This is a genomic window from Vibrio sp. AIC-3 (genome assembly GCF_013114515.1).
Lineage (GTDB): Bacteria > Pseudomonadota > Gammaproteobacteria > Enterobacterales > Vibrionaceae > Vibrio > Vibrio crassostreae_C.
Window position 1 is genome coordinate 1 of sequence record NZ_VTXG01000017.1, and the last position, 57671, is coordinate 57671.

General features: G+C 44.0%; 52 protein-coding genes and 1 pseudogene (1 of these 53 running past the window's edge). 21 read left to right on the top strand and 32 right to left on the bottom strand.

Features of this window, described 5'->3' with window-relative positions; genetic code table 11:
• On the bottom strand, positions 1 to 450 hold a 450-nt coding region (locus tag F0229_RS12855; protein ID WP_171732987.1), incomplete at its 3' end, for a transposase.
• A gap of 762 nt (positions 451 to 1212) precedes the next feature.
• Here F0229_RS12855 and F0229_RS12860 point away from each other — a divergent pair.
• The 5 genes from F0229_RS12860 to F0229_RS12880 all read left to right on the top strand — a co-directional run bounded on the left by F0229_RS12860 (position 1213) and on the right by F0229_RS12880 (position 3648).
• Complete coding sequence (locus tag F0229_RS12860) at positions 1213 to 1590, top strand: hypothetical protein (RefSeq protein WP_367613544.1); 378 nt, start codon at positions 1213 to 1215, stop codon at positions 1588 to 1590.
• Between the two features lie 47 nt (positions 1591 to 1637).
• Positions 1638 to 2069 carry a hypothetical protein gene (locus F0229_RS12865; RefSeq protein ID WP_367613545.1) on the top strand — a complete coding sequence of 144 codons (432 nt, stop codon included), beginning with the start codon at positions 1638 to 1640 and terminating at the stop codon, positions 2067 to 2069.
• Positions 2070 to 2173: 104 nt separating this feature from the next.
• Positions 2174 to 2578, top strand: a complete 405-nt coding sequence (locus F0229_RS12870; RefSeq protein WP_171732989.1) for a DUF1801 domain-containing protein — start codon at positions 2174 to 2176, stop codon at positions 2576 to 2578.
• A gap of 194 nt (positions 2579 to 2772) precedes the next feature.
• Positions 2773 to 3054 carry a hypothetical protein gene (locus F0229_RS12875; protein WP_017059577.1) on the top strand — a complete coding sequence of 94 codons (282 nt, stop codon included), beginning with the start codon at positions 2773 to 2775 and terminating at the stop codon, positions 3052 to 3054.
• A gap of 78 nt (positions 3055 to 3132) precedes the next feature.
• Positions 3133 to 3648: a GNAT family N-acetyltransferase gene (locus tag F0229_RS12880; RefSeq protein WP_171732990.1), complete on the top strand. Its 516-nt coding sequence runs from the start codon at positions 3133 to 3135 to the stop codon at positions 3646 to 3648.
• A 253-nt stretch (positions 3649 to 3901) separates the two neighbouring features.
• On the opposite strand, the gene F0229_RS12885 is transcribed toward F0229_RS12880, so the two are convergent.
• The 17 genes from F0229_RS12885 to F0229_RS12965 form a co-directional block, all read right to left on the bottom strand.
• Positions 3902 to 4561 carry a sugar transferase gene (locus tag F0229_RS12885; RefSeq protein ID WP_017063903.1) on the bottom strand — a complete coding sequence of 220 codons (660 nt, stop codon included), beginning with the start codon at positions 4559 to 4561 and terminating at the stop codon, positions 3902 to 3904.
• 9 nt (positions 4562 to 4570) lie between these two features.
• Positions 4571 to 5758: a glycosyltransferase family 2 protein gene (locus F0229_RS12890; protein ID WP_017059581.1), complete on the bottom strand. Its 1188-nt coding sequence runs from the start codon at positions 5756 to 5758 to the stop codon at positions 4571 to 4573.
• Entirely contained in the window at positions 5755 to 6855 is a 1101-nt protein-coding gene (locus F0229_RS12895; RefSeq protein ID WP_102333319.1) for a glycosyltransferase, read from the bottom strand. The genes F0229_RS12890 and F0229_RS12895 overlap by 4 nt, the downstream gene beginning before the upstream one ends.
• Before the next feature lie 398 nt (positions 6856 to 7253).
• Positions 7254 to 8678, bottom strand: a complete 1425-nt coding sequence (locus F0229_RS12900) for a Wzz/FepE/Etk N-terminal domain-containing protein (protein ID WP_017063900.1) — start codon at positions 8676 to 8678, stop codon at positions 7254 to 7256.
• A complete protein-coding gene (locus F0229_RS12905; protein WP_171732991.1) occupies positions 8675 to 9793 on the bottom strand; it encodes a glycosyltransferase in 1119 nt (372 codons plus the stop codon). The genes F0229_RS12900 and F0229_RS12905 overlap by 4 nt, the downstream gene beginning before the upstream one ends.
• On the bottom strand, positions 9786 to 10571 hold the full coding sequence (locus tag F0229_RS12910; protein ID WP_171732992.1) for a DapH/DapD/GlmU-related protein: 786 nt from the start codon (positions 10569 to 10571) through the stop codon (positions 9786 to 9788). The genes F0229_RS12905 and F0229_RS12910 overlap by 8 nt, the downstream gene beginning before the upstream one ends.
• Before the next feature lie 92 nt (positions 10572 to 10663).
• A complete protein-coding gene (locus tag F0229_RS12915) occupies positions 10664 to 12040 on the bottom strand; it encodes an O-antigen ligase family protein (protein WP_171732993.1) in 1377 nt (458 codons plus the stop codon).
• 252 nt (positions 12041 to 12292) lie between these two features.
• A complete protein-coding gene (locus F0229_RS12920; protein ID WP_102428871.1) occupies positions 12293 to 13399 on the bottom strand; it encodes a glycosyltransferase family 4 protein in 1107 nt (368 codons plus the stop codon).
• Positions 13380 to 14891 (bottom strand): sigma-54 dependent transcriptional regulator, encoded by a 1512-nt coding sequence (locus tag F0229_RS12925; RefSeq protein ID WP_017059588.1) that lies wholly within the window; start codon positions 14889 to 14891, stop codon positions 13380 to 13382. Before F0229_RS12925 ends, F0229_RS12920 begins: the two co-directional genes overlap by 20 nt.
• Positions 14892 to 15114: 223 nt before the next feature.
• On the bottom strand, positions 15115 to 15519 hold the full coding sequence (locus F0229_RS12930) for an Hpt domain-containing protein (RefSeq protein ID WP_017059589.1): 405 nt from the start codon (positions 15517 to 15519) through the stop codon (positions 15115 to 15117).
• Positions 15520 to 15898: 379 nt separating this feature from the next.
• Entirely contained in the window at positions 15899 to 17131 is a 1233-nt protein-coding gene (locus tag F0229_RS12935; RefSeq protein ID WP_171732994.1) for a glycine betaine/L-proline ABC transporter ATP-binding protein, read from the bottom strand.
• A complete protein-coding gene (locus F0229_RS12940; RefSeq protein ID WP_017059591.1) occupies positions 17124 to 18023 on the bottom strand; it encodes a proline/glycine betaine ABC transporter permease in 900 nt (299 codons plus the stop codon). The genes F0229_RS12935 and F0229_RS12940 overlap by 8 nt, the downstream gene beginning before the upstream one ends.
• A 147-nt stretch (positions 18024 to 18170) precedes the next feature.
• A complete protein-coding gene (locus F0229_RS12945; protein ID WP_017063893.1) occupies positions 18171 to 19163 on the bottom strand; it encodes an ABC transporter substrate-binding protein in 993 nt (330 codons plus the stop codon).
• 554 nt (positions 19164 to 19717) lie between these two features.
• The gene (locus tag F0229_RS12950) at positions 19718 to 20407 is read right to left on the bottom strand and encodes a chromosome partitioning protein ParA (protein WP_171732995.1); all 690 of its coding nucleotides are present in this window, start codon (positions 20405 to 20407) and stop codon (positions 19718 to 19720) included.
• A complete protein-coding gene (locus F0229_RS12955; protein WP_171732996.1) occupies positions 20407 to 22506 on the bottom strand; it encodes an SLBB domain-containing protein in 2100 nt (699 codons plus the stop codon). The genes F0229_RS12950 and F0229_RS12955 overlap by 1 nt, the downstream gene beginning before the upstream one ends.
• Entirely contained in the window at positions 22503 to 23339 is an 837-nt protein-coding gene (locus tag F0229_RS12960) for an OmpA family protein (RefSeq protein ID WP_017063890.1), read from the bottom strand. The genes F0229_RS12955 and F0229_RS12960 overlap by 4 nt, the downstream gene beginning before the upstream one ends.
• Positions 23340 to 23401: 62 nt before the next feature.
• A complete protein-coding gene (locus F0229_RS12965) occupies positions 23402 to 23731 on the bottom strand; it encodes an STAS domain-containing protein (protein WP_017059596.1) in 330 nt (109 codons plus the stop codon).
• A gap of 311 nt (positions 23732 to 24042) precedes the next feature.
• Between F0229_RS12965 and F0229_RS12970 the strand changes: the two genes are divergently transcribed.
• Positions 24043 to 24885 carry a DNA ligase gene (locus F0229_RS12970; RefSeq protein ID WP_065584423.1) on the top strand — a complete coding sequence of 281 codons (843 nt, stop codon included), beginning with the start codon at positions 24043 to 24045 and terminating at the stop codon, positions 24883 to 24885.
• A gap of 101 nt (positions 24886 to 24986) precedes the next feature.
• On the opposite strand, the gene F0229_RS12975 is transcribed toward F0229_RS12970, so the two are convergent.
• Positions 24987 to 26357: an MATE family efflux transporter gene (locus tag F0229_RS12975; protein WP_017070849.1), complete on the bottom strand. Its 1371-nt coding sequence runs from the start codon at positions 26355 to 26357 to the stop codon at positions 24987 to 24989.
• Positions 26358 to 26518: 161 nt separating this feature from the next.
• On the opposite strand from F0229_RS12975, the gene F0229_RS12980 reads away from it, so the two are divergent.
• Entirely contained in the window at positions 26519 to 27127 is a 609-nt protein-coding gene (locus F0229_RS12980) for a riboflavin synthase subunit alpha (protein ID WP_171732997.1), read from the top strand.
• Between the two features lie 108 nt (positions 27128 to 27235).
• Here F0229_RS12980 and F0229_RS12985 read toward each other — a convergent pair whose 3' ends face one another.
• Positions 27236 to 27439, bottom strand: coding sequence for a CPXCG motif-containing cysteine-rich protein (locus tag F0229_RS12985; protein WP_171732998.1), 204 nt, complete (start codon positions 27437 to 27439; stop codon positions 27236 to 27238).
• Between the two features lie 63 nt (positions 27440 to 27502).
• Positions 27503 to 28369 carry a fructosamine kinase family protein gene (locus tag F0229_RS12990; RefSeq protein ID WP_017059601.1) on the bottom strand — a complete coding sequence of 289 codons (867 nt, stop codon included), beginning with the start codon at positions 28367 to 28369 and terminating at the stop codon, positions 27503 to 27505.
• 585 nt (positions 28370 to 28954) lie between these two features.
• Here F0229_RS12990 and F0229_RS12995 point away from each other — a divergent pair.
• The gene (locus F0229_RS12995; RefSeq protein WP_010440912.1) at positions 28955 to 29299 is read left to right on the top strand and encodes a DUF3802 family protein; all 345 of its coding nucleotides are present in this window, start codon (positions 28955 to 28957) and stop codon (positions 29297 to 29299) included.
• A 107-nt stretch (positions 29300 to 29406) separates the two neighbouring features.
• Here F0229_RS12995 and F0229_RS13000 read toward each other — a convergent pair whose 3' ends face one another.
• Entirely contained in the window at positions 29407 to 29892 is a 486-nt protein-coding gene (locus F0229_RS13000) for a C40 family peptidase (RefSeq protein ID WP_017059602.1), read from the bottom strand.
• Positions 29893 to 29996: 104 nt separating this feature from the next.
• Here F0229_RS13000 and F0229_RS13005 point away from each other — a divergent pair, with 104 nt between their 5' ends.
• The gene (locus F0229_RS13005; RefSeq protein WP_171732999.1) at positions 29997 to 32042 is read left to right on the top strand and encodes a methyl-accepting chemotaxis protein; all 2046 of its coding nucleotides are present in this window, start codon (positions 29997 to 29999) and stop codon (positions 32040 to 32042) included.
• A gap of 115 nt (positions 32043 to 32157) precedes the next feature.
• On the opposite strand, the gene F0229_RS13010 is transcribed toward F0229_RS13005, so the two are convergent.
• On the bottom strand, positions 32158 to 32967 hold the full coding sequence (locus F0229_RS13010; RefSeq protein WP_171733000.1) for a sterol desaturase family protein: 810 nt from the start codon (positions 32965 to 32967) through the stop codon (positions 32158 to 32160).
• Positions 32968 to 33035: 68 nt separating this feature from the next.
• Between F0229_RS13010 and F0229_RS13015 the strand changes: the two genes are divergently transcribed.
• Together F0229_RS13015 and nagK are read left to right on the top strand one after the other, a co-directional pair.
• Positions 33036 to 33782: a tRNA-uridine aminocarboxypropyltransferase gene (locus tag F0229_RS13015; RefSeq protein ID WP_171733001.1), complete on the top strand. Its 747-nt coding sequence runs from the start codon at positions 33036 to 33038 to the stop codon at positions 33780 to 33782.
• A gap of 163 nt (positions 33783 to 33945) precedes the next feature.
• Complete coding sequence (gene nagK, locus F0229_RS13020) at positions 33946 to 34854, top strand: N-acetylglucosamine kinase (protein ID WP_171733002.1); 909 nt, start codon at positions 33946 to 33948, stop codon at positions 34852 to 34854.
• Between the two features lie 188 nt (positions 34855 to 35042).
• Here nagK and F0229_RS13025 read toward each other — a convergent pair whose 3' ends face one another.
• From F0229_RS13025 to F0229_RS13050, 6 genes are all read right to left on the bottom strand, one after another.
• Positions 35043 to 35309, bottom strand: a complete 267-nt coding sequence (locus F0229_RS13025; protein ID WP_017063882.1) for a DUF2960 family protein — start codon at positions 35307 to 35309, stop codon at positions 35043 to 35045.
• A gap of 281 nt (positions 35310 to 35590) precedes the next feature.
• Positions 35591 to 37408 (bottom strand): bifunctional molybdopterin-guanine dinucleotide biosynthesis adaptor protein MobB/molybdopterin molybdotransferase MoeA, encoded by a 1818-nt coding sequence (locus F0229_RS13030; RefSeq protein ID WP_171733003.1) that lies wholly within the window; start codon positions 37406 to 37408, stop codon positions 35591 to 35593.
• The gene (gene mobA / locus F0229_RS13035) at positions 37408 to 37992 is read right to left on the bottom strand and encodes a molybdenum cofactor guanylyltransferase MobA (RefSeq protein ID WP_050634342.1); all 585 of its coding nucleotides are present in this window, start codon (positions 37990 to 37992) and stop codon (positions 37408 to 37410) included. The genes F0229_RS13030 and mobA overlap by 1 nt, the downstream gene beginning before the upstream one ends.
• Positions 37970 to 38689 carry an energy-coupling factor ABC transporter ATP-binding protein gene (locus F0229_RS13040; protein ID WP_171733004.1) on the bottom strand — a complete coding sequence of 240 codons (720 nt, stop codon included), beginning with the start codon at positions 38687 to 38689 and terminating at the stop codon, positions 37970 to 37972. Before F0229_RS13040 ends, mobA begins: the two co-directional genes overlap by 23 nt.
• Before the next feature lie 10 nt (positions 38690 to 38699).
• Positions 38700 to 39398 carry an ABC transporter permease gene (locus F0229_RS13045; protein WP_017059610.1) on the bottom strand — a complete coding sequence of 233 codons (699 nt, stop codon included), beginning with the start codon at positions 39396 to 39398 and terminating at the stop codon, positions 38700 to 38702.
• Between the two features lie 210 nt (positions 39399 to 39608).
• Complete coding sequence (locus F0229_RS13050; protein WP_017068185.1) at positions 39609 to 40415, bottom strand: substrate-binding domain-containing protein; 807 nt, start codon at positions 40413 to 40415, stop codon at positions 39609 to 39611.
• A 303-nt stretch (positions 40416 to 40718) separates the two neighbouring features.
• Between F0229_RS13050 and F0229_RS13055 the strand changes: the two genes are divergently transcribed.
• The 3 genes and pseudogenes from F0229_RS13055 to F0229_RS13065 form a co-directional block, all read left to right on the top strand.
• Positions 40719 to 42182: a sigma-54 dependent transcriptional regulator gene (locus F0229_RS13055; RefSeq protein ID WP_171733005.1), complete on the top strand. Its 1464-nt coding sequence runs from the start codon at positions 40719 to 40721 to the stop codon at positions 42180 to 42182.
• On the top strand, positions 42172 to 44199 hold the full coding sequence (locus F0229_RS13060) for a cache domain-containing protein (protein ID WP_017059613.1): 2028 nt from the start codon (positions 42172 to 42174) through the stop codon (positions 44197 to 44199). The genes F0229_RS13055 and F0229_RS13060 overlap by 11 nt, the downstream gene beginning before the upstream one ends.
• 278 nt (positions 44200 to 44477) lie before the next feature.
• Positions 44478 to 45044 (top strand): annotated as a pseudogene (locus F0229_RS13065) (methyl-accepting chemotaxis protein); the annotation flags it as partial.
• A gap of 130 nt (positions 45045 to 45174) precedes the next feature.
• On the opposite strand, the gene F0229_RS13070 reads toward F0229_RS13065, so the two are convergent.
• Together F0229_RS13070 and F0229_RS13075 are read right to left on the bottom strand one after the other, a co-directional pair.
• On the bottom strand, positions 45175 to 46062 hold the full coding sequence (locus tag F0229_RS13070) for a mechanosensitive ion channel family protein (protein WP_017059614.1): 888 nt from the start codon (positions 46060 to 46062) through the stop codon (positions 45175 to 45177).
• Position 46063: 1 nt separating this feature from the next.
• A complete protein-coding gene (locus tag F0229_RS13075; protein WP_171733006.1) occupies positions 46064 to 48409 on the bottom strand; it encodes an ATP-binding protein in 2346 nt (781 codons plus the stop codon).
• 451 nt (positions 48410 to 48860) lie between these two features.
• Here F0229_RS13075 and F0229_RS13080 point away from each other — a divergent pair, with 451 nt between their 5' ends.
• Positions 48861 to 50444 carry an ABC-F family ATPase gene (locus F0229_RS13080; protein ID WP_086711529.1) on the top strand — a complete coding sequence of 528 codons (1584 nt, stop codon included), beginning with the start codon at positions 48861 to 48863 and terminating at the stop codon, positions 50442 to 50444.
• Between the two features lie 222 nt (positions 50445 to 50666).
• Here the strand turns inward: F0229_RS13080 and F0229_RS13085 are convergent, their stop codons facing one another.
• Positions 50667 to 51488, bottom strand: a complete 822-nt coding sequence (locus F0229_RS13085; protein ID WP_171733007.1) for a formate dehydrogenase accessory sulfurtransferase FdhD — start codon at positions 51486 to 51488, stop codon at positions 50667 to 50669.
• Between the two features lie 397 nt (positions 51489 to 51885).
• Between F0229_RS13085 and F0229_RS13090 the strand changes: the two genes are divergently transcribed.
• The 6 genes from F0229_RS13090 to F0229_RS13115 all read left to right on the top strand — a co-directional run.
• Positions 51886 to 52347, top strand: coding sequence for a DUF3305 domain-containing protein (locus tag F0229_RS13090; RefSeq protein ID WP_017059618.1), 462 nt, complete (start codon positions 51886 to 51888; stop codon positions 52345 to 52347).
• The gene (locus F0229_RS13095) at positions 52337 to 53020 is read left to right on the top strand and encodes a DUF3306 domain-containing protein (RefSeq protein WP_171733008.1); all 684 of its coding nucleotides are present in this window, start codon (positions 52337 to 52339) and stop codon (positions 53018 to 53020) included. Before F0229_RS13090 ends, F0229_RS13095 begins: the two co-directional genes overlap by 11 nt.
• A gap of 299 nt (positions 53021 to 53319) precedes the next feature.
• A complete protein-coding gene (locus F0229_RS13100) occupies positions 53320 to 54987 on the top strand; it encodes a 4Fe-4S dicluster domain-containing protein (RefSeq protein ID WP_171733009.1) in 1668 nt (555 codons plus the stop codon).
• 9 nt (positions 54988 to 54996) lie between these two features.
• Positions 54997 to 55635 carry a molecular chaperone gene (locus F0229_RS13105; protein WP_171733010.1) on the top strand — a complete coding sequence of 213 codons (639 nt, stop codon included), beginning with the start codon at positions 54997 to 54999 and terminating at the stop codon, positions 55633 to 55635.
• 78 nt (positions 55636 to 55713) lie between these two features.
• On the top strand, positions 55714 to 55914 hold the full coding sequence (locus F0229_RS13110) for a twin-arginine translocation signal domain-containing protein (RefSeq protein ID WP_008217926.1): 201 nt from the start codon (positions 55714 to 55716) through the stop codon (positions 55912 to 55914).
• A gap of 10 nt (positions 55915 to 55924) precedes the next feature.
• Positions 55925 to 57671: the 5' portion of a formate dehydrogenase subunit alpha gene (locus tag F0229_RS13115; protein ID WP_171733011.1), read on the top strand. 1109 nt of this gene lie beyond the right edge of the window; 1747 of the gene's 2856 nt are visible here — the first part of the coding sequence; it begins with the start codon at positions 55925 to 55927; its stop codon lies off the right edge, out of view.

Sequence of the window (57671 nt, forward strand, 5' to 3'; positions counted from 1 at the left end):
GATTCGGTTCTTTTCCATGGTTTGCATGGATAACAACTGGTTTCGGCGAATGACTAAGTCACTCATTAGGCGTATGTTTTTTGGCTTTATGACAGTAAGAGCTGGTTTGATTGCTTCTCCATAGTGAGCGATCAATTCTGCATCTAAACGATCATTTTTGGCTCTGCGGCCAATAGCACCAGCGAATCGTTTTATGTGGACAGGGTTTGCTCTGACAATAGGTAATTGAGCCTCTGCACATGCAAGAACAAAAGGCATTTCTAATCGGCCTGTAGCTTCAATAACGATTCGTTCAGGACTGTGACTCTTAATCGTTTTGAGTGCTTTTTTGATGCCTTTATCATTGTTCTCTACTGAGAAAAATAGGTCTAGTGGCCTGATGTGGATGTCTAATTGTGTTTTGCCGGTATCAACTCCAACGTTGATGCTTTGATTGATTTTAGTATTCATAATAAGCTAACTCATGCTTGCGTAATGCGGGTTCGAGACCCAGTCGACTATTCGAGGTTTATGCTTGAAGTCCTATGTAGCGTTCATGTTTGTTATCGGTCTCTCGATAGAGGAGCCAGCGTTTAAACGAACTACTACATAGAAAGCTTTAGTTGCAGCTAAAGCCTGGGTCTCACATTACCCGATTGGAGTGCTTATTATCCATACAAGCGTTTAAGACGGATTCACAACGCTTGGCATTTTCAGTTTGAGTTTAGTTTAGTGATTACGGCGTCCAATTTAAGTGTTGTGGTAGTGTGCTTCACACCTTAATTGGGCGATATGACCCCCTCTGTCAATAAGAGCGTAGAAGTTTCTGCTCCCGCATTTATAGAGCCTTTCTTGTTATTTAAGGGATAGTGTTATTACATAGATGAAGCAAGTAATGTCGTCGGTTCTCATGCTGATATCCGTGGATTGCTCATCGTTTGATGAGTAGAGCCTACCTTACTTGTTCCGTCGTAGCACCTGTCTTCAGTCTATGCTCGTGGTTCAATATAGCCGAAGCAATATTGCCTTGTGTTCTAAGTCTTCTGTTACATTGGGTTTATGAAAGTCTGAGTCGTCCATCGAATAGTAGAGTAACAAGGGCATTTCTCATACCGTATTTTTGGTAATTAGTTCTTCCTGTCGATTATCGAATTTGTCCTAAACCCACTATTAAGGCAGGGAACCCCAATGAATAGAACGCTATGATTCGCACTCATTTCGCTTTTATTTTCAATGACAATGGTATTTTGTACATACAGTTATGGCATAGAGAGCCACGTTGAAGTAACCACACTCACTTTAGTATTGTCTGGCCCTCTGATTTTTACCTTTGCGCTTGTTGTCATTTTTTGTGGCGCACCAGTCATTAGCAAGTACAAGTTACTTGGAACCATCGCAATTTGTGAGCATGGATTTACAGCCTCACTGCATGTGCTGTGGAACGGTTTTATGTTTGTCGATGTGATTAATAAACAAGGCTTAGGTCCGGGACAAGGTTATTCTGGTTTGATACTTTGGGTTGGTAGTATCAAGGCGATGCTACTTGGTTTGGTTGTGGGAGTATGCCTGCATTACTTGCTACGATTTTTTAGAAAGGCTGCAGTAAGATAACTGTTGGCTAGTTAGTGGATTGTTCGTTGTCTATAGGAGTTGCCACTGTGTTTTATAGTAAGGAATCCAACAAGGGATTGCTGCTCATCCTTGTTGCGATAAGTGCTTTCATTGTCGTTACCTCGGATAATAACCCCGGGACATTAGTCGCTCACGCCATCAATGGTTTAATTGCTTTGCTCTTTTTCTCCATGACCATTGAGGTCAAAGACAATGTACTAAGTTGGTATTTCGGCTTTGGCTTTTTGCGTAAGAATGTAGAAGTGTCAGACATTACCGAGACAGCGTTCTATCAAAGCAAGTGGTATCAAGGTATTGGCATCCGAATGCTGAGCGATGGCTGGTTGTATAATGCATCGATAGGTTCAGCGCTGAAGTTAAGCCTAAACAATGGAAAGCATGTTTACATTGGTTGTAAGGATACGGACGGTTTAAAGCTGGCCTTGAAAATCGCTAACGAACAGATAACTCAAAAGTGATTTACGAGGCTTGGCACTTTTTGTTTTAAGTTGGGCTAATGTTTAAGGTTCTATGCTTTAAGTGAGCTGCACTTTAATATCACAACAAATGAATCGGAGGTTCAATGGATCAAGCAATCAAAACACATTTCGACGAGTATCCCGATGATGTTCGAGCTCGGCTTGAAGAGTTGCGTTCGTTAATCTTTGAGCTTTGCTCTGATTTAGAGTTAGGTGAAGTCGAAGAGTCTCTGAAATGGGGCGAGCCGAGTTACAGCGTTAAGACGGGCAGTCCAATTCGAATCGATTGGAAATTAAAATCGCCAAACAACTATTACTTGTTCTTTAACTGCCAAACGAAGCTAATCGACACATTCAGAGAATTGCACGATGGCACATTGGTATTTCAAGGTAATCGTGCAATCGTCTTGAAACTGACTGAACCACTTCCCAAGGCACCAATCAAGCAGTGCTTGGAGTTAGCCTTAACTTATCAACAACGAAAACATCTCCCACTTCTTGGCGCGTAGTTCTTATATGTTGTCATTATATTTCTTAAACAGGTTTTCTGTGTTCTAGCTATCACTCTTTAAAGTGCTAAGACTGTACCATCTTGATTAGTATCAAGAGGCTAGGGAATCTCTATAACCAACGCTGATTGTATTGCTTACCGTTTAAAAAGGTGTTCTAGTCACCTTGTATTTCAAACTTAAAAGGAAGTTGTATGAATTTAGATAAAGCTAAAAAACGTATCGCGAAGCAGGTTAAAAAAGGCGACCACGGATACCCAAAAATCACGTTAGCGTATTACGGGACGACCAAAGATCTCGCAACGGAAGTCGCGGTTCAATTTATGCTGGGTGAGGGCGATGGTGTTCAAGAAGAGCGTTTTTCTTGTGAAACCGAAATCCGAGATAATGAATTAGTTCAAACGACGTTACTCAAGATAATCGAGCGAGCAAATGTTAACTCAGTGATTGAAGTTGAAGGCGTGGCAGTTCTTTAGTTTGCTTTAGCCTGGAAACGAAGCCAACACGAGAACTCAGGTGTATAATCCACATTTTTATCAAATTGGGCAGGACACATGGCGATCTCGTTTGAAACTCAAAGACTAAAAGTAGAAGAAGTCGCAGGTGAACTTACTGTTCCTGAACGTTCGGCTCTGCTTGAGCGAGTACCTGGCATTCTAATCCCGTCAGTCGTTGAAAACCTTCCACCATACTTTCATGGTATTGTGTCAGGTGAGCTGGCTGAAATTTGGCTCGACCGAATGTTGTCGGGGAGCCGCTTACTTCAAGTGAAATCCAACGATAATCAATTGATTGGTTTTCTGTTCGCTTATGTAGAAGACGAAAGTGATGCTCATATTGGCTACTTGCTTGCAGAAGAGTTCTGGGGCAAGGGTTTAGCGAGTGAGCTACTGAAGGGTTTCATCACAGAAGTCGCTAAAATGGAGTCATGGTCAACACTGATTGGCGGTGTCGATCGTTCAAACATAGCCTCTGCCAACTTACTTAAAAAGCTAGGTTTTGTTGAGCAAGCCTCTGACGAAAGTGCTGTGGTTTTCTATGAATATAAGCTTTCTCGTCTTAACTCTTAATTCTTAACTCTGAGCTCTCAGCTCTTAATTTCTAATCCCTAACTCAAGCCACATCTGCGTTATACATTCATTGCCAATGTTTACGTCAATTGATAGGGAAGAAACCTTATTACACCATTCAACTGAGAACCGAGAGCAGCGAGTCTAGTTAACGTGGGCTAATTCGGCACTCTGTGTTTCATTAGCGACTTTCCAATCGCCCCCTAAGGCTTTATAGAAAACAGGCTTTGTATCCACATTAGACCATACTGGTTTAGCGACCTCGACCATCTACCATTACGATGATTGTTTTAGAGATGATGCTGAGATCAGCGGCAATCCAAGACTTAACCGAACATAGGCTTAGTGCATAACTGTGGTCAAAACCTACTTTACGACGTACATCATCAATACAGGTGTCGTAACCTTGATTTACTTGTGCAAGCCCTGTAATACCAGGCATTACACCGTATGTACGGTCTGCAAAGTAAGGAATTTCGTTCTCTAGTTTGGTGTAAAAAGTAGGGCGTTCAGGGCGTGGGCCAATTAGAGACATTTCACCTTTCAGTACATTGATCAGTTGTGGCAGTTCATCAAGACGTGTCTTTCTCAAAAAGCGGCCAACAGGCGTGATTCGCGGGTCATTCGCGGTAGCCCAAACTGCACCAGAGCGAGTTTCTGCATCCTCGTACATGCTACGGAATTTCATGATCTCAAAGATTTCCATTTTCTCCGGTGTTGATTTACCAACGCGCAATTGACGGTAGAAAATAGGGCCACGAGAAGTGAGTGCAATCGCCATCGCAATCAACGGAAATACGGGCGCTAGCAAAATCAAAGCAATCAGTGAGCTTACAAAATCGAAAGTACGTTTAGCACGTGATATTTTGTATTGGTATAGGTTTTGGGTAGATAGCTGTTCGATGTTCATCATAATAAGTCCTTAATGATTTGCTCGTGTCCAAGGTGAGTTTTCTAGTCCGATTAGGTAACGAATGCCACCAATGAAGTTGGCGTAGTGTCCAACTATCAAATAAGAGATTAATGAAATAGGTTTGTTTACTAGACGCTTTGGCAAGATGCAGCCAAGGACGCCAATGGTATAAACGGCAACTTGAGCCCATAACAGCGCTTCAAATACCAAGTAGTTGCTAAGTAAGATTGAGCACACTAAGCACACAATCATTAAATATGGAGTGAGTAGGCGAAGTCCTTTTCCTGAAAAGAACGCAAACGCGATGCCTTTAAACTTCGGGCTGAACAAGGCAAATAATCGAATCGCTTGTTGCATGTTGCCCGCTGAAATACGAAGTCTTCTTTTGAAGTCTGTTTCTAGGTTCGATTCTTCTAGCTCTAATGCAACCATTTGGGTTTCGTATTCGGCGATGTAACCTTGTTTAACGATTTGCATCGGTAAGATGAAATCATCATTAATAGTGTTGAGTGGAAGCAGTTCAAACAGGTGTGTTCTAAACAAGTAGAAAGCGCCATGAGAACCCAAGCTAGAACCTAACGAAGCCTCAGACTCTTTAACCGCGGTTTGGTACTGCCAATACGTGTTTTCGCCTTCATTGCCTGTTGGACAAAGTTGATACGTTGCGTTTACCACTCCAACCTTGTCACTTTCAAAATGAGCGGCAGCTATAAGCAAAGCATCCAATGAAATAAGGGCAGAAACATCACTCATCGCCGTGATATCACTGGTTATACGTGTCACTTCTTCATTAACAACCGCGACTTTACCTCGGTTTACTTGATGGTCATGTATCTCAAAATAGACATCACTGCACATCGCTTCTTGTATGGTCATTTGTGCAATGGCGACTGTGTTATCAGTGCAACCATCGCAAGCGATAATGACTTCCAACTTCTTTTTTGGGTAATCGAGTGAAGCAAGGTTACGAATCTTGTCTGCGATCCACTGTTCTTCGTTAAATGCAGGAACAAGAACGGTGATGGTCGGCAACGTGCAATCTTGCTGTTCCTCTTTGTAGCAACGATGACTCTCTTCAACTTTGCGTGCGGGGTGGCTTTTCGCATACCAACGCAGTAACAAAGGGTAGGCTGCGTGATGATAGACAATCAACGCACCTGAAAACAAACAAAGTCCCGCAAGCAACCAATCAATCATGCGTAAGCTCCTTCTGATATATCGTTGTAAGACGAAACCATTTTGATGATGTCGAAGTTTTCGAGTACGTAACGACGAGGTGACAAAAAGCGTTCATTTTGCTTTTCTAATAGCGCACTAGCTAACCCCACAATGCTGCCGCTTTTGACGAGGGCGCCGCTGACTGGACATAAGGTTTCATCGACGGCACCAACGTCCATTGCGACGGTTGGAATATTGCATGCTTGAGCTTCAAGTGTAGAAAGCGGCAGCCCTTCGTGGCGTGAAGGTAGGCAGAACGTATCCAACGCTCCGTAAAACGTGGTCATGTCTTCAACTAAGCCAAGAAAGATGACTCGGTCACTCAGATTCAAGCGGCTAGTCAGTTGCTCTAGTTGATTGCGTTTAGTACCGCCGCCAGCCAATGCGACAACCATGTTTGCAGGTAAAAGAGTCAGTGCTTTAATAAGTTGGTCTTGGCCTTTGACATGTTCTAGTCGACCTGCACAACCGATGATGTGTTTGTCTGTCGGCAGGTTTAGTTTTGCTCTCGCGTGTTCTTTCGACATTGGCTTAAACTTCTCACAATCAACGCCATTTTTGATGGTAATGATGTTCTCATAAGAAAAAGCAGTGCGTAGTTGGTTATAAACACGTGTCGCGTCGGCAACTAACGTTGGTTGAGCAGCTTTTAAAGCAAGCGCTTGTAATCGACGACGTTTGTTGTTGTTCAGATGCCAAGCGTCATGTTCGGTATGGATTCGAGTTGGAACCCCGGTTACGCGAGCGGCATAACCAGCGTATAACAGTGGGCCAATATGATGGGTATGAACCACATCAGGGCGAATCGCGTTGAAGGCTTTAATTAGCTTAATAATGATATTGAATTGTACGCCTGGTGCTTTATCCAAAAAGACGATTTGCTTTTTGTATGGCTCTAGCTTCGGCCAGTTGTTTATAGACTCTTGTTTAGTACCCTCTAAACTGACAATCAACACTTGGTCTGTTGGTTTAGCAAGGCGCAGCAAATCCAGAGTTAGGGTTTCTAATCCACCCGGTGCAAGGTGTTGAACAACGTGTATGATCATTTTGCCATGCTTCGTTAAATGCGTATTCATAGTTTGGACCCTGCCTTTGTGATTCTTATTTCGCCTTTCTGACGTTTCTCTTGAAGTAACTTCTTTAAAACGTTTAACTACACAAGGAGATTGCAGGAGTTGTGCCAATTAAATAACCGTTATTTTTCAGTTGTTTATATTATTTAATTCTAGGGCAGTTTTCATTTCTCAAAATGGGAATCAAAACAAAATACAATTGAATGGCAGTTTGAATCATAGGGCTTGGGTAAATCGAAAGTAGCATTAGAACTTGGGGCTCTAAATAAACAAAACGCCAACCGAGTGTTGGCGTTTTGCTCTAGGATGCACGAAGCTTGGAAACTAGAAAGCTAGGAAGCACGAAGCTAGGAAATTAGAAAGCTGTGAATCTAGCAAGTCAAAAATGGCTTTGAGGCTGACTAGCTCATTTTAGGGATCACCGTAATCACTGGGACACCCAAGATATCTTCGATTTCGTCTTTGCGTTTGATTGAAGAATCAAACAGTTCAAACAATACCGCTAAACCAATACCCAAACCGATACCTGCAACGAATCCAGCCAGAATAAAAACAAAAGTCGGCATGTTAGATTTGACACTCGGTGTGAAAGGCAAATCGATAATCTTCACACGTTTGTTTTGCTCGAATACACCAAGCGAACCCGTTAGTTGAGCCATTTCATAACGCTCTGTCAGTTCATCATATAGTTGACGTTTGATTTCAACTTGACGTTTAAGGCGGTACATCTCTTTTGCATTTTCGCCGAAGTTATTGGCCTTGTGTTCTAATTCGAAAATCATAGTTCGAAGGCTTTTGGTCTCTTCAGTTAAAGACTCAAAGCGAGCACGAACCAGCTGTAGGCTGTGTAATTGAGTGACCAGAAGAGGTTGGGTATCAGAAAGTTTGTTCAGTGTCGTACTACTTGCGATGTCCCAAAGCTGGTCGCTGTTCATCGTTGGCTGGGTTACCTCGAGCAAACTCTTACGTTCATTCTCTAGTCTGTCTAGCTCACGCACTTTAGCTTGCACAGCACTGTGCTTGTCCGTGTATTTAGCTTGTAACAAGGTAAGGTCGCTACGAATGTCGATGATCTGGTCTTCTAATTTACCGATCACAGGGTTGGTTCTTGAAAGTTGTTGGTCGATTGACCCTAAACTTTTTTCGACACCCGATAACTCGGCCTCTTTTTCTGCCAATGTTTGTTTGAGTGAAGCTAAGCGATTCAAACTTTGGCTCTGTACCTCAGGCGTCGAATGAACATTCTCATTCATGTATGCAGCTAGCGCTTCTTCTGCTTCTGCAAGCTCTGCGCTACGTTTGTCGATATGGATTTTCAAGAAGTTACTTGAATCTTCAATCGATGAACGTTCCGGTGCAAGTAACTGTTCAATGAAATGTTCACTTACCGAGCGCAGCGTAGCTTCCATTCCATTTGGTGTGTTCGACGTTAGACTTATCTTTAGAAAATCTTTTCCAAGCTGAGTCACCGTTAGACGTTGAGACAGGTCAGTAATGATCTCTTGTTTCTCAATTTCAGGCATATCTGGCGTGGTTAATTGCAGTTCATCAGCGACCGAGTAAAGCACATGTCGACTGTGAAGCAGTGTTCTTAATGCGTTAAGTCGATCTTTGAGCATCGTCGAAACGGCAATGTCTTCCAAGAATGGATTCATCTTGGCCGTTTCTTGAATCAACATACTGGTATGCGCGTCATATTTAGTTGGAGCCAACTTGCTCACACCAAAGCCTACAAAGGGCAAAATAAGCATTGGCAGAACGATAACGTAGCGTTGGCGCCACATCGCATTGATGATGACTAATAACCGCAATTTCAGATTATTCATAATAGCTCCAACATCCAATGTACGAAGTTACCACGGTTCTGCCAGCTCTCTTGTTCGACGACAGAGATAGGTGAGTTGCTTAGCTCGCGTGCATGATCAAGCGCCCAAATCATTTGGTTGGCACTGCCAACCGTGGTTACGTGCCCTTGATATGGAACCAAAGCAGGGAACGGTGTTGTGATAATTGGTGTGCCCGCCGTAAGGTATTCCATTAGTTTGAGTGGGCTACACGCTCGGATCTGCTCGTTATCAACAAACGGCAACAAGCTCACATCCCAGTGTTGAGAATAGCTTGGTAGCGTGTGGTGTGGACGAGGGCCAAGGTAATGTACGTTACTCAACTTAGGCAGCATGAGCGTATCAAGCTCGTTTGGACCTATGAAAACAAAGTCCCATTCCGGCATCGCATTCGCAACATGATCAATCATTTCATAATCAAGCCACTTAGAAAGGCTGCCATAAAAACCAGCAATAGGGCGGTGGTTGCTTGGTAAATCTTTTGCTCTTGGTGCGGGTGTTGAAAATAGGTCTACGTCGACACCATGTGGTAGCAAGTGCGCTTTATGCTTTGGAAATTTACCCATCAATTTTTTGCTAGCCGCGAATATAAGCGTTGATTTTTCGATTAGCTCTAATTCGTGCTGTGCAACGGTGTCATGATCAACACCAGCCAGCGCGCTAAAATCATCACCGCAGTAATAGACCACAGATGACTCGCCTAAGTGTCCGCACAAATCAACAGCGGTCGGAAGAGAAGTCCATAGGATAGGCGCGTTCAGATTAAGCTCCGCAATAATCGGTTTTAGTTGGTGCAACATCATTTGCTGAGCCAACTTTCTAGAAAATTTAGAAGCAGGCGCAGGGATTGTCTTTAAGTTAACGATAGTAATGTTGTCGTGTCCCTCAGAGTCGAGCATGTTTTGAGTTACGGCCTTGGTTTTACCAAACAACTTGTTGAACGCTCGGCTAACATCTTTGGCGGACAGCTTCGGTTGTCTTAAGCCAATTGAGTTGACCCATAAGACTTTGTGCTGCTTAGCAAGGTGACGAACTAAATGTTGAGTCGATGAAGGTAGGCCACCAAAGTCTTCACCAAATACGATTAAATCACGCATGGTCACCTCCATGAGTCTCTAACGAATCGAACATATCGGATTCTGTCACTTCAACGGGTTTGATGTGACCGACAACTCGAGCTGGGTTGCCACCTGCAATTGCGAAGGCAGGAATATTCTTTGTTACTACGCTGCCTGCGGCTATTACGGCACCTTCGCCGATGGTTACGCCACCTTTGACCGTCACATTCGTGCCCAACCAAACATCGGGTTCAAGAATGATGTCACCGATTTGCTGAGGGTCGTCACCTTCACCTAGCGCTCGGCGTTTTGCATCAAGCGGGTGTCCAGAGTATCCAAATAGAAAAGCGCCGCCTGCGATTCGTACGTTGTCAGAGATAACCACTTTACCGCCAACAGCGATAGTCGACTGCCAACCAATGTCGACGTTATTGCCAATCGACAATAGTGGGTGTTCCAAGCCTTCAAGTTGTTGAGTACAACCAGAGAATGTCGTGTGGCCAGAGATACGGCAGTTGTCGCCAATCGTAATTTGCACCGGACCGCTGACGAAAGGCAGTCCACCATACAAATACAGGCGTTTGCCACATTGAGCCACACGACCTTTGAAAGCCGGAGTCCAGTAGAAGAATCGCGTAAAGCCAGAAACCAGATTCACCACTAGCTTGTGCGCTTGATATAGACAGCGATTAAATAGTTTAGGGGTAGGTAGCTCTGCGCTTCTGATGTTTTTCAAAATTAAAAACACATTTCTAATTCGAGAATTAGGATGAAACTTAAGCCAATGTTTGAATTGATGTATAGATACTGACGTCATAATGAAAATCCTCTTTTTTGTTATATAGAAGTACTTTCATATATTGTGCCATCTAATAAATATAATATTTTCAATAGGTTAAAATGTGTCTTTTAGGTTTTCTCATTTTGACAGGCAGTTTGAGATACTTTTGAGACGCAAACTGTGAGTGCTGCGAGGATATAAATCGGCCAGTTGAAGCCTTGAGTCAAAAATGTACCCGACACGATTGTTCCAATCAGACCTGCATAGATCGCATAGGCGACCGCATTGAGTTCGGGGGCGATTTCTGTGGCCGAGTTTTTTAACCTCGTTAGCGTAGAGCGAGAGGTTTTGATCAAAGAAACGATAAGGCAGACAAAAATGATCAGACCAATAAAGCCTGTTTCTGCCAACACACCAAACCAGGTACTGTGAACGGCGTGATTCAGTCCGTCCCAATGCGAACTGTAAAAGAAGTAGTTCGAGAAGAAGTTGTTCAACCCTACGCCGGTCAGTGGATTCTCAACTGCCATCTTTATTGCTGCTTCCCAAGCATAGATTCGACCCATTGCAGATTCATCGATACCTTGTTCAGCGGCACCACCAGAAGATCTGTCTGAGATACCAGCAACTAAATAGAGCACCACGGCCGCGACAGTTCCCACTGAGATTAAGAGAACTTTAGAGCGCACTAGCTTCCACGCAAAAATACCAATCACCGCAATACAACCCAGTAATCCGCCACGGCTTTGAGTGGCAATAATGGCGGCGAGCAGTAACAGACAAATTAAGGCACTGATTAAACGTTTGGATCGTGAGATGCCAGTCGTGGTGGCTTGGCTTATTGTAAAGGCGAGTGGGAACATCAGTACCAGTGCTAGGTCGTTCGGGTCACCTAACATAGAGCCAAAATCGCGGCCAATAGTCACGCGTGAGCCCTCGACAAGCCCAATACCATTTACTGAGTTGTACACGGCAATAGAGCTGACTAAAGCGCCAGCGTAGATAATCGTCATCGCGGTTTTTGCGAGATTTTCCGTGGTGTTTACTAGCCAAGTAATCGCAAGCGTCATCACTATAATTTTCCAATAAACGCCCTTGAATTCTGCTAGTGCTATTGGCCTGTTGGACGCGAAGATAATACCAATGAAAACCAATACCCAAAATATGGCGAGCCAATTTAAACAAGGGTGCCAGAAGATTTTAAGTTCTTTACTGATTAATGCATGCCATAGAAGAGCCGACAGAGCGCCTAATGAAAGCATCAGCGGTATTTTTAGCGAATAGAGCTGAGGTATAGCTTCGTGAATTCGGAAAAATGAAAAGACAACGAACAGTAAAACTAACCAGAATGTTTTGTTTAACACGAATAACCCGGCCAATGGCACAAGAGCGAGCGCCACAATGACAGCAGGGTGAGGCACAAAGTACCAAACAACACCAAGCCCAACACACAAGGTGCTGATCGTGATGATGACTGGCAATCTATTAGCTTCAGGGTTGACCATTGTGACCTCTATTGGCAAATAAACTCTTTAGGACTCGGCTCGTAATCTTTTTAAGACGTAGTTACGCCTGATGTTAAAGATTGCAAAGTGAGTGCCAGTTATGCATTTTGTTTAACTTACTGATTTAATGTTGGATTATTAAGTGAGGGCGTAGCCTTGAGGTGAGTTTTGTCATTTTGAGAATCAGTATAAAACTGTCTAAAGTACTTAAATCATCAAGCCAAAATAACCAGTTATCGACTAAGGCTAGAATTAACGGTCGAGTTGATAGATTTCCAACAACTGCGGGACAACGGCTTGTGGAGAGTATTGGTTTTTCACGGTTTCTATCGCGTGACTCTTGAGAGAGTTACGTTGCTCGTTCGTCAATGACATCCACAAAGATAAAAACTGTTCTAGCTCAGCTTCTGAATTTGCAAGGTAGCCGTTAACTTGATGCTCGATGAGTTGAGGCAAGTTACCAACTGAGGTGGCGAGAACGGGAATGCCACGAATCATGGCTTCTAATGCCGCCATAGGTAAGCCTTCAAAGCGAGAAGGGATGATTAACAGATCGATTTGGCTCCAGACGTCGTCCATATTGGTCTGATGCCCATGAAAGGTCACATTATCAGGCTGCGATTTAACTAAGATGTCCATTTCTGGCCCGTCACCAAAAAGCTCAAACCGAACATCAGGAAACTGTTTGGCTAATGCAACAAATCGATCAGGCGCTTTTTCATGGCTCAATCGCCCCACAAAACCAACATGGAATGGGCTTGATGAAGGGGAGCTTGTTAACCCGGTTGGCATTTTAACAAAGTTATTCAATTGATGGGTTTGACTCGGCACTTTCGCTTTAATCTTTTCACTGACCACGAGCGACTGATCAGAAAGAAAACTGCTGTAACGGTCGAGCCAATCATAAAGCCATACTTTGCCTGTTGGGGTTTCACCTGCGTGATAAGTGGTGATTTGCTTTGTGTTGTTGAAACGAGGCGGAAGCTTGATTAACTTGCTGACCAAACTGGCTTTGTAACCATGAGCATGGATAAGCCTTGGTTGATAATGTTGAACTGCACGTTTCAGCTGTGTCGCGCTATTGCCATTTGAATCTACAGAACATGAGGCTAAATCGGAGAGGTAACTAAAAGGGATGTTCAGCGCATTCAACTTTTCAACGATGATCGCTTCAGGATTAAACTTAGTCAAAAGAACGATACGAACAGCCTCTGAATACTGAGCGCTTTCCGATATCAGGCCTTGTGCTAATTCTAAAACATGCGTTTCTATGCCTCCAAAAGTTTGGCTGTCGATCAACAGCCAAATCTCATGAAGGTTTATGTCGAGTATACCTTGGTTAGGCTTGATTGTACTCATCTTCCGATTCCCAAGCCTGTTTCTTACGATAAACAGTAGAAGGGCTAAGTTCTAACAGCACAGCAGCGTTTAACACATTCCCATCGCAATGATTGATGGCATGTTGAATGGCTTCACGTTCTATTTGCCACATTGGACGAATAGCACCTTCGCTTGTGGTAAATGCAGGCGTCATCGGCTCATTGTGAGCTTGAGCAACTGACGATTGTTCCAACTCTTCCGGAGTAATCGGTGGCAACTTAGCTTCTGGTGCTTCAACAACTGCAGGTTGAGGCGCAGTTACTCGAATTGGTGTCACTGATTTAGATGATGGAGCGGCATCTACTTTATTAATCGGAGGCGGTAACATGTCTTTAGTCACGCTCGTTTCATTGTTCAACACCACGATGTTACGGATGATGTTTTGCAACTGACGCACATTGCCTGGCCACGCATAACGTTTAAGTAGATTCTGCGTTTCTTTGTCTATTGATTTGAACTTCTTCTTGTCTTGCTTCGCGTACAGTTTCAAGAAGTGATTAGATAGGGTGACAATGTCACTTCCTCGTTCACGAAGCGGTGGCATTTCGATAGGCACAACGTGAACACGATAGTAAAGGTCTTCTCTAAAACGTCCTTCTTCTACTTCAACCAGTGGATCGCGGTTGGTCGCACAGATAATTCTGACATCCACTTTAATCTCGCGGTTGCCACCGAGTGGAGTAAACGTACCAGTTTGCAAAAATCTGAGGAGCTTCTTCTGCATCTCCAGTTCCATTTCACAAAGCTCATCGAGAAATAGGGTACCGCCATGCGCTTGCATTGCTGCACCTTTACGGTCGGTTGTCGCACCGGTAAACGCACCTTTAACGTGACCGAAGATTTCACTCTCCATTAGGTCTCGAGGGATAGCGCCGCAGTTAATGGCCACGAAGGGTTTACCATTACGCTGACTCTCTTGGTGAATCGCTTCCGCACACACTTCTTTACCTGTACCACTTTCGCCGTTAATAAACACGCTGGCAGTGGTTGGTGCTACCGAATCAATGATCTTGTAAACCGCCTGCATGGGTAGGCAAGAGCCAATGAAATTATGAAAACGATCACGATCGAATTTGCTTTGCATGTTATCGACGAGGTTTTCGAGTTTCGCTCTTTTTAGATGCAAGCTAACAGAGGTCTTGAGTCGATCGGCTTGAATGGGTTTCTCTAAGAAGTCTTCTGCACCGCGTTGGATAAGGTCTACCGCGATGTTTACTGAACCATGCGCTGTCGCGATGATGACAGCGGTCGGTATTTCGTTAGCAGTAATCCAATCTAAGACTTCTTCGCCTGGCATGTCAGGAAGCTTAAGGTCGAGAATCACAAGCTGTGGAGAGTGCCTTTCAATGAAGGTCTTAGCTTCCGCGCCGGTTTCGACGTGGAAAATATCATAGGGCTCGTCTTTTACGTACTGCTTGTAGAGTACGGCGAGTGAGGTGGAGTCTTCAACTAACAATACCTTAGGGCGCATTGTGTATTCCTTTTGAAACTTTATCCTAACCAATCAATAACATAGTGATATGCAACCATCAATACGAGTCTTGTGTATTTGTTATCTACCACATGCAATCTTTTAAGAAGCGGCCTGTATAACTTCTCGCATTGCTGTTCATGATGGAGCCCATCTTATGGCGACTATATTAATAACGACTGTTTTGAGTTTTTAATCTGATACCGATAATGAACATGCAAAGCTAGCTGAAGCCTGCCTCTTTCCTTTCAAGCAAGGCTTTTATTGAACGCTCTGCGAGCTCTAGTAATTCATCAACTTGTCGAAATGCCGCATCATGACTCTGTTCTAAACATAGCTTTTCTAAAGCTCGAGCTAATTCACCCAAAGGGCGATTACCTAACGAAAGCGCTGTGCTGCCGAGAGTGTGGACCTCGAACTCAAGTGTTTGAGCGTCTTTCTGCGTGACTGCCTCTTTTATAGCGACCAAGCGTGTTTGTGATTCTTCGACATAATGGTCGATCAAGATAGGGATAATGTCCGCACTTGTATCGCGAATCATTTGCTCCAGAACGCTTTCATCGACAAGCTCGCTCACTTGTTGTGAGTTTAGATTTGTAGCTGCGTCTGACGCTAAAGTAGAATTCATCAAATTAAGTCCTTTTATTGAGCTTAATATCTGTTAATACTATTAAGTTTTAGTCATTTTCTAGAATAATTTCAACTGGTTGCCGTACAAATAGAGCATTTAATTGGCATCTCACTCATCTTGCTATTGGGTTTGTGACAAACCTAACGGACTGATTTTATTTTGTTTTCTCTTATGAAATATAAACTTAGGTGCCTATAAAGCCTAAGGTGCGGGTAGATCTCAGAAGAAAACGAGCCCGATACAAATAAAAAAGACCACTGCAGTGAATTAACAACAGTGGTCTTAGAGCGGGGTAAGCAGTTTGGGCTAATCTAAATAGCGATAACGCAAATAGCGATAATTTAAACAGCCGAGCTTTAAATCACGAAAAATAGGACTACGAAGCTTTATCAATCTTTGGCTTTGGGTCGGCTTCTACTTCTTCCTCGCTACTTTCTGAGAAGATATCAGCAACAGCGCTTCTCTCGAGTTCACCTTTTAGATTACCGTCTTCATCAACAACTGGAAGAGAGTAGTCACAAGACATAGTGTCCGGTAGCACTTCTTCAATCGCCGCATCTGGTAAGATGGCAGGGACTTCTTCGTATATCTCATCACTAAAATCATGTACCGATGAATCTTCAACTGCGTCTTGTAGGCTCTCTTGTGTGACTAGGCCTTGATAGCCGTCATCCGTTACGTGATAAGCGTAATCGTTTTTCAGCATCTTCATCTGTGCCAGAGCACCTTCAATCGTTTCTGATGTGATTCGATACAGAGGAGGCTGCATAACGGTTTCAACGGTCAGTGCACGAGCACGGTTTACGTCTTTCACGAACGCTTCCACGTAATCATCGGCTGGATTTAGCAGAATCTCATGTGGTGTGCCTTGTTGTACTAACTCGCCGTCTTTCAAAATTGCGATTCTATCGCCTAGGCGGAGTGCTTCGTCCAGATCATGAGTGATGAAAACAATCGTCTTATGAAGCTTCTCTTGAAGTTCGATAAGCTGATCTTGCATTTCACTTCGAATCAAAGGGTCGAGTGCCGAAAAGGCTTCATCCATTAACAAGATTTCAGCGTTAGTACACAGAGCGCGAGAAAGGCCAACACGTTGTTGCTGACCACCTGAAAGTTGCGCAGGGTATTGCTTGCCGTAACCTTTCAAGCCCACGGTTTCTAACCATTCGTTGGCTTTTGCTAAACGGTCTTCTTTTTTGATGCCTTGTACTTCCAACCCGTACGCAACGTTTTCAACCACAGTGCGATGAGGCATTAAGCCAAAGCGTTGGAATACCATCGACATTTTATGACGACGGAACTCTTCTAGCTGTTTAGTGTTGAGGCTCATCACATCAATGCCTTCAACCATGATTTTACCTTGAGTCGGGTCAATCAAACGGTTGAAGTGGCGAATCAGCGTCGATTTACCCGAGCCAGAAAGCCCCATGATAACGAAGATTTCACCACGGTTAATCTCAAGGTTGATCTCTTTCAAACCAACGGTATGACCCGTATCCGCAAGAATCTGATCTTTGTGTTCGCCGTTTTGAACTCGGTTCATAACAGACATTGGTTTGGGTCCAAACACCTTGTACAGACCACTAATTTCAATCAATGGTTTAGTCATGCTTGAATCCTCCTAAATGCGCATTAGTTCTTCTTGCGTACGCTTGTGAAGCGCGGTCAAAAAGGATTGCGAGGGCAACGATGGCGAAACCATTCATCAAGCCTAATGTGAAGTACTGGTTAGTAATCGATTTGAGAACCGGTTGTCCTAGGCCTTTCACACCAATCATGGATGCGATAACAACCATAGACAGTGCCATCATGATGGTTTGGTTAATACCCGCCATGATCGTTGGCATTGCTAGAGGAAGTTGAACACCCCATAAGCGTTGCTTTTTGCTCGCACCGAAAGCGGTAGCGGCTTCAAGGACTTCTTTATCAACTAAGCGTATGCCTAGGTTAGTTAGACGAATTACAGGTGGAATCGCGTAGATAACCACGGCGATTAGCCCTGGAATCTTACCGATGCCCAGTAGCATTACCACTGGAATCAAATAAACGAACGCAGGCATGGTTTGCATGATATCGAGCATCGGCGTAACAATTGACTGAGCTCGATTTGAACGAGCCATCGCAATACCAATCGGAATGCCCAAGAATATTGAAACCAAGGTACATACAGTGATGATACTGAGCGTCCGCATGGTGTCTTCCCACATTCCAAAGTAACCAATGAGAAGTAGAGAAGCAACACAGCCTAGAGCCAGTTTCCAAGAACGGCTTGCTGCGTAGACAAGGCTGGTACACACAGCCAGGACTATAATCCAAGGTGTTGAGATAAGGAGTTTTTCAAACCAAACGAGGAATGAAAGAAGAGGGTCAAAGAGAGATTCAATCATTTCGCCGTATTCACGGGAAAATTCACGGTATGCGCCATCTAGCGTCTTTTTTATGGTTCGTAAATCACCGCGTTCCATCTCTGGAAAGCTTGATAACCAATTGCTGTCAGCCATTTTATATCCTTATAGTTCGGAGCCACTTGTCCATGCGATAAGAAAATCGCTAATGAAAAGGGCTCCGAATCATGAATAACATCAAGTATAGCGACGTTATTTCTGTTTTATTGTTGAAGCGTAATTACTTGTTATTAAATCAAGCTCTTACAGCTCTGCTTCAACTTTCTTAGCCACTTCTTCAGAAACCCATGGGTGCCATACTTCTGGGAATTCACTTAAGAAATGCAGACTCGCTTCTTCGCCATCAGCTTGGTTGTCTTCCATCCAAGCAAGTAGCGAGTTCATTTTGTCGTTCGTGAAACCACGTTTAGTAAAGTAGTCGTATGCTTCAGGAGCACGTGACGCAAAACTTTCAGTGGTAATCGTGTGAACAGGTGAAGGCGGGTACATGGTCGCTTTTGGCGATTCACAATCTTCTTTAGTGGTACAGTTAAGGAACTCTTCCTCATTAACGCCACTGCCAAAGTCGACTTTAACCATGTCGTATTTACCTAGCACAGCCGTCGGTGCCCAGTAGTAACCAAACCAAGCTTCTTCACGTTCATAAGCTTTTGCGATAGAGCCAGATAAGCCGGCACTCGAGCCTGGATCAACAATCGTGAAACCGCTGTTTTCTAGCTCAAGAGCATTAAACAGGTTTCCGGCGCTGATCTGACAGTTCCAGCCTGCAGGGCAGCTGTAGAATGCAGATGTATCTGGGTCTTCAGGGTGTTTGAATAAGCTTGCGTTTTTGCGTACGCCTTCGATGGTTGCCATTTCAGGGTACTGTTTTACTAGGTAAGCTGGAACCCAAAAGCCTTCTTCGCCGCCGTTCACAAGTGCTTTACCTGCGTAGCGAAGACGTTTTTCTTCAACACCTTTATCTAATGCGTCTTTTAAGCTGTTGCTCCAAAGTTCAGGTGCAACATCAGGCTGGCCTTTTTCGATCATAGACGTGCCTGTTGGCATAGTGTCGCCAGGGATAAGTTCAGCATCACACCCATAACCATGTTCAAGGATGAATTGGTCGATATTGGCGATCAGTGTTGCAGAGTTCCAGTTCATATCTGCGATTGTTACGCTGCCACATTCTCCAGCGTTAGCATTACCGCTGGCTGCTGCTACTAACAAAAATACGGAGCTTAACTTGTATTTCATATTGAGTTTCCTTTCTCTTTAATAATACAACTAAGGTAACCAAGGTAAATTGATTATCTAAATTGCTCGATGGTGATCCTTTCCGTGTATTTGAACCATTTGAGCAGAAGGAGGGATGGGTGAAGTTTGAATAGATAAACGTGCAAAGTCAGTGAAGTGTGATTTGCCAATTCATCCACTGTGTTTCAACAGCCATCGGATAACTTTGTCAAACTATTACAAATTCGTCAAAAACCATCTCTATTTATAATCTTAGGGAATAATCGTACGAATTCCATCTTTGATGCGATTTACATGGCACTTTAACCGTCTGTGTCACATTACCGCTAAAGTTAGGCGTGGGGCTGTTGATTTTTGAAGGAATTTAAAGGGGGTAAGACCATGATTGATGCGTGTGAAATGCGTTGAATGGTTTTTAAAATCTTATTTTTAATAATAACTTCGCCAAAAATACCCAATTTGGTTTTGAGTTATTCAGAGCTTTTGGAGCTTGAAGTCTAATAGGATAGGTAGCTGTCATGGTTTAATGACAGCCAGAAAGTAGCAAAAGAAAGTTACATCGGAAGGTTCAAAAACTCATTTTGATACAGCTTGTTTGCCAAGCTATCGCGAAGCTTAGCGGGGATGAATTTCATTCGATTGATTTGTCTGACCAACTCTTGTGCAAAGCTAGGCTTTTGTTTCATGTTCATCACGCAGCCCATTAGGTTGATACTTTGTGCATCAAGCAGCTTTTTCGCTTGTTCTAGGTGGTGACTCGACGTTTCACCATAGGCGACAACCATCAATGTGCTGTCACAAGCACTCGCCACAGACTGAGCCGGAATGTTGCCTTTGTTTATGTTGAGAAGCGGTGAGGTATCAATGATGACTCTGTCGTATTTCTCTAACCATTTGTTGACCACGTTTTGTAACGTTGTCGGATCTTTATAAGCCAATTGCGTTGAAGCAACTTGTGGAGCAGGGACACCGATAAACGTACGCTGAGATTCAACATGTTCTATCAGTTGACCTTGCTGATTATCTTCTAGCATATTCAAATCTTTGAAAGCAGGGTTGAATAAGTTGAGATCAACATAAAGCGTTGAATGACCCGCAAGAAGAAAACGCTCGGCTAATGCGGTTGCAATAGATGTTACGCCGTCACCTGAATGGCAGGCGGTGACGCATATTGATTTTTGGCCGTTAAGTTCAGAAGCTAAATACAGTTGCTCGACTTCGGCATGGGTCGCTGAAATTGTCATTATAAAGCTCCTATTAATACGATGGTGGTGGTGATACGCAGTATGTCATCAAGTCCGACGCGTGCTTTTTCAATAAAGCTTTCGCGACGGTCTGGGATGTAAATCGTGTCACCAGCGCGTAGCACCGGCAAGTTGTAAATGTTCGCCGTTTTGCTGAATTCAACAAGGTCAAAAGTACGAGCCTGACCTTGGCAGCAAGACATATTGACGATGGTAATTTTTTCTACATAAGCATTGTCGGTAGGGCCTGCTGCTTCTGCCAGAATATCTAGAATGGTCATGTTGTCGTTGAACACATAACGCCCCGGATTGTTAATCGCACCAAGCACACGAACGGTTTCTTCTTTCGGTGTATCTAACCAGTTTTTGCCTTTCTCTGGGATGTAAATCGTGTCGCCAGTGGTTACGTTTGGCAGTAACGATTCGTCACCGGTTTCGAAGTACAGTGATAAGTTAAGTTTGCTTACTTGCGAATAGGTTTTGTCACGATGCGTTACTCGAACGTTGTGGATGTCGGCATCCTTTGTTGGACCGTCAGCCGCAGACAAGATATCAAGGAAGTGCATGTCTTTGGTGAAGCGGTAACGACCGGGTGCATTCACTTGTCCAAAGATGTAGATCGAAGCATCAGAGCTTTGACGAACCCATTGTGATTTATTGTCTGAAGGATCTTGTGGCAAGTCGTGAACACGCACGATAGAGCCCGCTCGAATTTGTGGCATTTGGTCACGTGGCGCACCATTTCGAATAAAATCATCAAGGTTAAACACAACTAGCTTTCTACCAGTAACAACTTCGATTTTCGATGTGTCAGCGCGTAGCGTAGGGCCACCGACGTGTGCCAATAGCCCCATGAAGTTCATTTCATCTGACCATTCAATACGACCAGGTCGATTCACCTCACCAATCACGTTAACTGCTCTGTCTGGCGTGATTTTCAACCAAGACTTCTCGTTCATGTCGTTTTTCTCGGGAACGAAAATCGCGTCACCAGCTTTGATGCTAGGAGGGTTAGAGTTAGGTAAGCCTTCAGTGTAAGCCGCTAAATCGAATTTAAGCACTCTGCCATCTGCTTTGATAACACGGATTTGTCGTGACTCTGCAAATCGAGTTGGGCCGCCCGCATTCGCCAAGATATCCATAAAGGTCGCGTCTCTTTTGCCTTCAAAAGCACCAGGGGCTGCGACTTCGCCCATTACGTAAACCATGTTGGCGCCGGATTTGATCTCTTCTTCTTGCTTGGGAACGAAAATGGTCGCACCCGGGCGTAAAATTGGAAGCAGACTTTCGTCACCAGAATCTAAGTAACGTTTTAGGTTGAATAGCGTTGGGGTGTTGTTCGAAATCACTCGGATTTGCTCAACACTGGCATAACGAGTTACGCCGCCCGAACGCATAAGTACGTCGACAAGGTCGGTGTTCTCTTTGTAAGTGAACGAACCCGGCGCGTTCACCTCACCAAACACTTTGATGGAGTTACGAGAATCAGCACTGTCACCTGAGTTAGCAAGCTTTGCTGCGTCAAACTCTTGCTCGATGTTACCGACTAATGGAGAAGCTGGAACGAATAGTGAATCCAGTGATTGAAGAGTAGGTAATGCTGACTCGTCTCCTGAATCAAGGAATCGTTTGTAGTTAAACTCTTTCTTATCTGCGCCTCGCTTAAGAATCAGCTTATCCAGTTGCGCGCCCGGGCGTAAACCACCCGCAGCGTAAAGTGCCATTTGGATGCTAGAACCTAATGAGAGCGTGTATTCGCCAGGCTGTTCTACATAACCTTGCACGTAGATGATGATTTGCTGCTCTTTTACATACACTGAAGCGTTCGAAAGATCTTTGTAAGCGGTTGCCAGCGACTCTAGAACGACTTTGTTAAGCTGTTCGCTGTCGTAACCCGCAACAAACACAGCGCCTACTTCTGGAAGAGTAATACGGCCACGCTTATCCACTTGGAACCCCGTGTTTAAGGTACTTTCACCGGGTACGTTAACTTGGATTAGATCACCGACTTGAACCGCGTCTGAAAACTCATCGTTAGCATTGACGACATTCGCAAAGCATAACGATAGGGTGATGATAAAAGCGATCAAGGATTTCATAATCCACCTCCCATTTTCTCGGCATTCTTAGGCGAGAAAATTTCAATACTTACTCGGCGGTTCGTTAAACGCGTGCCGTCGGATTCACCTTCAAAAAGAGGGACGGTTTCGCCAACAGAGACGGCTTTGATTCGTTGAGCGCCTAGTCCAAAAATAGTCAGGTAGCGTTCGACTTGTTTCGCTCGTCCAAGTGCTAACTTGTCGTTGTATTCTTCGGCACCCGTTGCATCAGCATGGCCGGTAACAACAAGGTCTAGGGATTTGTGTTCTTTAAGTAAAGTGGTCGCCTCGGCCAGTCTTCCCATATATTTAGGATTTACTTCAGTCGAGTTTTCCGCAAATTGGTTGTCAACATTAAGCAGGTCATACAACTGTTCAATAACCGACAGTTGCATTCTAAATTGATTTTCATTTTTTGGTGGCTCACAGCGGGCTTGTGAAGTTACGTAATCCAGTTGGACCTCAAGTTCATTTAGGCGTTTTCTTTGGATCACTAAGTCGTTGGCTGCATCCAGTAGTAGACCGCCTTGAAGTTCACGAGCAATACGATTTTGCTTTTCGATTGCTTGAACAACAGCAGCTGGGAAACACCAACGAGCACCTTCTTGGATCAAAGCATCAAGGTGCAATTTAGCGAGCTGCCAATCAAAGCGTAATCCATGTTCTGGACCAAGAGGCTCGTCTGGCATGACAGGAGAGAAGTCTGAGTTTTGATAGTTAATAGAATCGTAACTTTCAGCCAAACCCCCTGTGCCTTGTTCAGGATAGCTAGTACAGCCACCCAGAACGAGAGCGGACAGAGAAAGGGCTATGTAGTTTTTCAGTATTTTCATGCCAACGTCCTATGTTTCTAATTTTTCTTATTATTTTTTGTTACTTCTAGCTTAGTGGGTCTTCATGAATTTGCAGGATTTTTTGAATTTACTGGGATAGCGTGGCCAATACGTAGTAGGTTCATAATTTCAAGAGGCTGACCAGTCACATTTTCAAGTCGCATGTTACGTTCGCGCTCAGTCAGACGTTTGAACATATAAACAATCGCGCCAACACCAGATGAATCTAAAAACTCAACCTGGCTAAAATCAACTTCGATTTCAGGGTGACCATCGTTAGAAATCACATCATCGATGTCGGTTTGTGCATCACGACTGCCTGCTGCATCCAGATCACCGAAAATAGAAAGTGTCAGTGTCGTTGTGTTTAAATCAGTCTTACGTAGTTCCATAGCGATATCTCCTTTTAAGTATGTATGGACAACTGCACTGAATGTGCCAACTTTTATGTTGTTATTTTTCAATAATTTATGTTTAGTACGAATTTCTATCTCAAATTGAGAAAAGACGTTTCTCAATATGAGAACTAAAAACGGCGGAATATATGAGAGTTATAGATCATTAATTTAATGAATAAATGAAAAGGTTAGATAAGGTTGATGAGTGGATCGCATCTTCTAGCAAAGGTTGTCTACCTACGTGTCAGAACGCTTAGGATTAAAGGCGTTTGTTGACTACTACAGATATCAATACGGAGCAGATGATGAGATTAACTAAATTGGCGATAGCAACTCTATGGGCGTGTTCGCTTTCTTCTCATTCATCCTATTTACCTCCCGACCATTTGGTACTGGCCAATACATACCAACAAGGCATTGATGTTTCTGAATACTGGAAGAGTGAAAAGCTTGATGGGATTCGGGCTCTTTGGGACGGACAACATCTTTATACACGCAATGGTAATCGCATTTACTCACCCAAGTGGTTTACTGAAAACTTGCCTAAGGTCCATCTCGAAGGAGAGTTGTGGGCAGGAAGGGGCAAGTTCCACCTTGTTCAATCTACCGTTCTCGATCATACGCCGAGTGACACAGCATGGCGCCAAATCGATTTCATGCTGTTTGATATGCCAGGCGCTGCGGGAGATTATCAAAAGCGCTATTACAACATTTTGCATTGGGTAAGCGTGATTGGAGAATCTCATGTCAGCTACATAGAACATGTACCAATTCACAGTGAAGAGGCTTTGTTTCATCAACTTGATAATGTCGATGAGCGTAATGGCGAAGGCTTGATGCTTAGAAAAATCACCAGTCGTTATCAAGCAGGCCGAAGTAATGATTTGTTAAAACTGAAAAGGCATCATGATGCCGAAGCCACAGTTATTGGCTACAAGGGTGGGACAGGGAAGTATAAAGGGATGATGGGTTCAATCTTGGTTCACACAGAAGAGGGTGTGGAATTTTATATAGGCAGCGGGTTCAGTGACCAAATGAGACTCGCACCGCCAGAGATCGGCAGCCGTATTACCTTTCGCTACAATGGTTTTACTCAAAACGGAAAACCCAAGTTTGCCCGCTTTGTACGAGAGAAGAGTGAATATTAAGGCAGATACGATCTACCTAACCATTAAACGAAAAAGAGCCCTGAAAATCAGAGCTCTTTTTTGTGTTCGAAATCAGATAGACCGACTAAGCGAGTGCGAATCTAACGAGAACTAAATTCTAACTGTACGTCATCATCCTGCTTGTGCATCCAGTGTAAGCGCATACCTAGCATAATCGCTGCTGATGTTAGACCGACAATGAAACCAATCCAGAAGCCGTGCGCGCCCATAGGTTCAACAATCCAATCTTTCATTCCTAAGATGTAGCCGATAGGAAGGCCAAGCAACCAGTAAGCAACGAAGGTAATGTTGAAGATTGAACGCATGTCTTTGTAGCCACGCAGAGCACCTGCAGCGATAACTTGGATGGCATCAGTACATTGATAAACCGCCGCGAACAACAGCAACTGCATTGCAACGGTAATTACCGCAGTGTTCTCTGTGTAAAGTAATGCAACCTGTTCTCTGAACAGGACAGTTAACGCCGCTGTCATTAAGGCTGTCACTAAACCAACAATGATACCTACGTGTGTCGCGATCTTAGCGCCTTCGGTGTTGTTTTCGCCCAACTTATGCCCTACACGAATACTCACGGCTGCACCGATACTCATTGGAATCATGAAAACCAGCGAAGAGAAGTTGATCGCGACTTGGTGCGCGGCAACAATCAACGAGCCAAGTGGGGCAACCAACAAGGAAACAACCGCAAACAAGGTTACCTCGAAGAAGATAGCGGCTGCGACAGGGAAACCAAGTCTAAACAGGCGAATTTGAGCTTTAAGTTGCGGCTTATGGAACGTACCGAAGATGTTGATTTTCGATAACCGTTTTGAAGTTAAAACGTAAGCGAATAGCAGTGCAAACATCACCCAGTATACGATAGCCGTTGCAACGCCACAGCCAACACCGCCCAGAGCAGGAGCACCAAGTTTTCCGTATACGAACATCCAGTTAAGCGGGATGTTTAATAGTAAGCCAATAAAACCAATCACCATCGCAGGCTTAGTTAAAGACATACCATCGGTAAAGCTTCGCAATGTTTGGAACAATAAAAATGCAGGTACAGCAAACATCACCGCATTCATATAGCCGATGGTCTTTTCTGCCATGAGTTGTTCAATGTCCATCCACTCCAATATCAATTGCGTCTGGAACAGGACGCCAATGATTGGAAGGGAAATGACGAGTGCTAAAAACGCACCTTGTTGAATCTCAAATGGAATTTTCACTTGTCGACCAGAACCATTCAGTTGTGCAACGACAGGAACCAACGCCATCAATAGACCGACACCAAATAAGATTGATGGTAGCCAGATACTTGCTGCAATCGAAACAGCCGCCATATCGATAGCACTTACGCCACCGGCCATCACGGTATCAACAAAACCCATTCCAGTTTGTGCAACAGATGCGATCAATACTGGGGTCGCAAGTTTGATTAGATTCGAGGATTCTTCTTTGTAACGATGCACAAACAACTCCAAATAAGAGGGAAAATTAGAATAATAGTGTAGGAAAGGACATTCTGAAGGAATCAGAGACAATGATCTTAAGCTTCCACTGGACGAATCATAAAGAAATGTCACAATAACTGCTATGAAAAACTGTTACTAAAATGCTAAATAGGAATCTTATGTTTACAGGTATCGTTCAAGGCATGGCAACACTGGTTGCTATAAACAAAAAAGAATTGTTTCAAACTCATACCATTGAGTTAAGTGACGAAATGGTAGAAGGATTAGCCATTGGTGCTTCAGTAGCTCATAACGGTTGTTGCTTAACGGTAACGGAAATTTCAGGTAACCAGATTGCTTTTGATTTAATGCAAGCGACATTGCGATTGACGAACTTAGGCCAACTGAATGTTGGTGACAAAGTGAATGTTGAGCGTGCAGCAAAGTTTGGTGACGAAATTGGCGGGCATAGCATGTCTGGCCACATTACTCTGATGGCTAACCTAGTCGATGTGATTAAAACAGAAAACAACCGTACACTTTGGTTCGAACTACCAGAAGAATCGATGAAGTACGTATTGAGTAAGGGTTACATTGGTGTTGATGGTTGTTCATTGACGATTGGTGAAGTGGAAGAGAACCGTTTCTCTGTTCACCTGATCCCAGAAACTCTGAATTGTACTCTGTTTGGCGGCCGTGAAGTAGGCGACCAAGTGAACATTGAGTTCGATCCACAAACGCAGGCAATTGTTGATACTGTCGAGCGTGTATTAGCGAACCAGAAATAGCCACTAAGCGCATTGAATCGGTGGCAATAAAATCACACCGATGACCAAATTAAAAAAGAGCACGTGAGGTGCTCTTTTTTGATCATGGTTTAAACGAGAAACTGATTGTCAGAATACTTGTTCATCATCGGCATCAATCGAAAGGTTGATTCTGTCTCTTATTTCGTCAACCTGCATATCCAAATGAATGGCATTGCAACACGCTGGACAATCATCATAGAAGTCTTGGCTACCATTAGATGCATCAAGCGTGATGTTAATACCGTGCCCACAATGCGGACAGGAGACATGTTTCTCTGTGTATTTATGCATGGCAAATTCTCCTCACTGTAACTGATACCAATCGTATTCGGTTATAAACAGCTGTAATTGGTATTAAACGGCCTGTATCTTCTGAATGCATGCTTCAGTGTGTGCTAAATATTCGCCGCCAAATTGATTGCAGTGGTTAAGAAGATGGTACAAGTTGTAAATGTCTTTCCGATCAGTATAGCCAACGTCGAGTGGATTGACGCTCTGGTAACCTTCATAAAACTCTTTAGGGAAACCTTCAAACAATTCAGTTAACGCCAAATCACACTCATGGTCCCCCCAGTAACAAGCAGGGTCGTAGCAAATTGGGCCAAACGCAGAGTTAGCAACATTGCCATTCCAAAGATCCCCATGAAGCAAAGAAGGGCGAGGGTTGTGGCCAGCAAGACGCATATTCACAACATCAACGATGTCATCGATATCACCAAACTCGATGCCTTTCTCTTTGAGCAGTTGCAGTTGGAAACCAATGCGTTGCTCAGAGAAAAAGCGACCCCATTTCTTATGCCAAGGGTTGGGTTGAAGTGTGCTGCCGATATAGTTGTCTTGGTCGCAACCAAACTCTTTTTGCTCGCCCCATTGATGAAGCCGCGCAAGCTGAACGCCGAAATCGAAGCTATTGTTGCCCGTCTCGAGCGGTTTGGTCGGCAAGTAATTCAGAATAATGAACGAGCACTCTTTGGTTTTGCCAATAAGCACCAACTCAGGAACGTAAACAGTGGAGGTTTCTCTTAACAAGCGTAAGTTCTCAGCTTCAATTTCAAACTTAGGTAAAAATTCTCGCTGATTCACTTTCACAAAGTAACGCTCATTACCATCGCTGATCATATAGCAATCGTTAATGTCGCCACCAGAAACCTTGGTACGTTCAGTAATCTGAAAGTTAAATAGAAGAGTATCTGAAAGTTGTTGAGAAATGGCCTGCCACATAGGAAATCCTCAAAGACTGAAAGTTAAAAAGATTGAAGGTTAGAAATACTGTTTGTTTAATAGCAATAGTTTAGGATAAATCTGAACAATTTATAGACGCACTCGTCAATGTTCTTAGCTCTTCTTCATCTTACGTAGAATCAATTGGCCGAATTGTGAACTCGAACTGATTCAAGCTCTTTGAAATACAAACATAAATTGAAAACCTGACGTGATGAAATAGTTTGGAACTGGTCTCACAATCGAAACGGTTTTGAACGCCACAAACTGGAAAAGAGGTTTGAGCTTGTTATTGTCTAGCGACTAAATCAAATGAGCTTTTAGAGTAAGTTGAAAGGGCTATTGTTAACTGGCGCAATACTTTGCTTCAAAGTTTGTCTTACACTTCTTTAGCGTGAATTTACTTATGTCGTAAGTAGGCAGGTATACCACATAAAGCTATATCGATTTAATTTTAAGCTGAAATACTAACTAGGATCATTTAAATGTGGTTTTGGGCAATAAAGTGATGACAAATAGCTTCATTTACATAGTATTAGGCAAGTACGTATTAATCTGCTCTAGAGCTTAAAACGGAGAATTATTGTGGTTGTAGAAACCGATGGCTATTTGGCTTTAATCGAGCACCTATCATTCAACCTTGATGTGTTTACCAATAGTAATGGTGATACTGGAAACGAAAGTGTCGAAGACATTGTTACCGACATGATTTCAACAAACATCATGGCTATTTTCGAGCAAAACCCAGAGTTGCATTCGAGCGTTCGTTTTCAACTTTTGAAAGAAGCAGATGCCGTAGTAGCGGATCTTGGTGAAGTATTAGCGGGTGTGTGGGCTAAGAAAGCGACTAACGAACAAATTGTATTCCTCGATGAGTACATCGCGTTAGTGAAGAACCTGTTTGATACTGCTGTTGCTAAATACGATTAACGGTTTGTTTGCTCATTTATCGTCGTAATTAATCAGCATAATAACAACGGGCGTTTAAGTCGTATCTTTCTAGAGTTACCTCGCTCAGCGGTTTATCTTTCGAACCGCTATAAACGCCTAAAGTGCCAAAACTTGGATGCCCAGTAAGGGTTATCTAACCTAGAAATAATGACACCTTTCGATGTCGAGGCATGTAGAAATTGGTTGTTTCCTAAATAAACGCCTACATGTCGCACCGTCATCGAAGTCTTGAAAAACACCAAGTCACCGCTTGTTGCCTGCCCATACGCAATTTCTTTTCCCTTTTTACTCTGGTCTTTTGTGGTTCTTGGTAGAGCTTGTTGAGTCGCATTTTGCACGGCGATTTGAACAAAAGCAGAGCAATCTATACCTCGAAATGAGGTCCCACCGAAATGGTATGGCACGCCTTTCCACTGTTCATACACGCTCATATAAGCGTTTGTAGTCAATTGTTCTGACTTTGATAGGGGTTTCTGTGCGGTTTGACTAAGCTGAGAAGGCGAAGGTGACGAGCTACAAGCAGCCAATGTTGCTAAAGTTATTGTAACTACAGCCATTTTTCTGATTTTCATATGTAACTCTTCTGACAAAAAACTGAAATAAAAACGTCATCAAGGACTTCTAGTATACGACCTAACTTAAGGATATCTCTTTTCGTAGTCAAACTGGATTTCACATGCCCGACACAAATTTATCAATAAAACCCTCACGTTATACATTCTCGCTCATTCAAACCGTCACTGCTGTATTTATTTCCATTCTTTTACTTGTTACTTTTTTATCAATGGTTAGCATTCGGGGCGTTGAACGGGTCGGGGGACATTTTGATGCACTCTCGGAACAAGCATTACCCCTTGCTCTACATAACGCCGAATTAACGCAAAGCGTATTAGAACAAGTAAAACTTCTCACTTACAGCACCCAATCAACCGACTTAGATACACTGAATGCCACAAGGGGCTCAATTGACCAACTCGCGACAGAGAGCAATACCACGCTAGAGGAACTTCTTTTTATTTCCCAATCTTTTCCTGATGCGATCTCTTTAGAGCAACAACAAATCCTTGTCGATGACATGGCGCAACTGCAAGCTATGACCAACACGGTACTGCTGGCGCAGATTGAGATTCAAAGTAAGCAAAATCTGATCGACAGTAAAATGGGCGAGTTCCGTTATGGCGTTGGATCTATCGGACCAGAAATGAATCGAATCAGCTCATTCTTGGTTGAAGACAACCCAGAAGCGAGCGATGCAGCGAACCGATTCACATCCAGTGCGTCTGCTATGGCGAACACCTTCTTGATGTTGATGATGCAATCTGACATTGATAAAGCACAAGACGAATACCGTCAATTGAGAAACCGAATCGCAGGTATGAACTTGGCTTACAGCGATTTTGCCGATTGGCACCCAGACATCGCTGAGTTCGCGAGCTTGACGGCGCCTTACGAGATGGTGAAAGAAGGCTTTACCGAAGAAGGCGTAATCAAACAAATCCTCTTGAAACTCGAACTGGTTCAGCAGCAAGAGCAAAACTTAACGCAAGTCATTAACTTAGCGAACACCGTCATTAGCACATTGAATCAGCTGTCTTCCACCGCTTCCCACCTGATTGATGAAAGTGAACTGGTTGTAAATCAAACCATTACCAATATTGATCGTGTGTTGTTTATCAGCGGGCTAGTGATTGCCGTAATCATTGTGATTTCATGGTTCGTGTTACGCCGTTGGATGAATAAAGGGCTTAAAAACATAACTCAACAGTTGAGTTCACTGGCAGATCATGACTTCTCTAAACAGAGTGAATTACTGGGGCCGCTAGAGCTGCAAGTTATTACTTCAAAACTCAATACGGTCGTTGATTCAACCGCAGATTCGGTTCGTTTAGTAACGCGCAACTGTGAGACGCTTTATCAAACGGCAGAAGTAAGCCACGACGCTGCAGAGCAAACCAATTCGAGCTTGAACGAGCAGAACGAATCACTTCAGAATATGATCACCACCATTACGGAGCTGGAAGCATCGATTGGTGAGATTGCTCGTATCTCTAACGCATCGAACGACGATGCTCAAATAGCAGAAGATGAGTCAGTGAATGGCAGCCAAGTGGTTGGCCTTAACCAACAACGATTACAAGCGCTTGAGCACTCTCTTAGCATGAGTGAAGAGTCGATGGCTGACTTGGATGGTCGAGTGAAACAGATTCGTGAAATGGTCGACATGATCAGTGGTATCGCTGAAAACACCAACTTATTGGCACTGAACGCTGCGATAGAAGCGGCGCGAGCAGGTGAACAAGGTCGAGGTTTTGCGGTAGTTGCAGACGAAGTGCGTAAATTGGCGAGCGGCACATCCCAGCAAACCACCAATATTCGTAGCATGATGAACGAACTAGTAGCGGCAGCAGATCGCTCACGTGCTTCTGTAACGGAATCGAGAAGCGAGATGGCCAATGCACTGCAAACCAGTGGTGATGTAAGACAAGCCTTCGAGAAAATAGAATTTGCAGTAAGCCAGATCAAAGGGCGTGTTGAGCAAATCATGGTGGCTACCGAACAACAAGCACGTGCGACTGTCGATGTAACGCATTCTATCACTCGCGTGTCTGAGCAGGGCGAAAATACTAAGCTGCAACTTGAATCTATGATCGAGAGTTCAGAGCAAGTCGGAGAGATAGCAGGGCACCAACAAGCTATGCTTCATAAGTACGTATTGAAGTAAGTGTGTCAACGTCGTCCGGAAGTGGGAATTGCCGCTGAAAGGTGAGAAGCTACGCATATAAAAATGGTGCAATCTCTTATGAGTTTGCGCCATTTTTTATTATTTTCTTGAGGCGTTAGGTCTTGTCTTTCGAATGAGGGAAGGAAGCGAATGGTTGGCGTAACATCAAGTCGAGCCTTTGTTCTTTTCCGTCTCGTATTTCTGGTACACCGATGCTTACCTTATCGTGACCAAGCTTGGGTTGAGCACGATACGTTTTAAACCAGATATCCCAAACTGATAAGAAGAACCCAAAGTTAGAGTGGGTCTCTTTGACGATCACTGAATGGTGCACTCGATGCATATCTGGCGTGACAATCACTTTACGAAGCTGCTTGTCGAACCATAAAGGTAAACGACCGTTGCTGTGATTGAACATAGCACTCACATTAAGCACAACCTCGAATATCACAACCGCTAGTGCGGGCACACCCAATACGAAAATCAACGCGACTTTAATTAACATAGATAAAATCATCTCGATGGGGTGGAAGCGGGTACCAGTTGTGACATCGATATCTAAATCGGCATGATGGACGCGATGAAGTTTCCACAGGACAGGGATACGGTGGAAGACTAAATGTTGAGTGTAAATGGCAAGATCTAATAACACGACACAAAGGAACACGGTGATTTCAAAGGGTAGGCGAATGTTATTGAACAGACCCCATTGATTTTGTTCCGCAATCAGTGCCGCTTGAAATGCCGCAACAGGTATTAATGTCGCCAATAAAACACTGTTAAGCGCCATTAATGAGAAGTTATTTCCCCAACGAAACCATTTATTTTGAGTCAACGTTTTTCTTGGCGCACGATATTCCCACAACGCACACAAAACAAAAGCGCTAATAAAGAAAACAAGGCGAAGCAGTGATGGGTCTTGCATGGGAATTCCTTCTATCATTCTAGGGACACTGTAAGTACAATCGTGCCACTTTTCTAGATTTATCGTTATTGTCCATGAGAATCCACGCTTTTCACCGTTTATATCAACACCGTTTGTCTCTTTCTACCAAGCCGTTTAACGCGCGCGGGTGTAAAGTGGTTCGATGTCAGTTCTGTAAAATCAAACAAGACAGCTGTATCTGTGAGCATCAACCTAACGTTGATACGAACGTCGCGACTATGTTGATCTTGTCAGACAACGAAATCTTAAAGCCAAGTAATACCGGCCGTTTGATTGTTGATACGGTTAAAGACAGTTACGCCTACCTTTGGCATCGTACTGAGCCAAATCAAGAGATGTTGGATGTCCTCAAAGATGACAAATACCAACCTGTGATCGTATTCCCTGAAGACTATACCGACGACAAAACGCGCGTAGTTCAAGATCTGCCACAAATGCGTGACCCAAACAAAACACTATTGCTGATTTTCATTGATGGCAGTTGGCGCGAAGCACGACGTATCTTCCGTCGCTCAGAGTATCTGCAAGATTTACCGGTGTTGTCGATTGAGCCGGAATCGGTTTCTCAATACATGATGCGTAAGTCAGACAACGAACAACATCTCTCGACTGCAGAAGTAGCGAGCTTGGTTTTGAAACAGGCTGGTGAAGAGCAGGGCGCAAAGACTTTACAGCTGTGGTTTGAGACATTTCGTGAAAGCTACATGCTAAGTAAGACGCGTTATAAGTCCGATCCAACCAAACCAAGCCTGAACGCTTTCATAGAGCACACTAAAAATGAGACGTCACTCTAACCTTTAACCGCTTTGTGCTGACTTGTTGTTCAAACAGATTCGAACACGAGATAAGTTTGTTATCCATCACGGTTTGTAGGGGGAGTGTTATGGATAATGCGTCCTAGATGTTTAATTTGAAAAATTTATTTGCCCGAATTTAGGGAAAAATTGGAGAAATTTCATGTATTACGGCTTCGATGTTGGCGGCACAAAAATTGAATTTGGTGCGTTCAATGAAAAACTTGAGCGAGTAGCAACAGAACGCGTACCAACGCCTACTGAAGATTATCAACTGCTACTTGATACGATTGCCGGTTTGGTGAAGAAGTACGACAGTGAATTTTCTTGCGAAGGTAAAATTGGTCTTGGTCTTCCTGGTATGGAAGATGCTGACGACGGCACAATGCTGGTTGTTAACGTGCCAGCTTCAACGGGGAAACCACTACGTAAAGACCTAGAAGCACTTATTGGTCGTAGTGTGAAAATTGAAAATGATGCGAATTGCTTTGCGCTTTCAGAAGCGTGGGATGACGAGCTTAAAGACGAACCATCAGTAGCAGGCCTAATTCTAGGTACTGGTTTTGGTGGCGGGTTAGTTTACGAAGGCAAAGTGTTCTCTGGTCGTAACCACGTTGCTGGTGAACTGGGCCATATGCGTCTTCCTATTGATGCTTGGTTCCACCTTGGCGACAACGCACCGTTACTCGGTTGTGGTTGTGGCAAGAAAGGTTGTCTAGACAGCTACCTATCAGGTCGTGGCTTTGAATTGATTTACGAGCACTACTTCGGCGAGAAGAAGAAAGCAATCGAGATCATTCAAGCGTACAACGAAGGTGAAGCAAAAGCGGCTGAGCACGTTGATCGTTTCATGGAGCTATTGGCTATCTGTTTCGCGAACCTGTTTACCGGTCTTGATCCACACGTAGTTGCATTGGGTGGCGGTCTTTCAAACTTCGAACTTATCTACGAAGAGATGCCAAAGCGTATCCCTAAATACCTACTGCCTGTAGCGAAATGTCCAAAGATCATCAAAGCGAAGCATGGTGATTCAGGCGGCGTTCGTGGTGCTGCATTCCTTAACATTAAGTAATCGTGACTTAAGTTAAGCTAGCTAAGGTTAGATAGTTAAAAAGTACAAATAAAAATGCCGCAATCTCGAAAGAGGTTGCGGCATTTTTTATTGTTCGGTGCTTTCTTTAGCTGTTAGCTGTTAGCTGTTAGCTGTTAACTACAAACGAAAAGCTAGAAACGACATATCAAGAAAAGAGCCAAGAGGGCTTACTTCTTCTTTTTACCAACACCAAGATTGTCTTTTTGCTTCAACGTAAGCTTAGTAAAGCCAAGCTTGCGGAAGTAGTTGTCTTGGTAGTTGCGAACCGCTTTAGTATCAGAAATCAACTCAAGCTGTTGCTCAGTTTTTAGATACTCAGAGATATCGATGCCTTCAGCTGCAGCAACAGCTTCTTGGATCGTGCGGTGTTCTTGTTTTGAAAACAGTAACTCTTTGTCTTCGTCTTTGTAAGTGTACAGAATGGTACGAGCCATGGTGCTCTCCAATAGAATTATTACTTTGCGCGCACTCTACATAAAAACAGTACGTGGCTCAAGGTTATGATAAGAAATCTTAAGATTATCGTTCTAACGTTTAGCGTAATTTAAGCTATTTGTCTTTTAGGCAACGAACAGGTTGTCTTTCACGAAACGAAAAGAACAAAAAGCCCCTTAACATCGAAAGCTCGATAGAAGGGGCTTCGTCTATGTCTTAGCAATGAGCTTCTAAGTCAATTAAAAAGCAGCTAAGTCAATTTAGGTGTTTGAGCTTTGAATCAAACACGACCTTGCAGAGGAATGATCGTCACTGTCTCGCCAACTTTCACAGTATCAACTGCTGGAGAGATTTCGATTAAGCAGTTCGCTTCACTCATTGAACGCAGAATACCTGAACCTTGCTTGCCCGTTGTTTTCACTTCAAGCACACCAGATTCATTCATCGAGAACACACCACGGCTAAATTCAGTACGGCCTTGGCGTGAGCGCAGTTGTTCAGTTGCTACAGCATTTGCTTTTACTGGTGTCCAGTTCGTTTGACCTTGAAGCTTGCGGATCGCAGGCTCAACAAAGTTAATGAACGACACCATCACAGCAACAGGGTTACCCGGTAAACCAAAGAACGGCTTGTTCTCAATCTTACCGTAAGCCAATGGGCGACCTGGACGCATGTTGATACGCCAGAAGTTGATTTCACCCAGCTTATCTAACGCAAGCTTGATGTAATCCGCATCACCAACAGACACACCACCAGAAGTCAAAACCATATCGGTTTCAAGCGACGCAGAATGCAGCACATCCATCATCTTCTGCTCATCATCTTCAATGATGCCGTAATCGACGATGTCACAGCCAAGCTTTTGAAGCATGCCGATAATAGTAAAACGATTTGAGTCATAGATAGAGTTTGGTTTTTGCTCGCTACCCGGCGCTTGAACTTCATCACCCGTAGAGAACACACCCACTTTCACTTTACGCAGAACAGGGCAGGTACCAAAACCTAACGACGCCATCATGCCCATTTCTGGTGCTTCGATACGTGTGCCACGTGTAAAGACAGGTTGGCCGATTTCTAAATCTTCACCTGCCATTCGGACATTTTGTCCAACCGAGATTTTAGCATCAGGGAAGCTAACTTTATCGCCATCTTGGACGGCTTGTTCACGCATCACGACAACATCAACGCCTTCTGGCATTGGTGCGCCGGTCATGATCTTAACAGCTTCACCTTGTTGAACAATTTGCTCGTAGCTGTGACCCGCCATGACTTCAGCAACGATGTTGTAGCTGTCCAATTCAAGATCTTCACTACGAATCGCATAACCGTCCATTGCAGAGTTGGTATTCTGAGGAACGTTGATTGGTGAAATCACATCTTCAGCCAGCACGCGGCCGTAGCCTTGCAGTAATTCAACACTCTCTGTGAGATCGAGCGCGTCAATGCTATCAACAATCTTTTGCTGACCTTGAGTAACGGTTAAACCTGCTGGGGAGAATGAGTCACAACACACTGCAGGCGCTGCGTCTTTTGAAGATGCACACGAAGCGACTTTATTTGTTTTCGAAGTAGAGTCGAAGGATTGAGCGTATCCAATGATGAAATCACGAATCGCTTCTAAATCGCTGATCGCCATTTGTGGCAGCTGTGATTCAACTTGGCTGTCTGCCGCGATAGCAATAATGTTGTTATCGTTCGGGTACAACCAAGGTTTGCCCACTTCATCTCGGTGCAGTTCAATTTTAGAGAAGGCGATGTTCTTACAGCCTTCAACCAAAATCAGATCAAGCGTGTTGGTATCAAATCGAGTCAGCAGGTAATCAAAATCTGCTTCGGCTTCTGGTGTTTCTGTCATCATCACGTGACGATTACGAGAAGCAATCAACATTTGGTTCGCGCCCGCTTTACGTAAGCGGTAACTGTCTTTACCCGGCTTATCGACATCAAAATCGTGGTGAGCATGTTTTAACACGCCAACTTTTAAACCCGCATCAGTCAACAGAGGAAGCAGGGCTTCAAGTACGGTCGTTTTGCCTGTACCGCTATAAGCAGCAAAGCCCAATAAAGGAAGGTTAGGGCGTTGTTTAGAATCTTTCATTATTGAAGCGTTCCGAATTGGGTGAGTTCTTCTGGCGTGTTGAGATTAACAAAGCAGTTAGGAGAATCGCTGAAATCAACGTATTCGGTAACACACTCTTTGTATAGCAAGATGATTTTACGATCACCACGTTCCAAAAACGCTTCTAACTTTGGTAGAACACGTTTGTGGAATAGGGTGAATACAGGTTGCTTAAATTCGCCATCATGCGCGACAAGAATGTCGCTGTCTTCTTTAACTGCAGAACAAAAACGCTCAACAAGGTCGTCACTGATTTGTGGGCTGTCGCACGGGACAAAGCCAACCCAGTCGGTGTTCGCGTTTTTAAGGCCAGCATGAATGCCACCCAACGGACCCGGGTAGTCAGGGAAAGAATCGGAAACAACCGGAGCAAATGCTTTATAACTGTCTAAGTTACGATTGGCATTGATAGTGATGCTGACATCTTGTTGTGACAGCTTGTTTATAACGTATTGAATAAGCGGAGAACCGTTGAGCTCAACGAGTCCTTTATCTTTTCCGCCCATACGGCTGGCCTGTCCGCCAGCCAAAATAACCCAACTAGTTTGCGTTGGAAGCAACATAAATATTCTCTTGTGCTTTATCTTTCTTAATAACTTGAAGAAGCGGGGATTCGGTCAAAGTATTGTCTTTGATCCACCACTGCTTCTTACATAAATCGGTTAACGCGTTAGTTTGGTGACTGGTGATGACTAAACTCGCGCCTCTCTGAAGAAGATCTTCGGCCATAATCACCAATCTTTCAATAGATTCTTTGTCTAAAGAAGCACTTGGTTCATCCATAAGCAAGATTGAAGGCTTAAGAATCCAAGCTCGAGCCATTGCTACGCGTTGACGCTCACCGCCAGACAACACAGAAATGTGCTCATCTGCCAAGGTTTCTAAACCTACCATTCTCAATGCATTAATTATTTGAGCTCGCTTATCTTTTTGGCTCTCTTTGTTAAAGCGAATGCCATAAGCGACATTTTGGTACACCGAACCATCAAAAAGATAGGGGGTTTGATGCAGGTAGATAATGTCTTTGAACTTGAGCCTAGGGAATAAGATCTGCTGCCAGCTTTGTGTCGGAGACTGAATGCGGCCAGAGCTGGGCTGAATCAATCCAGACAATATTTTAAGTAGGGTCGTTTTACCCACACCATTATCTCCTTTGAGATAAATGGCATCGTTGGGGCCGATCGACAATTCGGGAATATGGAACAAAACACGCTCTTTGTAGCGCATTGAAATTTGCTGCGTTGTTATTTTTATACTCATGACAGCGTTCCTAAGTTCTTAAATAGCCTTTTCCTCTCACACTGGAAAGGAAAAAGTTAAGGGCTAATGCCAATGCTAATAACACCATACCGAGGGCGACGCCTTGAGCGAATGCACCTTTGTGGCTTTCCATAGCGATAGCTGTTGGGATGTTTCTTGTCATCCCCATAATGTTGCCACCGACCATCATTGAACAACCAACCTCAGTGACGATACGAGAGAAGGCAGCGATAGTTGCAGCTAAAAGAGGGAAGCGCGTTTCCCAAATTAACGTACACGCCACACGAGTCGTTGATACGCCAAGCGTGCGCGCCGTTTCAACCGCTCGGCGGTCACTGGCCTGCAGAGCGCCGTGCATCATCGCGACTAGGATTGGGAAACAGATCAGCATCTGACCTAGAATCATCGCCTTTTGGGTGAACAGTAATTCCCAATCACCTAACGGGCCAGAGCGAGAGAGCATCATGTACATCAACAAACCGATAACCACGGTTGGGATAGCTTGCAGGGTGTTGATCACCGATAATAATGCCCACTTCCCGGGGAACTCGGTATAAGCCAATAAGAAAGCCATGATGATTGCAGGAATAATCACTAATGAGATGGCGGACAAAGATACGCTGAAAGATACCGCGACGATTTTCCACAATTCGTGGTCAAAACTCACTAGTAGGTTCATTGCATCAATCGTTGTTTGCCATAGGGTCATGAAGTATCTCGTGTGAATCGATAATAGGTCTTTATCGGTAATGACTGATGTTAATCATAGCTGACACAATATTATTGAGCCTATATTGGCCAGCTATTGTTTCTTTAAATGCTTCAGTTAACTGGTTAGTTAAGCGTAGTGCTAATTGGAATTAGTACTTACAACAAACCATTCTCAGCTTGTTATAAACGAATCTACGCTGACGAAAAACTACTCTGCGCTCGCTACAAACAGCTGTTTGCCATGCAGTTTAAAGTCGTTAATCAGTTTCTGACCTTTAGGGTTCACCAACCAATCACTGAATACTTTCGCTGCTTGGTAGTTAATGCTTGGGTAGCGCTCAGGGTTAACCAGAATCACTTGGTAAGGGTTGAAGAGGTTCTTGTCACCTTGGAAAAGGATTTTTAGGTCTAGTTTATTTTGGTAAGCCAACCAAGTACCACGGTCTGTCATGGTGTAGCCTTGCATTTCAGACGCCATGTTCAGAGTAGGGCCCATGCCTTGACCAACACTGCGGTAGCCACCAAAGTTTGGTTCCATTTTGGTCTGTGCCCAAATGCCCATCTCTTTCTTGTGCGTGCCTGAATCGTCACCACGAGACACAAACGTCGCGTTGTTGGTTGCGATTGCTTTGAATACATCAGCTACAGCTTTTTGAGATTCAATTTTTGCTGGGTCACTTTGAGGGCCCACAATCACAAAGTCGTTGTACATCAGCTTACGAGGTAAAACGCCGTAGCCTTTTTCTACGAAATTCGCTTCAGCTTTTGGTGCGTGAGTCATTACCAAATCAACATCACCATTTTCGCCCATGCGAAGTGATTTACCGGTACCCGCAGCTAGAACATCAACCTTGATACCAGAATCTTTTTCGAACTCAGGCAATAAGTAGTCCAGTAGACCAGAGTGATAAGTACTTGTGGTTGTCGCCAACTTAATATGAGTGGTGTCTTCCGCGCTGCTAGCCGTGTAACTGACGATAGATAGAGCTGCAATAGTTAGGGGAATTGCTTTCATTATTATTATGTCCATTCTGTTATAAATGAATGACATGCCTTCAGTTTTAAAGGGCTCAAAAAAGGGCATGTGCATAAGACGCTAATTGTTGTAATTAGAAATCTACACCTTATAAGCAATCTTAATGCCAATAAATCATGCATCAGATCTCATTAAATTGCTGTTATTTCGGACAAAACTGCGTCATTTAGCCCTCTAAAATGAATCAAAACATGAGCTAGGACAAAATGTCGCACATTGTCCCTGTTGGAGAAAAGGTTAATTGGTACACTCTGTCCCAACTTTTCTCACCGGCTAATCATTATGTCTTTACCTAGTTCATCTGCATCCAATCTCAACCCGAACACATTGACTCAGTATCAGGCGTTTTCCGTCTTGGTGGTCGATGATGAATTGGGTATGCAGGCTATCTTAAAGAAAGCACTGGGTAAGTTCTTTGGCAAGGTGTCGAGCGCAGGATCGGTTGAAGAGGCTGAAACGCTGCGTTCGAGCGAACATTTTGATCTGATTGTCCTTGATATCAACCTACCAGGCCGCTCTGGCATTGAGTGGGAAGAGGCGTTTAACGACAACGACAAACGCGCCGATGTGATTTTCATGACGGGTTATGCCGATCTAGAGATGACCATATCCGCGCTTAAGCTTGGTGCTTCAGATTTTATTCTTAAGCCGTTCAACCTCGAACAGATGATACAAGCGGTTCTGCGTTGTATGGATAAGCGACTCGACCAAAGAATGCAGTACGCGTTGAAGCGTGATGTGAGTCGTCATATCAAGACTGAACTGATTGGCAATTCAGACAAGACCAAACAACTTAAATTGCTGATCAGTCAATTTGCACCGTCTCGAGCGTCCGTCTTGATAGAAGGTGAGTCGGGTACCGGCAAAGAGCTGGTTGCTCGTGGTGTACATGAAGCCAGTAAACGCACAGGTCCATTTGTGCCAATCAACTGTGGTGCGATTGCTCCAGAGCTTCTAGAAAGTGAACTGTTTGGACATACCTCAGGCGCATTTACTGGTGCGAAGAAAAACCGTGAAGGTCTTTTCCGAGTCGCAAGTGGTGGCACCTTGTTCCTTGATGAAATTGGTGAAATGCCACTGCCAATGCAAGCTGCATTGTTACGCGTGTTAGAGCAAAGAACCATTCGTCCAGTCGGTAGCGAGAAGGAAATTTCCATTGACGTACGAGTGGTGGCGGCGACCAACCGAAATCTTCAAGAAGAGGTCGATAAAGGGCACTTCCGCCGCGATCTGTTCTACCGACTCAATGTACTTAAGATTGATGTGGTGCCATTGAGAGAGCGCCCGTCAGACCTGATTGAACTTGTTCCATACTTTACTCGTCTTTTATCGAGCGAGCTTGGCATGCCAGTTCCAAATTGGGCACATGAAGATATCTTGGCGTTGAACGAATACGAATGGCCGGGAAATATTCGTGAACTTAAAAACTTAGTCGAACGATGCATTCTTTTAGACAAGCCACCAGCACACTATTGGCGCGAGATTAATGGTGATACTGTTCCCGCTAGCATTTCAGTGACGGTGTCACATGGTGCGGAAATGCCAAACTTGAATAATGCAGACGCTGCCGAGGGTTATCCAAACACTTGGACACTCAAAGAAGTAGAAAAATCTCATATAGAACAGCTGGTTAGTTTTCATGATGGCAATAAATCGGCAGCTGCAAGAGATCTTGGCGTCGCACGTAAAACGCTAGAGCGTAAGTACAAAGATTGGAACACAGAAGGCTCTGAATATGCCGATTAGACGTCGTTGGTGGTCAAAGTGGGCGTTCCGATTCAAAACCATGGTTCGCTACCGATTATTATTCCTAACATCAGCTCCGATCATTCTGACCTTGTGCGCGCTTGTGGCTATCACACTGTATTGGTCAATACATTACACGTGGCAGGGCGCTCTGATTGATGTTGATGAACGCTTGGATGTTGCCGATAACAGTATTCACCTGATCCAAAATCAGCAAGCATACAACGTTCGTGCGTTTGCCGAGTCTTATAACTTTCGAACCAAACTTGCGAGTGATCTTTCACACGAAGAGCTAACGCGCTGGGTGTCTGAGAACAAATCTCGCTATGAGCTCGATTTTCTGCGCTGGCGCAGTGTCGAGAGCATGGAAAAGAAACTCGAATATCTAAACTTAACTCACAAGCCTTCATTTTTCAGTGTCTTAAGCCGTAATGAACTCAATTATCTCGATCGTGACCTCGCTAAAAAAGCGGAAGTTCCGATGCTCAACGGGCAAGAGGTCGAGACTCGCGGATTGGTAAGCCGAACCGTTGTATCCATCAAAGATGAACATGATCATGTGATTGGTTTTCTGGATGGTGGGATCTTACTGAATAACAGTACTCAACTTGTTGACCAAATCAGTAACCTTATCTATCCACAACGAGAAGGTTTTAATCGTCATATAGGAACGGTCACGGTTTTCCTTGATGATCTTCGTGTTAGCACCAACGTGCCTTTGAGCAGTGAAGACAGTGTAGGGCGCGCCATTGGTACACGTGTTTCTCACGAGGTTCACTCGAAAGTCTTGAATGAAGGTAAAGAGTGGCTAGATCGAGCGTATGTTTACGATGCTTGGTACATCACAGCTTACCAACCAATCCATGACCAGTTTAATAATGTGATTGGTATGCTTTACACCGGTTATTTGATTTGGCCGCTGATAGAAACGTACTTAACCAACCTTGGCGAAATTAGCATTACCATTGTGTTGCTTCTGTTGGCATCCGGTTTGATCGTTCACCGTGGCGCACGTGATCTTTTCAACCCAATCGAACGCATTCATAAAGTGGTGAAGCTAGTACAGATGGGGCAAGACAAGCGAATTGGTACGCTAGGTTTGGATGATCAACACGAACTGACACTGCTCGCTAAACAGTTCGATAAGATGTTGGATCTACTGCACGAGCGTAATCAAGAGATTCAACAAGCGGCGTCTGAACTAGAGTGCAAAGTGCATTCTCGTACCGCGAGTTTGAAAGAGAAAACTGAAGAACTTGAACTGCACATCAAGCTTCTCAATCAAGCCAGAGATAAGCTGGTGGTCAATGAAAAACTGGCCGCGTTAGGTGAATTAACGGCAGGTATTGCTCATGAGATCAATAACCCAACCGCCGTGATTCTTGGCAACGTTGAACTGATGAAGTTTGAACTGGGCGATGAAGTGAGCCGTGTAGATGAGGAAGTCCACGCGATCATGGAGCAGATTGACCGAATTCGAAATATCACACGAAGCCTGCTTCAATACAGCCGTCACGGCGGCGTACAAGACGAAATTACGTGGCAACATATCAACCCAATAGTGGATGAAAGTATTACGCTCGTAAAAACAGGTGCGAAGAAGAAAGGCATTGTGTACGTATCGCAGCTGAACGCTAAAACCTCAGTCGAGGTCAATCGAAACCAATTGCTACAGATTCTGGTTAACCTACAAATGAACGCGATTCATGCAATGGACGGTCAGGGCACGTTAACCATTTCGAGTGAAGACTGGGTTGAAAATGGTGTGTCTCATGGCGCTATCGTTCATGTTCAAGATGAAGGCTGCGGTATTAAGGAAGAACAACTGAAACGTATCTTCTCGCCTTTCTATACCACCAAACGAGATGGCACGGGCTTAGGGTTGTCAGTATCTCAGAGTATCTTGAGCCAAACTGGCGGCGAGATCCGAGTTGAATCTGAGGTAGGTAAGGGAAGTTGCTTTAGTATCTATCTTCAACAGAAAGCGACACCTCAATTGCTTGTATCAAACCTATAAGTTCTAAGAACTCATTCACTGATATTATCATCTGATAATATTTCTAACGCGCTTGGGCTATTACACGAACGTTTTAGCCCAAGCACGAAAATTCTGCACTACTAATATATCGCAAACCAAATCTCAACCTCTTTCGGTTTGACGAGCACCTCTTTTTGGTTATGCAACACAGTGCATATCTTTTGATCTTGATGCATATCATCTGAACTGTACGAAATTTTGATACCTTGACCGAAATCCATAATCAAAACAAATAATAAAGTCAGTCAGCTATGAAATTAAGTAACGCGAATAACTTAGTCAGAGATCTGCAATCAGGCGTGACTGAAATAAGCCAAGTCGTTGGTGTGATTCGTGATGTATCAGAACAAACGAACTTGTTAGCGCTCAACGCAGCAATAGAAGCGGCACGTGCAGGAGAGCAAGGCAGAGGATTCGCAGTGGTTGCTGATGAAGTTCGAAATCTTGCTAGCCGCACTCAAAATTCAACTAACGAAGTGCAATCCACGATTGAGAAACTGACTCAACAAGCAGAACGGACCTTTAAGGCAATGCAAAGCAGTAACGAGAAGGTTGATCACAGTGTTGTCGCGTCTAACGAAACTCGTCAACAACTCGATGTGATTGTGAATGAACTGCATAACGCCAATGACATGGTGGCACAAATTGCCGCAGCCTCGGAGCAGCAAAGCACGGTAGCCACTGAAATGAGTGAAAGTGTTACTGGGATTCATCTCGCTGCAAATGAGGTACTCCAAGCCTCACAATCGCTCGCAGAAGACAGTCAGAAAATGGCGAACACTACAGAACACCTTACTGAGCAATTGAAATACTTTAAGGTTTAGCATCAATAGGACTATTAGCTTAAAGATAAAAAGCTCATAAAAAACACCTCCGCACTTGCGATAAGTTCGGAGGTGTTTTTATTTATGGCTAGTCATTTGCTATAAGCAACAAACGTCTAAAGCATCAAGCCTAATGCGCCGCTACTGAAATTTTCGGTGGGTTGATGTTGTGCTTCTTAAACTCTTTCATCACACGCAAAGTAATGTCGGTTTCAAACAGCTTCTCATACGCAGTATCCACAACGTAAGCCTTACAAGTTAGCTGTATTGCTAGGTAGTTATCGGTAATCGTCTGTTTAACCAAAACCGTTACAGGTTTCGGCAAGTGGATATAACGACTTGAAGACGCCGCTTCTTGAATCAGATCGCGGGCTAGGGTGATGTCTTCATCCATACCAACGTAAAACGGAATCACCACCTGCATGTCCAACGCACCGTAATTACCACTGGTGGTCACTTCATTTAAGAACTTGTTGTTCGGAATGGTAATGATGTCATCGTTCAGGGTTCTCATTCGCACTGAACGCAAACCAATGGTAATGATATCACCGTAGTTGCCTTCGAACGTGACGCGGTCACCAACTTGAAAGGGCCTATCAATCATTACCGTGATGCCCGCGATGAATGAAGCTGCCAAATCTTTAAGCGCAAAGCCGACTGACACGGCGAGGGTACCACCAATCAAAGCCAGTATTTGGTCGTTGATTCTAAAGCTCATCATGAACACGATAAGACCTGTGCTCACATAGATAAAGAACTGAGTAAACGACTGCAGTTTCTGTAGCAGCATTCGGTATTGCACGAATTGGCTACCAAAACTGGTCACCATCGAGTTGATAAACTTAAGCAGTAACCACATCGCAGCAATAACGATCATGGAGAAGAACACGCCGCTCCATCGCACTAGACTCGCTATCTTTGAGATGTTTTCTACATTGGCTAACTCTTCCGTCGCAAAGATCGGGAAACTGACAGCACTTGCCAAGCCAACAAATAGTAGGATAAATAACTTCTTCATTTTACTTCACCAGTAGATGTTGACGGTCGAGAACGTTAGTAATGTGGCGGAACCAGTGCTCGGAAATTCGAGCCTTTTCTTCATGCCAACCAATATAACCACGGCTTTCAAAGTAACGCAGAATGCCGGTTATCTCAGCCGTGCTTAGCTGCGTACAATCAGACAAGACTTCCGGAGACGCGATTTCCAACTGCACGATAGAACGAAGCACAGCCAGCATAGGTTTTGGCATGTTTTCTAGTTCTTGTGCTTCTGGAACATGGAACAAGCGCACCACGGCTTGATCGGTATCTTTGTTTCGATTCAATGAGAGTCGGAAGAAGCGTAACGCAACGGTAGGGTTACCATCAGAGTAATGCCACAAGATTCGGTAGAAGCCTTGGCGTGCGCGATCTTCCTCGCTCATGTCATCTTGGTCCCACTGTTTAGGCACCACCAAACCATCAAACGATAACGGCTTCTCAAGCTCCGTATTAATACGGCTATTTAGAAGCTCACCCACTTGTTTCTCTGTCCAACGCGGAAGGAAACACACCAAGTCAAACAGCAAACGTTCGCCACGCGCTCGATCGACAAACCGCCAGCTTGATTTGGCGATCGATATCACGACACGGTGGTTCTTTTTAGAACGACGCAGTAGATTGGTTAAACGTATCAGATCAGACAAGCCGCCAACCATTGGCTTAACTAGACGTTGTGCATTATCGATCGCAATCAAGTACGTGGTCTTGCTTTTACGAAGGTGAGCCAAGATCTGAATCTCAGTCGCTTTCTCTTCCAAGCCGATGCTCACCGCTAGATGCGCTAACAGCTCTTGATAACCAGCGTAAGGGCAACTTACGTAGACAGGTTCAGCGTTAGAGACTTTGTGCAGCAGGGTATAAAGCAGCGTTGTTGCGCCCACACCACGTTCACCTGAAACAATACAGATAGCAGGGCTGTCTGACATCAAGTAGCGAGACAGTTGCTTAACCTCATCACCGGCGTAATCAATCAGCGTGCTGTCGATATTACCCGGAAGAATGTATTCATAGGTTTGATCGCCTTTGATTCGAACCAAGTTTTGCTGATTCTTGTCAAGGTCAGACTGCTTAGCCACTTCAATTCTAAACAGGTACGCCAAAGCTTGGCTAAACAGTGTGTAATTAGACAGTAAGGCCATGATGCGGTGTTGGAAGTTGTAAACACTCAACCATACGATGCCAATGGCCGTCGCCAATATATTAAGTAAGAAGGTATCCTTGCGGTTTGCTGCCCAGTTCACCCATACCGGACGATCAGAGATGTGTTGCAGCGTATCGAAGACTTTCGCACGCCATAATCTAAGCACTGAAATGGTAACCAGTACAAACCAGAAAAATAGGGCGCTGTAGATCCAGCTATAGATAGTGCCTTTGCCTAGCGTGATACTCGATATTTGCAAAGTCACACCCGCAACAATGAAGCTCCAAACATAACGGCGAATGGTCGATAGGCGCAGCGCAATCACTTCTTGATTGGATGTGCGGCCCAAACGATACGCAAATTCCAAAATAAAGCTGATAGCAATCGAACCACCTAGAATCCACCAAGTGAAGATCTCAAGGAAAATCAGGTGTTGCAGGCTAGGGATGCTGGAGAGCACTCTTAGAGAAAGAGTAATCGCAATTAACCAAGCAATCGCACGATCAGCGCGGCTGATGTACCAGATCACACGTACTAAAAATGGAGGGTTCGTTTTCGCTTCAAGAAAATTAATTCTGAACAACTCAATCAAACGAGTGCTATTGGCAAGCCACCACGCTAAACCAAAATAGATGAATAGCACTTTTAACGATGCACCAATCACTGGCACTGGAGAAATAAAGATGTCTTTAACAAGCGCTTTAAAGCTACGAATTTGGAAGTAAACAAGATACTCAATATTGAGCTTGGTTAATTCCCACTCTTGCTTAAATTGGGTAACACCATAAGGGCCAAAACCGGTTAAGCGCTCTTTGTTTGCAGAGTTTGTCTGTTCTAACAGGCGCTGCTTACTCACGTTCAAGCTATTCAAAGTGACGTAACTGGTTTGAACGGCAAACCATTGATCGACGTCGCTGTTATCTCGGTAAGCTTTTATCTGTTGCTCGAAGGTTTTGATCTCTTGCTTTTGGACTCGCAGAACTTCGGCAAGCAAAATGTTGACCTGACGTCTATCCGACGCTTCCATAAATAGAGGGTCGGGTAACGAATCAATTCGCTCATCAAGGGCAACAGCAGAATCGGATACCTGCGGCTGAGATTGTAAGTCATATTCCAAGTTGGCATGACTAGGCCAAGAGAGAATGGCCAAAGTGAGGATTAAGAAGCGCGATAGTGAACGCATAAAAGTCTCTTAGAATTATGAGGTTAGGATTACTATAGTTAGTTAATCTGACTTTGTGAAATCCAATCCGGTATCGGGGGCGAGTACTTTATTCCTGTTTCGACCGATTTTGTCATGAAATTGTCAGGGATTAGGCTAGTCTTGCCTATGTCTGCTGTTGCTTTGGTCAGGTTAGTTTCACTGCGACCAATCAGCATGCGATATATTCAATGGTTGGCATGATTTAGGGCGTTATATGCCGCCAATTACAGGGCATTGTTCGATATTTTGTTTTTCCTGAAAATCGATGGATTTTAGGCAGCAAATTGAAAATCAAAAGTGTGAGTTAGCTCAAACAATGATTTGGCTGGGTTATCACTCACTTAATAGCGGGTAAATGCAATCAATACTTGCAGTTAAAGCCCTGAACAAGTAACGTTGCGACGTTTTTCACATTAAGAAGGTAATGGCATTGATCTCCACAGCAAATATCACCCAACAATTCGGCGCTAAGCCACTTTTCGAAAATATTTCAGTTAAGTTCGGCGAAGGCAACCGCTACGGTTTAATCGGCGCGAATGGCTGTGGTAAATCGACGTTCATGAAGATCCTATCAGGTGAACTAGAGCCGACTTCTGGTAACGTAAGCTACGATCCAAACGAGCGCGTCGCTAAGCTAAACCAAGACCAATTTGCTTACGAAGAATTCACGGTAATTGATACGGTTATCATGGGTCACAAAGAGCTTTGGGCTATTAAGCAAGAGCGTGACCGCATTTACTCTTTGCCAGAAATGAGCGAAGAAGACGGCATGAAGGTGGCTGACCTTGAAGTTCAGTTCGCTGAAATGGACGGCTACATGGCAGAAGCTAAAGCCGGTGAGCTTCTTCTTGCTGTAGGTATTGAAGAGTCAATGCACTTCGGTCTGATGAGCGAAGTGGCACCGGGTTGGAAACTTCGTGTTCTATTGTCTCAAGTACTGTTTGCAGACCCGCATATCATGCTTCTTGACGAACCAACGAACAACTTGGACATGGACACCATCAAGTGGTTGGAAGATACGCTAAACCAACGTAACTGCACAATGATCATCATTTCGCACGACCGTCACTTCCTAAACTCGGTTTGTACACACATGGCTGACCTTGATTACGGCGAACTTCGTCTATTCCCAGGTAACTACGATGAGTACATGACGGCTGCGACTCAAGCTCGTGAACGTCTACTGTCTGACAACGCTAAGAAGAAAGCACAAATTGCTGAACTTCAAACGTTCGTTTCTCGTTTCTCTGCTAACGCATCTAAAGCGAAGCAAGCAACGTCTCGTGCTAAGCAAATCGACAAGATTCAACTAGACGAAGTTAAAGCGTCTAGCCGTCAAAACCCATTCATCCGTTTCGAACAGTCTAAAGAGCTATTCCGTAACGCACTTGTGGTTGAAAACCTATCTCAAGGTTTTGAAGAAGATCTTTACAACAAGTTCGATGCCATCTTCGAAGTAGGTGAGCGTGTTGCTATCATCGGTGAAAACGGTGTAGGTAAAACAACACTACTTAACACACTAGCTGGCGCACTAGAACCTCGCACTGGTGAGTACAAGTGGTCTGAAAACTCAAACATCGGTTACTACGCTCAAGATCACGCACACGATTTCGAGACAGACATGAACTTGTTTGATTGGATGAGCCAATGGCGCCAAGAAGGCGAAGACGAGCAAGTTGTTCGTGGCTTCCTAGGTCGTATGCTATTTGGTCAAGACGACATCAAGAAATCTGTAAAGGTTATCTCTGGTGGTGAGCAAGGTCGTATGCTTCTTGGTAAGATCATGATGCATAAACCAAACATCCTGCTAATGGATGAGCCAACAAACCACATGGATATGGAATCTATCGAAGCGCTTAACTTGGCTCTTGAGAACTACAAAGGCACATTGTTCTTCGTATCTCACGACCGTGTATTCGTAGACTCGCTTGCAACTCGTATCCTTGAAATCAAAGATGGCAAGATCAACGATTTCCGCGGTACTTACGCTGAGTTCTTGAAAGCACGCGGCTAAGCTTTAAGTTAGCCTTAGTTTTCAACTCTATGCGTTGGAAATTATGCTATAAATTGAAAATTAAAAACGCCGTCATACTAAAAAGCATGACGGCGTTTTTGTATCTAGCTAAGTTTCTATGTATTTATCCTTGATGGGTCACTAACTATTTACATCAGAACTTTACAATTAGAAGCGGTTAGTGAATCACCAATCAAACCTACGCTTTTTTCCGACTGCTGATTATTCACCTTTCACATCAAAGTCAATCTTGTCTGCACCCGTGAACACTTGGAAGCGTAAACCTTTAGCGCGAGCAATCGTAGTGATGCCGAACTTCTGCGCTAAATCTAAGCCCATTTGTGTAACGCCAGAGCGTGACAGTAGAACAGGGATTCCCATCTGCGCAACCTTAATCACCATCTCAGACGTTAAACGGCCTGTGGTGTAGAAGATCTTATCTTCACCTGTCTGTTTGTTAAGCCACATCTCACCAGCCAATGTATCAACGGCATTGTGTCGGCCAACATCTTCAACAAACGATAGAACCTTGTCGTCTTTGCAAACAGCACAGCCATGAACCGCACCCGCTTTCTTGTAGGTGTCGTTATAATGAGTCAGCGCTTCTAGAGCCGTATAGATTTCAGATTGCTTAATCTTGGTTTGAGGCACTTGGTAATCTTCCAATTGCTTCATCACGTTGCCATACATGGTACCTTGGCCACAGCCAGAGGTAACTGTCTTCTTCTTAAGCGCTTGCTCAAGTTGGCTCGTATCTTCTTTGGTGATAACCGCTGCTGAGCTGGTTTCCCAGTCGATGATGATTGATTCAACGGCTTCTGGATCAGAAAGGAAGCTTTGGTTTTTCAAATAACCCAAGACTAATGCTTCCGGGCGTGAACCCAATGTCATTAGAGTTACGATCTCTTTCCAGTTCAACATAACGGTAAGAGGGCGCTCGCACGCAATTTGTTTCGTTAGCTTTTCGCCATATTCATCAAACACTTCAACTTCGATGGTCTGAAGTGGGTTTTCACTGGTTTTTATTATGTTTGGTTTTACCACAGTCACGTCCTACTTAATGAGATAGCGATTATAAGGGATCAGAAGTTAGGCAAGAGTCATCATACGACTCTTTAGAATACATGCGTTCTCTGTCACTTAGTCAGTCTTAGCTTTAACTCAAGCATTTAGCAATTCTCATTCCAAAATAGCGGCTATTCGAGAAAACATGAAGCATTCGATTAAAATAGCGCAAAATATGAGAGTTCACCGAGACTAACTGTCTCAAACCAGCGCGATCGACTAACGTTATAGGGGTAACTTTACGACAAACGCACTAAAGACGGAGCAGGACTTAAAATGTATTGGCGTGTTTATTGCTTTGTAGAGGGTATATGATTATGCGAAGTACAAAATGTCCTACGTACGATCAGAATAAAGAAAATCAATTGGGTGAAGTATGTCTGAGATAAAAGAATTCAAAGAACAATATGAAAAAACAGAAGCAGCTTGGCCAATCGGTGTCCAAAGAATAGAGAAAGAGATCAAAACTGGCATTTGGGTAACAACTCAATGGGAACTCATCGGTTTTGAATTATCACCTGAACATGAAACCCCAGACGTATGTTTGCTTCAGTTGCACAAAGACGAACGTACCGACTACCGCTTCAATCTAAGCTCTCAGCAACCTAAGCTATTCTTAGTTATGGATAATGTTGACTCCGGTAAACCTATTATTCAATTACTGACAGCATCACAAACAGTCGCAGGCCAATACATGGACGGAGATAACCAAGTATTGTCTTACGACATGCCATTGCCTGTACAAGCTTGGATGGAAGCATTCATCGGTCGTCATGGCGAGTTATTAGAAGCAAGACGTAAGAAACGTAAAGGCGCGGGTCGATCAAATGGCAACTAACTTTTTTAGCCGTTGGTCTCAACGAAAGCTTGATGAATCAACCGACCAACCTTTAGAAGCGCAACAAACGCTTGAGGAAACTGAGCTTACTTCCACTGAGGCTTCGTCTGCTGCTTCATCTATAGACGCAGAAACATCGGAGTCACTAGAACGTGGAACTTTGGAAAAAGAGTCTCCAGAACACGCTGTCGATTCTCAAACTATTGACTCTCAGGAGATAGCATCAGAAACGACTGAAGACTTGTCTGTTGCTCAATTATTGGTGTCAGAAGCTTCAGAAAGCGTAAAAAAAGCGGCATTGCGTAAATTATTCCTCTCAGAAGAATTCAACGTTCGTGATGGTTTAGATGATTACGACGACGATTACAGTAATTTGAAGTCTCTTTCTGAAGGGGTTGCGGAAACCTTGCGTGATTGGGTTAAAGACAAAACGGAAGAAGAAACTGCGCCAGAAGAAGAGCAAATCATTGATAATAAAGACGAAGGTGAAGTTTTAGAAAATTCTGAAAGCGATCTTGAGGTATCTGATAATAAACTTGAAACGTCAGAAAGTGCCGAAATAACCGAACAAGAAAAAGAACTGTATAAAAACACAGTATCGGATAATTTCGACACCGATGCTATCGAAAATGACCCAAAAGAGGTGGGACAAAATATACCACACAAAGAATAGGTACATTTTGACTAAACACTCAATGAACCGCTTGCGACAAAATGTCCCAAGCGGTTTTTTTATACGCACAATAAACGTTATAAAGAATTAAATCACTGAAATATAAGGCATATTAAATTGGCATGGCATTTGCAAAATAACGTTCATTATCAACTTTTTTGTAGATAGACGAGTTCACGGTCTGACGAACGACACACTGGCTAAAGGGTTAGTTGTTAACGGATTACTCAGCAAGTTCTCTCTCGCTTACTACAATAAAGGTTGAACAGATTATCCATGTCCAAAGATGGAACTGAGCAATGCTTAAACAATTATTAGAACAAGCAACTTCAAATAACGCTAAAGCAAGACTGTATGCATTTGAAAATACAGTTGAGTTAACAAATCTGATTCCACCTACTGTTAGCTACGAAAGCGGCGGTAATACTCTTATTATTGGTCCAACTGCGATCATTGAAAGTGCTGCGGCTCAATTACCTCAGTTAACAAGCCTAACACTGCTTTCGACAGATGGTGTGAAGGCAACGAATACTGAGTCAGAGCTTTACTACGCAAATGCTGTTCAGGTTTCAGGGTTCCTTGGTACGTTCGAAGTTCTAATCGAAAACAAAGGCCGAACCAATAACCTTGCAAAAGTAGCAATCAATCATGACTGTTTTGATGTGGTTTTGGACTTATGTCTGAATAGCTGCATGACTGAAGAAGTGCCTGTTCCTGGTTATTACCCAGTAGGTCGTGGTTATCCAAAACTGGCTGAAGCGTTAGAAGAAATTCCTACGTTAATGGGCACGTTTGATAAGCCTAAGTTCTTCCGTTTGGACACAGACCTATGTGCACACAGTTCTCGTGGTGTTAAAGGTTGTGAGCGTTGTGTTGATGCTTGTCCTGCTGGTGCACTTTCAAGTGAAGGCTCAGATAAGACGGGTCATAAGATCGAGATTAACCCTTACCTATGTCAAGGCGTGGGTACTTGTGCAACGAGCTGTCCGACAGAAGCTATCTCTTACGCATTACCTAACCCTGACGATACTCAAAAATTCATTGAACGTACGCTAGCTAACTACGAGCAAGCGGGTGGTCTGGATCCAATCGTACTTATCTGTAGCTCACGTCATGAGACTTACAACGTGATGGCTCTTAAAGCGCTACCAGATAACGTGATTCCAATTGTCGTAGAAGAACTGCCATCTATTGGTATCGATACTTGGTTTGCAGCTTTAGTTAATGGCGCAACTCAGGTTCTGTTTGCCGCATCTCGCTTTATGCCAGAAACGATCATTCGTGTTCTGAATAACGAAGTAGGGATTGCTCAAGAACTACTAGATCAAATCGGTATTCCAAAAGAAACCATCGATATTCTGTACTTAGAATCTCTACGTGAATGTCCTCCAACACTTTGTGTGGATTCATTCGACCTTGCACTTGGCGATCTTCAAGGCAACAAGCGCCAACGTCTATTTACAGCACTTGATGCGATGTCTTCAGCTCGTATTCCTGTTGAGAACATTGTTGAGCTTCCGTCAAACGCACCTTACGGCAACGTTTCGTGTGATAGCAAAGATTGTACGTTATGTATGAGCTGTGTGGCTGTGTGTCCGACACGTGCACTTCATACCGACGGGGCTTCTCCATCACTTAAATTTGTAGAACAAGACTGTATTCAATGTGGCTTGTGTGAAAAGGCATGTCCTGAAAATGTTCTGACTCTTACGCCTCGTATGAACTGGGTAAAAGAAGAACGTCAAAAAGCAGTTGTGATTCATGAAGAGAAAGCTGCGGAATGTGTACGTTGCCATAAACCATTCGCACCCCAGTCTATGATTGACATGTTACAGAACAAGTTACGCGGTCACTCTCACTTTTCAGATGAAGCAGCGATTAATCGTATTGCTATGTGTGAAGACTGCCGTGTGGTGGATATGTTCGATTCAATGGCTCAAGACCCATTGAAACAATTGAAATACTAGGAGTTAGCCTTGGAAACGAATTTGGATCAGGCACAAGAACAGACACTAAGAACTGAGATCTATTTGGTTCTATCCGCACTGTTTCGCAACGCACCTTCTGAAGAGGTGATCGACTTTCTAAAAACACTCGATATTGAAGCGTCTGAAAGCGCAATGCAAAAGGCTTGGATTGCCATTCAACAAGCGGCAACAGAATCAAACCGTGAAGCTCTTGAAGACGAATATCAAGATTTGTTCATCGGTATTGGGCGTGGAGAAGTCGTTCCATTTGGTTCTTGGCATCGCACTGGCGCCATGATGGAAAAACCATTGGCAGAGATTCGTCATGACTTAGAGCTTTTAGGCATTGAGCGTGACGATCAAGTGAAAGAGCCGGAAGATCATATCGCAGCACTGTGTGAAGTGATGGCGATGCTAACGGCTGAAGAAGAAGCACTGCAACAGGCGGTATTCAATAAGCACCTTGGCCCTTGGTTTAACTCTTTCACGCGTCAGCTTGAAGGGGCAGAAAGCGCGAACTTCTACAAATCGGCCGCTCAACTGTGTGAAGCATTCTTAACGTTAGAACAAGTGCGTTTTAGCGTGAATACAAAAAGCAGTAAGCACAAATTAAAGATTGATGTGAAAAACGTCACTGATTACGAGTAATCGAGCAGTACGCGATTATATCGATAGAGGGGCATTAAGCCTCCAAAAAAAGATCTACCGTAAGGTAAGGAAGCAATGATGAAAGATAATAAAGATATAAATACAAGCCGTAGGGATCTACTCAAAGGCTTGACGACTGCAGCCGTTGCTGGTGCCGTTGTCGCTGGTACAACTAAAGTGGCAACCGCTTCAGAAACTGTTGAAATTTCGAAAGAAGACGTGAAGAAGACAGGGTATCGTGAGACGCAACACATTCGCGATTACTACGACACACTTTAGGAGATAACGGATGAAACTTGTCAAACGCTCCGATAGTGTGAGCAAAGAAACCAATCAGCTAGGTGTGTCTCGACGTGCCTTCATGAAAAACACTTCATTAGCTGCTGGTGGCGCAGTGGTAGGCGCAAGTCTATTTGCACCAGGTATGATGAAGAAAGCACAGGCTAAATCAGTCGATCCAGAAGCGAAAACAGAAGTGAAACGTACTATCTGTTCTCACTGTTCTGTGGGTTGTGGTATCTACGCTGAAGTTCAAAATGGCGTATGGACAGGTCAAGAGCCTGCATTCGATCACCCATTCAACGCTGGTGGACACTGTGCGAAAGGTGCAGCACTTCGTGAGCACGGCCACGGTGAACGTCGTCTTAAGTACCCAATGAAATTGGAAGGCGGTAAGTGGAAGAAGCTTTCTTGGGAACAAGCGATTGAAGAGATCGGTAACAAAGCGCTAGAACTTCGTAAAGAGTCTGGCCCTGATTCAGTTTACTTCCTAGGTAGTGCGAAACACAGTAACGAGCAAGCTTATGCATTCCGTAAGATGGCTTCGCTTTGGGGCACCAACAACGTTGACCACCAAGCACGTATTTGTCACTCAACCACAGTAGCCGGTGTTGCGAACACTTGGGGTTACGGTGCAATGACAAACTCGTTCAATGACATGCACAACTGTAAATCGATGCTGTTCATTGGTTCAAACCCAGCGGAAGCTCACCCAGTAGCGATGCAACACATCTTGATCGCGAAAGAGAAGAACAACTGTAAGATCGTTGTTGCGGATCCTCGTCGTACGCGTACTGCTGCGAAATCAGATCACTACGTTTCTCTTCGTCCAGGTTCTGACGTTGCGTTTATCTGGGGTGTGTTATGGCACGTCTTTGCAAACCAATGGGAAGACAAAGAGTTCATTAAACAACGTGTATTCGGCATGGACGAGATCCGTGAAGAAGTCGCGAAGTGGAACCCAGCAGAAGTTGAACGCGTAACTGGTGTTAGTGAAAAAGACGTATACCACACCGCGAAACTACTTTCTGAAAACCGTCCGGGTTGTATCGTTTGGTGTATGGGTGGTACTCAGCACACGACTGGTAACAACAACACACGCGCTTACTGTGTACTTGAGCTTGCGCTAGGTAACATCGGTAAATCAGGCGGCGGTGCAAACATCTTCCGTGGTCACGATAACGTACAGGGCGCAACTGACCTTGGCGTACTGTCAGACACACTTCCAGGCTACTACGGCTTGTCTGAAGGTTCTTGGCGTCACTGGTCAAAAGTTTGGGATATCGACTTTGACTGGGTGAAAGGCCGTTTCGACGACAACGCATACGGCGGTCAAAAACCAATGAACAGTGCAGGTATTCCTGTATCTCGTTGGGTTGATGGCGTACTTGAAGACAAAGACAAGATTCGCCAACGCGAAAACATCCGTGCCATGTTCTACTGGGGTCACGCGGTGAACTCTCAGACTCGTGGTCCAGAGATGAAAAAAGCGATGCAGAAGCTGGATATGATGGTTATTGTTGACCCATACCCAACGGTTGCAGCGGTAATGAATGATCGTACCGACGGCGTTTACCTGCTACCAGCAACGACTCAGTTTGAAACCTACGGCAGTGTAACGGCGTCAAACCGTTCTCTACAGTGGCGTGACAAGGTTGTTGATCCTCTGTTCGAATCAAAGCCTGACCATGAAATCATGTACCTTCTTTCTAAGAAGCTTGGTTTCTCTGATCAGCTGTTCAAAAACATCCGTGTTG

Excerpts from the sequence above, each read along its gene's own strand:
- F0229_RS12860 (WP_367613544.1), top strand. The coding sequence starts at position 1,213 with ATGACAATGGTATTTTGTACATACAGTTATGGCATAGAGAGCCACGTT.
- F0229_RS12870 (WP_171732989.1), top strand. The coding sequence starts at position 2,174 with ATGGATCAAGCAATCAAAACACATTTCGACGAGTATCCCGATGATGTT.
- F0229_RS12875 (WP_017059577.1), top strand. The coding sequence starts at position 2,773 with ATGAATTTAGATAAAGCTAAAAAACGTATCGCGAAGCAGGTTAAAAAA.
- F0229_RS12880 (WP_171732990.1), top strand. The coding sequence starts at position 3,133 with ATGGCGATCTCGTTTGAAACTCAAAGACTAAAAGTAGAAGAAGTCGCA.
- F0229_RS12885 (WP_017063903.1), bottom strand. The coding sequence starts at position 4,561 with ATGATGAACATCGAACAGCTATCTACCCAAAACCTATACCAATACAAA.
- F0229_RS12890 (WP_017059581.1), bottom strand. The coding sequence starts at position 5,758 with ATGATTGATTGGTTGCTTGCGGGACTTTGTTTGTTTTCAGGTGCGTTG.
- F0229_RS12895 (WP_102333319.1), bottom strand. The coding sequence starts at position 6,855 with ATGAATACGCATTTAACGAAGCATGGCAAAATGATCATACACGTTGTT.
- F0229_RS12900 (WP_017063900.1), bottom strand. The coding sequence starts at position 8,678 with ATGAATAATCTGAAATTGCGGTTATTAGTCATCATCAATGCGATGTGG.
- F0229_RS12905 (WP_171732991.1), bottom strand. The coding sequence starts at position 9,793 with ATGCGTGATTTAATCGTATTTGGTGAAGACTTTGGTGGCCTACCTTCA.
- F0229_RS12910 (WP_171732992.1), bottom strand. The coding sequence starts at position 10,571 with ATGACGTCAGTATCTATACATCAATTCAAACATTGGCTTAAGTTTCAT.
- F0229_RS12915 (WP_171732993.1), bottom strand. The coding sequence starts at position 12,040 with ATGGTCAACCCTGAAGCTAATAGATTGCCAGTCATCATCACGATCAGC.
- F0229_RS12920 (WP_102428871.1), bottom strand. The coding sequence starts at position 13,399 with ATGAGTACAATCAAGCCTAACCAAGGTATACTCGACATAAACCTTCAT.
- F0229_RS12925 (WP_017059588.1), bottom strand. The coding sequence starts at position 14,891 with ATGCGCCCTAAGGTATTGTTAGTTGAAGACTCCACCTCACTCGCCGTA.
- F0229_RS12930 (WP_017059589.1), bottom strand. The coding sequence starts at position 15,519 with ATGAATTCTACTTTAGCGTCAGACGCAGCTACAAATCTAAACTCACAA.
- F0229_RS12935 (WP_171732994.1), bottom strand. The coding sequence starts at position 17,131 with ATGACTAAACCATTGATTGAAATTAGTGGTCTGTACAAGGTGTTTGGA.
- F0229_RS12940 (WP_017059591.1), bottom strand. The coding sequence starts at position 18,023 with ATGGCTGACAGCAATTGGTTATCAAGCTTTCCAGAGATGGAACGCGGT.
- F0229_RS12945 (WP_017063893.1), bottom strand. The coding sequence starts at position 19,163 with ATGAAATACAAGTTAAGCTCCGTATTTTTGTTAGTAGCAGCAGCCAGC.
- F0229_RS12950 (WP_171732995.1), bottom strand. The coding sequence starts at position 20,407 with ATGACAATTTCAGCGACCCATGCCGAAGTCGAGCAACTGTATTTAGCT.
- F0229_RS12955 (WP_171732996.1), bottom strand. The coding sequence starts at position 22,506 with ATGAAATCCTTGATCGCTTTTATCATCACCCTATCGTTATGCTTTGCG.
- F0229_RS12960 (WP_017063890.1), bottom strand. The coding sequence starts at position 23,339 with ATGAAAATACTGAAAAACTACATAGCCCTTTCTCTGTCCGCTCTCGTT.
- F0229_RS12965 (WP_017059596.1), bottom strand. The coding sequence starts at position 23,731 with ATGGAACTACGTAAGACTGATTTAAACACAACGACACTGACACTTTCT.
- F0229_RS12970 (WP_065584423.1), top strand. The coding sequence starts at position 24,043 with ATGAGATTAACTAAATTGGCGATAGCAACTCTATGGGCGTGTTCGCTT.
- F0229_RS12980 (WP_171732997.1), top strand. The coding sequence starts at position 26,519 with ATGTTTACAGGTATCGTTCAAGGCATGGCAACACTGGTTGCTATAAAC.
- F0229_RS12985 (WP_171732998.1), bottom strand. The coding sequence starts at position 27,439 with ATGCATAAATACACAGAGAAACATGTCTCCTGTCCGCATTGTGGGCAC.
- F0229_RS12990 (WP_017059601.1), bottom strand. The coding sequence starts at position 28,369 with ATGTGGCAGGCCATTTCTCAACAACTTTCAGATACTCTTCTATTTAAC.
- F0229_RS13000 (WP_017059602.1), bottom strand. The coding sequence starts at position 29,892 with ATGAAAATCAGAAAAATGGCTGTAGTTACAATAACTTTAGCAACATTG.
- F0229_RS13005 (WP_171732999.1), top strand. The coding sequence starts at position 29,997 with ATGCCCGACACAAATTTATCAATAAAACCCTCACGTTATACATTCTCG.
- F0229_RS13010 (WP_171733000.1), bottom strand. The coding sequence starts at position 32,967 with ATGCAAGACCCATCACTGCTTCGCCTTGTTTTCTTTATTAGCGCTTTT.
- nagK (WP_171733002.1), top strand. The coding sequence starts at position 33,946 with ATGTATTACGGCTTCGATGTTGGCGGCACAAAAATTGAATTTGGTGCG.
- F0229_RS13025 (WP_017063882.1), bottom strand. The coding sequence starts at position 35,309 with ATGGCTCGTACCATTCTGTACACTTACAAAGACGAAGACAAAGAGTTA.
- F0229_RS13030 (WP_171733003.1), bottom strand. The coding sequence starts at position 37,408 with ATGAAAGATTCTAAACAACGCCCTAACCTTCCTTTATTGGGCTTTGCT.
- mobA (WP_050634342.1), bottom strand. The coding sequence starts at position 37,992 with ATGTTGCTTCCAACGCAAACTAGTTGGGTTATTTTGGCTGGCGGACAG.
- F0229_RS13040 (WP_171733004.1), bottom strand. The coding sequence starts at position 38,689 with ATGAGTATAAAAATAACAACGCAGCAAATTTCAATGCGCTACAAAGAG.
- F0229_RS13045 (WP_017059610.1), bottom strand. The coding sequence starts at position 39,398 with ATGACCCTATGGCAAACAACGATTGATGCAATGAACCTACTAGTGAGT.
- F0229_RS13050 (WP_017068185.1), bottom strand. The coding sequence starts at position 40,415 with ATGAAAGCAATTCCCCTAACTATTGCAGCTCTATCTATCGTCAGTTAC.
- F0229_RS13055 (WP_171733005.1), top strand. The coding sequence starts at position 40,719 with ATGTCTTTACCTAGTTCATCTGCATCCAATCTCAACCCGAACACATTG.
- F0229_RS13060 (WP_017059613.1), top strand. The coding sequence starts at position 42,172 with ATGCCGATTAGACGTCGTTGGTGGTCAAAGTGGGCGTTCCGATTCAAA.
- F0229_RS13070 (WP_017059614.1), bottom strand. The coding sequence starts at position 46,062 with ATGAAGAAGTTATTTATCCTACTATTTGTTGGCTTGGCAAGTGCTGTC.
- F0229_RS13075 (WP_171733006.1), bottom strand. The coding sequence starts at position 48,409 with ATGCGTTCACTATCGCGCTTCTTAATCCTCACTTTGGCCATTCTCTCT.
- F0229_RS13090 (WP_017059618.1), top strand. The coding sequence starts at position 51,886 with ATGTCTGAGATAAAAGAATTCAAAGAACAATATGAAAAAACAGAAGCA.
- F0229_RS13095 (WP_171733008.1), top strand. The coding sequence starts at position 52,337 with ATGGCAACTAACTTTTTTAGCCGTTGGTCTCAACGAAAGCTTGATGAA.
- F0229_RS13100 (WP_171733009.1), top strand. The coding sequence starts at position 53,320 with ATGCTTAAACAATTATTAGAACAAGCAACTTCAAATAACGCTAAAGCA.
- F0229_RS13110 (WP_008217926.1), top strand. The coding sequence starts at position 55,714 with ATGAAAGATAATAAAGATATAAATACAAGCCGTAGGGATCTACTCAAA.